The sequence below is a fragment of the Prauserella shujinwangii genome, assembly GCF_003001955.1.
Lineage (GTDB): Bacteria > Actinomycetota > Actinomycetes > Mycobacteriales > Pseudonocardiaceae > Qaidamihabitans > Qaidamihabitans shujinwangii.
This window is the reverse complement of sequence record NZ_PVNH01000016.1, coordinates 1-56,523: the sequence shown is the minus strand read 5'-3', so window position 1 is coordinate 56,523 and position 56,523 is coordinate 1. Positions and strand designations below refer to the sequence as shown.

The window sequence follows — 56,523 nt, the reverse complement described above, 5'->3', positions numbered from 1 at the left end:
CGTCGTGAGGGGAGGTGACACCGGTGCCGGGCGGAGTGGTGACCGAGCTCCAGGCCGCGCGGCGGCCGGGTGCGGCAGGGTCCCGGGGTGCGGGGGACCGGCACGCGGCCGTCGCGCGGTTGGCGGCGTTGCCTGGGGTGAGCACGGCGAGCGGTGTCGCCGTTCCGGCGGAGCACGGGCAGGCCACGGGGCAGGTCCTGCCCGTGCTCCCCGCGCTGGCCGGCCTGCTGCCCTCCCGGGGGCTGCGCCGGGGCAGCACGGTCGCCGTCCACGGTTCGACGTCGCTGCTCCTGGCGTTGCTCGCCCAGGCGACGGCGGACGGGGCCTGGGCGGCCGTGGTGGGGCTGCCGCACCTGGGTGTCGTCGCCGCCGGGGAGCTCGGTGTCGAGGTGAGCCGGCTCGCGCTGGTACCCCGGCCGGGGGCGGACTTCGCCGCGGCGACGGCCGCCTTGCTCGACGGGATGGACCTGGTGGCGGCTGCGGCACCGCGCGGGCGGGCGGAGTTCCGGACGGCGCGGCGGCTCTCCGCCCGCGCCCGGCACCGCGGCGCGGTACTGCTGTCCCTCGGCCCGTGGCCGGGTGCGGAGGTGGAGCTGCGGTGCGGCCCCACTCGCTGGTCCGGAGCGGAGGACGGCTACGGCTGCCTGCGGGAGCGGGAAGCCGTGGTGAGCACGACGGGGCGGGGTGCGGCCGCCCGGCCCCTCCGGGCGGCCGTGCTCCTGCCGGGCCCGGGTGGAGGGGTGGCGCCGGTGGAGCCCGGGCGGAGGGAGCGCGGCCTGCCCGCCGTTCCCCCGGAGCGGGCTGGGCGGGCCGAGCGAGCGGAGGGGGTGCGCGTGGGATGACCCGGCTCGTGCGCCCGGTGCGGATGCTCGTGATGTGGTGCCCGGACTGGCCGGTGGTCGCGGCCGGGCTGGCCGCCGGGGTGCCCGCGCACCTGCCCGCCGCGGTGTTCTCGGCCAACCGGGTCGTGGCGTGCTCGGCCGTGGCGAGGGCGGCGGGTGTCCGGCGTGGCATGCGCCGCCGGGAGGCCCAGTCGCGGTGCCCGGAGCTCGTGGTGTTCACCGACGATCCCGGACGCGACGCGCGGCTGTTCGAACCCGTCGCCGCGGCGGTGGAGCAGCTGGTGGTCGGTGTCGAGGTCGTGCGGCCAGGCCTGGTCGCCGTGCCCGCCGACGGCGCGGCGGGTTATTTCGGCGGGGAGTCCCGGCTCGCCGAACTGCTGGTCAACCAGGTCTCCCGTGACCCGGGCGTGGAGTGCCAGGTGGGCGTCGCGGACGGGTTGTTCGCCGCGACGCTGGCGGCGCACCGCTCCGCGCTGGTGCCGAGGGGAGCGAGCGCCGAGTTCCTGGCCCCGTTGCCGATCACCGAGCTCGACCAGCCCGGCTCCGAGCGGGCGGAGCTGATCGACCTGCTGCGCAGGCTCGGGCTGCGCACGCTCGGTGCCTTCGCCGCGCTGCCCGAGCGGGACGTGCTGTCCCGCCTCGGCGCGGCGGGACTCCGCGCGCACCGGCTCGCGTGCGGTCGTGACGAGCGCCCGCCGTACCGGAGACGGCCACCGCCGGAACTGACCGCGACGGAGAGCTTCGACCCGCCGCTCGACCGGGTGGACGCCGCGGCCTTCATGGCGAAGGCACTGGCCGCGCGGTTCCACGCCGGGCTCGCCGCGCACGGGCTGGCCTGCACCCGGCTGGGCATCCACGCGACCACCGAGCACGGGGAGGAGCTCGGCAGGGCCTGGCGGTGCGCGGAACCCCTCACCCCGCAGGGCATCGCCGACCGTGTGCGCTGGCAGTTCGAGAGCTGGCTCCGGGCGGGGGAGGGAACCCGGCCGACCGCGGGCGTCGCCGTGCTGCGGCTGGAACCGGAGGAGGTCGTCGAGGGCCACTCGCTGCAGCTCGGTCTCTGGCCGGGTGGCTCCGGCGGGGAGCACACCCCCGAGGCCGACCGGGCGGGGCGGGCCATGATCCACGTGCAGGGCCTGCTCGGGCCGGACAGCGTCTTCACCGCCGTGCTGGAGGGCGGGCGGGGGCCCGCCGAGCGGGTGCGCCTGGTGCCCTGGGGCGACCGGCGCACGCCGTCCGGGGACGGTGCGGCGCCCTGGCCGGGCCGGCTGCCCGCACCGTCCCCCGCCACCGTGTACGAGCGCCCGCTGCCCGCCTCCGTCACCGACGCCGCGGGAGCCGACGTGGACATCACCGACCGGCAGCGGATGACCGGCGCCCCCTGCCAGGTCGCGGTGAACGGTGGCGGGCCGCGCAGGGTGCTCGCCTGGGCCGGTCCGTGGCCGGTGCAGGCGCGCTGGTGGGCCCCGGGCGGGGACGTGGACCTCGCCCGGCTGCAGGTGGTGCTGGCGGGCGCGGAGCCGGACGAACCGGATTCCGCGCTGCTGCTGGTCTGGCGAGCCAATCGAAGTCCGTTGTGGACAGTGGAAGGGGTGTACGACTAGTGGACGGTGACAACGTCGGGCCGGGCGGGTCGTGGCCGGAGATCCGGATGCCCGCCTCCGCCGACGGTGCGGCGCGCGCGGCCACGGGCCGGGGCGAGTGGGAAGACCACCCCGTGGTGATCCCGCTGCCCCGCAGGTCGCCGGAGAACCTCGGGTAGCCACGATGGGCTGGAACAACCCACCGGTTCCCTGGCGGCAGCTCGAACGCGCGCTGTCCGGGCGGCCGGATCCGCCCGGCGACGGCAACGACAGCCCCGCGTGGACCCGGCACCGGACGGGTTACGCCCGTCCGCCGGATCTGGCCCGCCCGCGCGCCGCCGACCACGGCGGTGCCGTCGTCGCCGGTGCCCGGGTGCCCTACGCCGAGCTGCACTGCCACTCGAACTTCAGCTTCCTGGACGGCGCGAGCCACCCCGAGGAGCTGGTCGAGGAGGCCGCCCGGCTGGAGCTCGACGCGATCGCGCTCACCGACCACGACGGCATGTACGGGGTCGTGCGGTTCGCGGAGGCCGCTCGCGAGCTGGGCGTGCGCACGGTGCTGGGGACGGAGCTCAGCCTGGGCCTGTCCGCGCCGCAGAACGGGGCCGCCGATCCGGAGGGCGAGCACCTGCTGCTGCTCGCCAAGGGCAGGCAGGGCTACGCCGGCCTGTGCCGCGCCATCACGGCGGGCCAACTCGCCGGGCACGAGGGCGAGCACCTCACCGCCCCCGCCGGGGAGCGGGCGGAGAAGGGCAGGCCGGTGTACGACCTGGACGCCGTCGCCGGTGAGGTGGCGGGCACGTGCGTGGTCCTCACGGGCTGCCGCAAGGGCGCGGTGCGCAGGGCGCTGGCGGAGGCGGGACCCGGCGCGGCCGCCGGGGCACTGCGCGCGCTCGCCGACCGCTTCGGCGCGCGCAACGTGTACGTCGAGCTGACCGATCACGGCCTGCCCACCGACACGGCGGACAACGACGCGCTCGCCGCCCTCGCCGCCGAGCTGGACCTGCCCACCGTGGCGACCAACGTGGTGCACTACGCCACCCCGGATCGGGGGCGGCTCGCCGCCGGGCTGGCCGCCGTCCGGGCGCGGCGTGGCCTCGACGAGATGGCGGGCTGGCTGCCCGCGGCGGGCACGGCCCACCTGCGCTCGGGGCGGGAGATGGCGGAGCGGTTCGCCCGCTACCCCGGTGCCGTCGAGCGGGCTGCGCTGCTCGGCACCGAATGTGCCTTCGAGCTGCACCTGGTCGCCCCCGACCTGCCGCCGTTCGACGTGCCGGAGGGGCACACCGAGGCCAGCTACCTGCGTGAGCGGACCTACCGGGGCGCGGCCGAGCGGTACGGGTCCCGCGCCCGCCATCCCCGGGCCTACCGGCAGCTCGACCACGAACTCGGCATCATCGAGCGCCTCGGTTTCCCCGGCTACTTCCTGATCGTGTGGGACATCGTGGAGTTCTGCCGCCGCAACGACATCCTCTGCCAGGGCAGGGGCTCGGCCGCCAACTCCGCCGTCTGCTACGCGCTCGGCATCACGAAGGTCGACGCCGTGAAGTGGAACCTGCTGTTCGAGCGTTTCCTCGCCCCGGACCGCGACGGTTACCCGGACATCGATCTCGACATCGAGGCCGATCGCAGGGAGGAGGCCATCCAGTACGTCTACCGCAAGCACGGCAGGCTCCGCGCCGCGCAGGTGGCCAACGTGATCACCTACCGCGCGCGGTCCGCCGTGCGCGACGCGGCCCGCGCGCTCGGCCACTCGCCGGGGCAGCAGGACGCGTGGAGCAAGCAGATCGACCGGTGGGGCCCGCTGGCGGAGACCCAGCACGACCACGACCACGACATCCCCGAGCCGGTGCTGGCCCTGTCGGCCGCACTGGAGGACTTCCCCCGGCACCTCGGCATCCACTCCGGCGGAATGGTGATCTGCGACCGGCCGGTCAGCGAGGTGTGCCCGATCGAATGGGCGCGGATGCCCGGCCGCAGCGTCGTGCAGTGGGAGAAGGACGACTGCGCCTCGGTCGGCCTGGTCAAGTTCGACCTGCTGGGGCTGGGCATGCTGTCGGCGCTGCACTACATGCTCGACCTCGTCCGGGAGCACAAGGGCGTCGAGATCGACCTCGCGGACCTCGACCTCACCGACGACGAGGTGTACGCCATGCTGCGCAGGGCCGACGCCATCGGCGTGTTCCAGGTGGAGAGCCGGGCACAGCTCGCCACCCTGCCGAGGCTCGCGCCGAGGAAGTTCTACGACCTGGCGATCGAGGTGGCGCTCATCCGGCCCGGCCCGATCCAGGGCGGATCGGTGCATCCGTACATCCGCCGCTACACCGGCCGCGAGGAGTGGGACTTCGACCACCCGCTGCTGCGGCGCGCGCTCGGCAAGACGCTCGGGGTGCCGCTGTTCCAGGAGCAGATGATGCAGATCGCCCGCGACGTCGCCGGCTTCACCGCGGCGGAGGCCGACGAGCTACGGCACGCCATGGGTGCCAAACGGTCCGGCCGCCGGATGGAGCGGCTCCGGCGGCGGTTCTCCGAGGGCGCCGCCCGCAACGGGGTCGGCGAGGAGATGGCCGCACACATCTTCGCGAAGATGCGGGCGTTCGCCGACTTCGGTTTCCCGGAGAGCCACGCCCTGAGCTTCGCCTACCTCGTGTTCGCCAGTGCCTTCTTCAAGCGCTACCACCCGGACGCGTTCTGCGCGGGACTGCTGCGGGCGCAACCGATGGGCTTCTACTCGCCGCAGTCGCTGGTGGCGGACGCCCGCAGGCACGGCGTCACCGTGCGCGGGCCCGACGTCAACGCCAGCCTGTCCCACCCCACGCTCGAGCCGCTGGGGCAGGGCGGAGGTGGCCACGCCGTGCGGCTGGGCCTCGGCGGCGTCCGGCTCGTCGGCCGGAAACTCGCGGAGCGGCTGGTCGCCGAACGCGACCGGGGAGGCCCGTTCCGCGACATGGCCGACGTCGCCCGCCGGGTCCGGCTCACCACCGCCCAGGTCGAGGCGCTGGCGACCGGGGGTGCGTTCGGCTGTTTCGAACCGGACCGCCGCAAGGCGCTGTGGGCGGCGGGCGCGGTCGCGCAGGAGCGCCCGGAGAAGCTGCCGGGCAGCGGGGCGGGCGCGGCGGCGCCGGTCCTGCCCGGCATGGACGACCTCGATCTCGCCGCCGCCGACGTGTGGGCGACCGGGGTGTCGCCGGACAGCTTTCCCACGCAGTTCGTGCGGGACCGGCTCGACCGCCTCGGTGTGGTCACCGCGGGGCGGCTGCTCGACGCGCAGAACGGCAGCAGGGTGCTCGTCGGCGGGGCGGTGACCCACCGGCAGCGCCCGGCCACCGCGGGCGGGGTCACCTTCCTCAACCTCGAGGACGAGACCGGCATGGTGAACGTGATCTGCACGGCCGGGCTCTGGCGGCGCTACCACCGCATCGCCCGTTCCAGCGCGGCTCTGCTCGTGCGCGGGGTGGTCGAGAAGGCCGACGGGGTGGTGAGCCTGCGGGCCGACCGGCTGCAGCACCTGCCGATGCGGATCACCCAGCCCTCCCGGGACTTCCGGTGACGGCCACCCGGCCTGGTGCGTGGTTCTCGCCCCGCCACGCGCCCACGAGGTGGGCGACGCTAGTCGATCGGCGGCTCCCCGGGCTCCAGCTCGATGAGCGTGCCGTCGGCGAGCAGGTCCTCGATCGAGGCGGGCAGCAGGTACGCCGCGCCCCCGCCCGGCTGGTTGAACCAGGGGATCGCGACCCCGGCCAGTGCCTCCAGCGGACGCTGCACCCGGTACACGTGGTACGGCCGGTTCACCCACTCCGGCACCAGCGAGCGCTCCTCGAAGGGCGTGCCCGCGGCGTACGTGAGGTTGCCGTTGGGGCCGCCGAACCGGTCCAGCTCGCTGCCCGCGGGCAGCTCCCGCATCTCCTTGCCGCGGAAGAGGGTGAGTGGCGGCTCGCCGGGCATCGGCTGGATCGGCCACTGCTGCCCGCCCTGCTGGCGCTGGTCCGGCTTCTCCGCGGCGGGCCGCGCGTCGGCACGGCGGGGCACGGCGGCCGGGGGAGCGGGCTCGGGCGGGCGTGCCCCGACCGGCACCGGCGCGCCGACGCGCGGCGCCCCGGGGTGGTCCTCCCTGTCCCTCGGCGGTACCGGTGGGGCGGCCCTGGGCGGCTCCGGCGGCCGGGCGCCGGTGGCCACCTCGGGGGACAGCGTCGCGGTCACCGGCTGCGGCGGCGGGGCGGGACGCTCCTCCGGTTCCGGCTCCCGCGCGGGCAACGGCTCGCGGCGCGGGCCGCCGTCCGGCACCAGCAGCACCTTGCCCAGCATGAACGCGGCCGCGTCCTCGGCGTCGCCGAACACCGCCGGGCTGGTCAGCTCGCCGTCGTACCAGCCGACGCGCCAGCCGTCGGCCACCTTCTCGATGCTCCAGCCCCGGTCGGTCGGCTCGCCGATCCGGTAGGCGTCCGCGGGCACCCCGAGCTCGTCGAGCATGTCCTCCAGCTGTTCCAGCGCGGGCTCCCCGAGCGCGGCACGCGACGGCGCCGGGGCGTACTGGGTCGCCGGGCCGGCGTCGTCGGGCTCGGCGTGGTGGTGCGGCCGCTGGTCGAGGGTGTCGTCCTCCGGCTCGGCCCGTGGCGGCTCGGTGCGCTCCTCGTCGCCGGACGGGGGTTCCGCCACGGCGTGCTGCGTCACGGGCGGAGGGGAGGGCGACGTGATGGTGGTCGGCGGGCCACCGTCGAGGTCGGGCAGTGGCCGGTAGGTCGTCGCCTGCTCGACCGGGCCGGTGTCCTCGAGTTCGGAGCGGTCGCCGTTGTCGTGCGGTTCCGCGTGCGCCGCCGGTTCCGCGGGTTCGGCGGGTTCGGCGGGTTCGGGCGGATCCGACAGGGCCGGCATCGCCAGCTGCGTGTGCTCGGCGTCGGCCCGGTCGAAGTCCTCGAACGGCGGCTCCTCGGCGTGGCCCTGCGGCTCCTCGGGCGCGGGCTCCGGCTCGGCGGGCGGCGGCGGGGCCGGCCGCTGCGGCGGCGGCCCGCCGCGGGTGACGTGCGCGGCGGCCGCCTGCCGGACGGGTTCGGGCACCTCCGGCAGGGCGAACCCGTTCGACCGGATGTGCTGGACGAGGTCCGGCTCCGGCGCGACGCCGTACTCGCGCAGGTAGTAGTTGACGGCGGCGGGCCAGATCCAGACGCCGTCACTGTGGAAGGCGATCGGGACGGTGCTCTCCGGGGTGCCGGCGAGCCGGTCGAGGTCGTAGCCACGGCCGGGCAGCACCACGGGTGCGCCGTCGAGGTAGTCGAGCAGCCCGTCCCGCTCGTCCGGGTCGGGCTCCGGCCGGTTGACGACGGGCCTGCCGTTCGCGTCGGCCCCGTCGAAGATCCGGGCCATGCGGAACCGGGGGCCGGGCCGCTCGGGGCTGAGGCCGGACATCCGGCGCATGAGCCAGTCGGGCACGTTGTCCTCGGTGCGCGGGAACATGCGCAGCTCGTCCGCGTAGGCCTGCGGCGGCGGCATCAGGTTCCAGCGCGGCTCCTCGCGGTCGTACTCGAGGTTGTAGCTGGAGGGGTGGTCCAGCTGGTAGCGGGCGTTGAACCAGGTGCCCCGCCCCTCGCGGTACATCCCCGCGCGCAGCCTGCCGAAGAGGGTCGCGATGTCGTGGGTGGCCACCCACTCCTGGGTGGAGCCGTCGGCGGTGACGATCTCCCCGGTGAGCTCGTGGTACCTCCCCACGGCGCGGTACTCCGCGATCACCCGCCGCCAGTCGCGCGGAGCGGCCCGCAGCAAGGCAAGGCCGATCTGCTTGACCAGGGTGTCCTGCTCGGTCGCGTTCAGCTGGGTCGGTTGAGCCACGAGAACATCTTGGCTAATGAGTGGCGTCAATGCACGGGACATGTGTGCATCCACGCCAAGGAGGCTGGTATAAGCTGCGCGCCCGCCAACCGCGGGCAGTGGGCGTCACCACACATCACCCTACCGGAGCAGAGGGGTCCGCCCGGCGGCGCCGAGAATGGCCGGTGATGACTACCGCGAGTGCGGGCCCGGGCCCGGATGGCGCCGGGCCCGGCACGACCCGGCGAACCCGCTCCGTGCGCCGCGCCGCGGGTGTCGTGCTGGCGATCCTGTGCGGTGTCGGCATGGCGACGCAGAGCCGGGTGAACGGTGCGCTCGGCCAGCGGCTGGACGACTCGCTGGCCGCGGCGGTCGTGTCGTTCGGTGGCGGCCTGCTGTTGCTGGTGACAGCGTTCGCGCTGTCCCGGCGGCTGCGGGCCGGTGTCGCCGGGGCGGCCGCCGCGCTGCGCTCCGGGCGGCTGCGGCCGTGGCACTGCCTCGGCGGCGTCGCGGGCGCCGCGTTCGTCGCGAGCCAGTCGGTGACGGTCGCGGTGCTGGGCGTGGCGATGTTCACCGTCGGTGTGGTCGCGGGCCAGACGGTGAGCGGCCTGTTCGTGGACCGGGCCGGGCTCGGGCCCGGCGGCGCCCGGATGCTGACCTGGCCGAGGGTGGTGGCGGCGCTGCTGACGCTGGGCGCCGTGGCGAGCGCGCTGGCCGGCGACCTGGCGCACCAGGCGGACCCGGGCCGGGCGTGGCTGCTGGCGTTCCCGCTGGCCGCCGGTGCGGGCATGGCCGTGCAGCAGGCGTTCAACGGTCACGTCAGTGCCGCGTCGGGCAGCGCGCTGACGGCGGCGCTCGTCAACTTCACGGCGGGCACCACCGTGCTGGTGGCCGGCTGGCTGATCTCGCTGGCGGTGCGGGGCGGCCCCGCGGCGTGGCCGGACAACCCGGTGCTCTACCTCGGTGGGCCGATCGGCGTCGTGTTCATCGCGTGCGCCGCGGTGATCGTCTCCTGGGTCGGCGTGCTCGTGTTCGGGCTGGCCGCGATCGCGGGCCAGCTGGTCGGTTCGGTGGTGCTGGACCTGCTGCTGCCCGCCGCGCCCGTGCCGCTGCGCGCGTCGACGCTGCTCGGCTGCGGTATCGCCCTGGTCGCCGTGGCGCTGGCCGGTGTGGGCGGGCGGCGGGCGACGCGGGCGGCTTTGGAACAATCGGGCGCGTGACGGCGACAGTTCTCGACGGCAAGGCCACCAAGGACGCCATCTTCGCGGAGCTCGCTCCCCGGGTGGCCGAGCTCGCCGAGCGGGGCATCACCCCCGGCCTCGGGACCGTGCTGGTCGGGGACGACCCCGGTTCGCACTCCTATGTGCGCATGAAGCACGCGGACTGCGCGCGCGTCGGGATCAACTCGATCCGGCGCGACCTTCCCGCCGACATCACCCAGGCGAAGCTCCAGTCGGTGATCGACGAGCTCAACGCCGACCCGGCCTGCACGGGCTACATCGTGCAGCTACCGCTGCCCAGGCATCTCGACGCGAACCCGGTCCTGGAGCGGATCCACCCCGACAAGGACGCCGACGGCCTGGCGCCGGTGAGCCTCGGCAGGCTGGTGCTCGGCCAGCCGGGACCGCTGCCGTGCACCCCGCTGGGCATCATCGAGCTGCTGCGGCGGTACGACGTGCCGCTCGACGGCGCCCGGGTCACCGTCGTCGGCCGCGGGATCACGGTGGGCCGCACCATCGGGCTGCTGCTGACCCGGCGCAGCGAGAACGCCACCGTGACCCTGTGCCACACCGGGACGCGTGACCTCGCCGAGGAGGTGCGCCGGGCCGATGTCGTGGTCGCGGCCGCGGGCTCGCCAGGTCTGGTCAGCCCGGACATGATCCGGCCGGGGGCGGCGGTGCTGGACGTCGGCGTCTCCCGGGTCGACGGCACGCTCGTCGGCGATGTCGCGCCGGGCGCCGAGGAGGTCGCGGGGTATCTCTCCCCGAACCCGGGTGGCGTCGGCCCGATGACCAGGGCCATGTTGCTGTCCAACGTGGTCGAGGCCGCCGAGCGGGCCGCGGCGCGGTGACGGCCGCCGTGCGCGCCGAGAAACGCCGGCGGTGGGACCGGGCCCGCGTGCTCCGGCACGTGCCGTTCGCCGTGGTGCTCGCCCTGGTGGCCATCGCGGGGCTGCGGATCTGGCAGTACCACTGGCGGCAGGGCGCGGCACTGATCGGCGGCGCGCTGCTGGTGGCGGCCGTCCTGCGGGCCGCGCTGTCGGACGAGCAGGGCGGGCTGCTGACGATCCGCAGCCGGGTGATCGACGTGCTCAGCTATGCGGGCCTCGGCCTGCTCATCCTCTTCGTCGCCCTGACCATCACCGGCGGCCCGCTCGGCTGACCCGCGGACCGCGTTCTGCGGGCAGAACGCGGTCCGCGGGGGCCGGGCGAGCGCGTTCCGCGGGCTAAACGTGCCCGGCGAGTGCGGGCGCGGGCTGGGCGGCGGGCTCCGCGCCGGTCGCGGGGACCGGGCTGTCCGGGTGGCTGGTGGTGGCCGTGGCGGCCTCGCGGCGGTCCAGCCCGCCCGACACGGCGGCGAGCATCAGGCCCAGCACGGCCAGCGTCGCGCCGACCCAGTTGGGCGCCACGAGCCCGAGGCCACCGGCGATCACGAGACCGCCCAGGTAGGCGCCGATCGAGTTGGCGATGTTGAACGCCGACTGCACGGCGGCGGACACCATCGACGGCGCGCCACCGGCCTTGTCCATGATCCGCGCCTGCATCATGGGCGCGACCATGAACCCGGCGACACCGACCAGGAAGATCGTCACCGCCGCGCCGAGCTTGCTCTCCGCGGTCACGGTGAACACGGCGAGCACGGCCGCCATGCCCACGAGCGCGCCGTACAAGCTGGGCATCAGGGCCCGGTCGGCGAGCCTGCCGCCGAGGACGTTGCCCAGCGTCATGCCGAGCCCGGCGAGCGCCAGCAGCAGCGTGACGTCGGCGGGCGCGTAGCCGGTGACCCCGGTCAGCATCGGCGTGACGTAGCTCAGGCACGCGAACACGCCGCCGAGCCCGAAGGTGACGATCGCGAGCGCCAGCCACACCTGCGGGCGGCGGAACGCGTCGAGCTCGCCGCGCAGCGAGGTCGCCTCCGGGCGGCCCTGGTGGGGCACCAGCCTGGCGATGCTGCCGATTGCGAGCAGGCCGATGAGCGACACCACGAGGAACGTCATCCGCCAGCCGACCTGCTGGCCGAGCAGTGTGCCGAGCGGTACTCCGACCACGTTGGCCAGCGTCAGCCCCAGGAACATCATCGAGACGGCCTTCGCCCGGTCGCCCTTGGCGACGAGGCTGGACGCGACCACGGCGCCCGCGCCGAAGAAGGCGCCGTGCGGGAGCCCGGCGAGGAACCGGAACAGCACGCCGAGCTCGTGGTTCGGCGAGAGCGCGAACAGGAGGTTGCCGCCGGTGAACAGCCCCATCATCGACAGCAACATGGTCTTGCGGGGCAGCCGCATCGCGACGGCGGTGAGCAGGGGTGCGCCGACCACCACGCCCAGGGCGTAACCGGAGATCAGGTAGCCGGCGGCGGGGATCGAGACGCCGAAGTCGGCGGCCGCCTCGGGCAGCACGCCCATCATGACGAATTCGGTGGTGCCGATGCCGAAGGCACCGATGGCGAGCGCGAGCAGCGCGATGGGCACAGCTCTCCCTTCGGGAAGTTCTGGATCGATCAAGTAGACACGCAGAAAGAAAGACAGGCCGACGTTGACCCCGCTGTCGCCGGACTGCCTACATCCAGTTCAACCGATCGCCGTGCCCGCTGTCATCCCGGTTTCGCGTGACGATCACCACGCGGGTCGGGGCGCCTGGCCCGGCAGGGAGACATCCCGCCGCGTGGGACGGGTGAGAATGCGCCGGATCCCTTGTGCCGCAACGAGTCCCGCCTCCTGGCCGGGCATCCCGCACGTCGGTGCCCGCGGGGACGGGCCACTGTGGACTTGCTCACCTCCCCGCCGCCGGGGAGCCCGGCGGCCCCCGGCCACGGTGGCGTTCGCGCCGCCACCACCGTGCCCGGGGCCGACCCGGTGGCGCTCACTCGGTCCCGGTGCGGCTCTCCACCTCGCAGTCGGGTCCGGGGAACATCAGCCCCTCGTGGCCGTCGGAGAAGCGGACGAGGTAAGGCGGCCTGCCGTCCTCGCCGCGCACCTCCACGATCTCGCCGTGCCGCTCGCCCAGCCCGACCACGCGGCCGTGCACGCGGATCTGATCTCCCACGGATGCTCTCATCGTCGACCACCTCCGTGTTTCGCGTGCTTTCAGGGTAAGAGCGCGACAAGATGCCGTCGAGCCGCGGCGGCCTAGACTCGGTGGTGACCGAGGAGGTGCCGCGCACCGTGTGTGGGATCGTCGCCGCGGTCGGCGACCTCGATGCCGACCTGTGCCGGGACATGCTGGGCCGGATCAGGCACCGCGGCCCCGACGACACCGGGGAGGTGCGGCGGGGACCCGTCTGGCTGGGCCACCAGCGACTGTCGATCATGGACGTCGGCGGCGGCCACCAGCCGCTGGCCGACGCGGACACCGGCACCCACCTGGTCGCCAACGGCGAGATCTACAACCACCGGCACATCCGGGAGGACCTCGGGCACGAGCTGTTCGAGACCGGTTCGGACAGCGAGGCGGCCCTGCGCGCGCTGGTCGCGGACGGCCCGGCCGGGCTCGGCAGGCTGCGCGGCATGTTCGCGCTCGCGTTCGCCACCGACGACGGCGACTTCCTGGCGGCCCGCGACGCGGTCGGCGTCAAGCCGCTGTACTGGGTCCGGCGGCCCGGCACCACACTGTTCGCCAGCGAGCTGCGCGCGTTCGCCGAGGCCGACCGGCCGCTGGTGGAGAGTTTCCCGCCGGGACACTGCTGGAGCCCGGCGGGCGGGCTGGTGCGGTTCGCCGACGCGGTCCCGGCCTCCGTGCGGCCCGCCCGGCGAGCCGGGACACCCGGCCGGTGGGACACCGACCTGCTCAAGCGGGTCCGCGAGCCGATCGTGGCCGCCGTGGAGAACCGGATGATGAGCGACGTCGGGATCGGGGTGTTCCTCTCCGGCGGGCTCGACTCGGCGATCGTGGCGGCGGTGGCCGCCGAGTACGCGGCCCGGCACCGGCTGCCGCTGCCCACGTTCGCCGTCGGCGCGCCGGGCAGCTCCGACCTGGCCGCCGCGCGCACCGTGGCGGAGTTCCTCGGCGCCCGCCACCGCAACATCGAGCACCACGAGGTGGTGATGACCCACGAGGACGCGGTGGCGGCGCTGCCGAGGGCGGTCGAGGTCATCGAGCACTTCGACCCCTCGCTGGTGCGCAGCGCCGTGCCGAACCTCCTGCTCGCCGAGTACACGGCCCGGCACGTGCACGCGGTGCTCACCGGGGAGGGCGCCGACGAGCTGTTCGCCGGCTACTCCTACTACCACCGTGAGCCGTTCACCTCGCCCGACGCGCTGCAGGCCGAGCTGGTGCGCACGGTCGGCGAGCTGCACCACCTCAACCTGCAGCGCTGCGACCGCACCACGATGGCCTTCGGCCTCGAGGCGCGGGTGCCCTTCCTCGACCGCGACGTCATCGCCACCGCGCTGGCGATCCCGCCGGAGCTGAAGATGGTGCGGCCCGGCGCCCGGGACACCGTCGAGAAGCAGCTGCTGCGCGACGCCTTCACCGGCTGGCTGCCCGAGCCGATCCTGCGCCGGGGCAAGGAGCAGTTCGGCGACGGCTCCGGCGCCAGCGACGTGCTGGAGGCCGCCGTGCGGGACTCGCCCGAGGTGGCCGCGGCGAGCGGGGCCGAGCCGCGCTCCCGGGAGGAGGCCGCCTTCCACGCCCTGTGGCGGCAGCGGTTCGCGGGCATCCGCCCGGAGCGCACCCTCGGGCTGTTCGCCACGACGTGACGCGGTCAGGCCAGCGGGGCGACGGCGTCGGCGAGCTTACCGACCAGCTCCGGTTCGGCGCGGTGCGGCAGGTTCAGCACGACGAGGTCGATGCCCAGCCCGGCGTGGGCCGCCACCTGCTCGACCACCTCGCTGATGTCCGGCTCCGGCGGGACCACGACGTTGGTGGACCGGATGATCTCCGTGTGGTCCCGGCCGAGGTCCGCGCAGTGCGCGCGCAGCGCGCCGTCGAGCTCGCGCCAGCCCTCGGGTGACTCGACGAAGCCGTGCCACTGCTGCGCCCAGCGGGCGGCCGCGCGCAGCGTGCGCTTCGGTCCCCGGCCGCCGATCGTGATCGGCGGATGTGGCCGCTGCACCGGCTTGGGCTCGCAGCGGGCCTCGGTGAGCCGGACGTACCGGCCGTCGAGGGTGGTGACCGGTTCGGACAGCAGCCGCACGATCGCCTCGACACCCTCGTCGAACAGGTCGAACCGTTGCTTCAGCGGCGGCAGCTCGATGCCGTAGGCGTCGCATTCCTGCTGGTTCCAGCCCGCGCCGAGGCCCAGCTCCAGGCGGCCGCCGGAGATGATGTCGACGGTGGCGGCCATGTTCGCGAGCACGGCCGGATGCCGGTAGATCATGCCCGTGACCTGGCAGCCGATGCGGATGCGGTGGGTGGCCTGCGCGAGCGCGGCCAGCATCGTCCAGCCCTCGAGATTCGGGCCCGCGAGGTCGCCGCTGAGCGGGTAGAAGTGGTCCCAGTTCCACGCCGACTCGAAGATCTCCAGCTCGTCGGCGGCCAGCCAGACGTCGAGCATCTGCTGCCAGCTCGTGTGTTCGGGGCGGGTCTTGATTCCGAAGCGCATGCCGTCACCTTCGCCGACGGACGAGGCTCGCCGCCAGTCCCGCGCCGACCAGGGCGCCACCGATCGCGAGAACGGCGCCGACCGCGAGCAGGCTGGACAGTCCGGCGGTCACGGCGTTGCCGCCGAGCACGTCGAAGACGAACGCGAACACGGCATCCGGGGCGAACAGCGTGTACAGGCCGGGGAACACACCCCACACCAGGCCACCGAGCACGGGGCCGAGCCCGGACAGCGCGCCGAGCAGGGCCACCGCGAGCAGCACGAGCGCGCCGCCCAGCACCATCCCGAGTCCCGGCCAGTCGGTGGAGTTCCCGGCGATGCGGAGCGAGGGAGTCGTCACCCGCACGCCGCCGTCGGCCAGCAACCCGAGGCCCACCGGGGTCAGCAGGAGGCCGAGGACGGCACCGAGTCCTCGCCGCCCGGTGAGCCCGCGGCGGTGCCGGACGAAGGGCTCCGGGTCGTGGCGGGCGGGCGCGGCGAACGGGACCTGCTCGCGGTCCTGGTAGTACGGATCGGTCGGCATGAGCGTCCCCTCCCGTGGCTGCTGGCGTGGGTGTGGCTCCGGCGTTGCGCGCGTAGCCTTCCCGGGAAACCACGTGGTACCAGGGCCGGCGCCATTACTGCTGGGTAACCAGGGTGCGGCAGACACGACCGGGTGTTTACCAGTACGCTTGTACCGCTACGACGTGACGCGACAGATCCGCGGAGAGGAGCCCCGCTGCTCATGGCCAAGATCAAGGTCGAGGGCACCGTCGTCGAACTCGACGGCGATGAGATGACCCGCATCATCTGGCAGTTCATCAAGGACAAGCTGATCCACCCGTATCTCGACATCAACCTCGAGTACTACGACCTGGGCATCGAGGAGCGGGACCGCACCGACGACCAAGTCACGGTCGACGCGGCGAACGCGATCAAGAAGCACGGCGTCGGCGTCAAGTGCGCGACGATCACGCCGGACGAGGCCCGCGTCGAGGAGTTCGGCCTCAAGAAGATGTGGCGGAGCCCGAACGGCACGATCCGCAACATCCTCGGCGGGGTGATCTTCCGCGAGCCGATCGTCATCTCCAACATCCCGCGCCTGGTCCCCGGCTGGACCAAGCCGATCATCGTCGGCAGGCACGCGCACGGCGACCAGTACAAGGCGACCGACTTCAAGGTGCCCGGCCCCGGCACGGTGACCATCACCTACACGCCCGAGGACGGCTCCGAGCCGATGGAGTTCGAGATCGCGAAGTTCCCCGAGGGCGGGGGCGTCGCGATGGGGATGTACAACTACCGCCGCTCGATCGAGGACTTCGCCCGCGCGTCGCTGCAGTACGGCCTCGACCGCGGCCTGCCCGTCTACATGTCGACGAAGAACACGATCCTCAAGGCTTACGACGGCATGTTCAAGGACGTGTTCGCCGAGATCTTCGAGAACGAGTTCAAGGCCGACTTCGACGCCAAGGGCCTGACCTACGAGCACCGGCTGATCGACGACATGGTGGCGGCCTCGCTGAAGTGGGAGGGCGGCTACGTCTGGGCGTGCAAGAACTACGACGGCGACGTGCAGTCCGACACGGTGGCGCAGGGCTTCGGCTCGCTGGGCCTGATGACCTCGGTGCTGCGCACGCCGGACGGCAAGACGGTGGAGGCCGAGGCCGCGCACGGCACCGTGACCCGGCACTACCGCCAGCACCAGCAGGGCAAGCCCACCTCCACCAACCCGATCGCGTCGATCTTCGCGTGGACCCGGGGTCTGGAGCACCGGGGCAGGCTCGACGGCAACTCGGAGCTGATCGGTTTCGCCAACAAGCTGGAGCAGGTCGTCATCGAGACCGTCGAGAGCGGCAAGATGACCAAGGACCTGGCGCTGCTGATCGGCAAGGACCAGCCGTACCAGACGACCCAGGAGTTCCTGGCCACGCTGGACGCCAACCTCGCCAAGAAGATCAACGAGAGCTGACCCGCCGCGCGCCCTCGTGAGTGTTCACCGTGGTAAGAACCACGGTTGGCACTCACGAGGGCCCGGCGTTCGTATCGCCGTCGCGGCCCGTCGAAGGTCTGCTCACGGAGCGTGTTCACCGGTGGGGCGCGTTGGCGCCTGCGGGTGGTTGCGCCGCGCGGCCCTGTCAAGGGGCCCCGCCCAGCCTCTACTCTCCTCGCAATGCCGGTCGCGCCAACCGAGGAGCACCAGTGTTGCTGGGCATACCGAAGAAGACGCTGATCATCGTCGCCGTGCTGGCTGGCGTGGTGCTGATCTACGCCCTGGGTTCCGGCGAACGGCCCTCGGAGGCCGAGTCCGGGTCCGCGGGCTGCCGGGTGGCGGTGACCGCGGACGTGCTCAACGTGCGCTCCGGCCCCGGCCTGGGGCACGGCATCGTGGGCAAGTTCCAGCAGAACGCCGAGACCGACGCCGAGCCGCTGGTGCGCAACGGGTTCCGCAAGCTGGCCGAGGGCCGCTGGGCCGCCGACGAGTTCCTCGACCCGGTGGACGGCGCCCGCTGCGGCTGACCAGCCGTGTCCGCGATCCGCGCACGCGTGCCCGCGTCGCGCGACGCGGACACGCGTGCACAGACGGCGGACACGGTGTCGGTCGCGGCGGGTAGCCTGCCCGGCGTGCTGACCGTGTCCACAGTCAACGTCAACGGCCTGCGCGCCGCCGCCAAGAAGGGGTTCGTCGAGTGGCTGGCCGCCACGGGCGCCGATGTCGTGGCCTGCCAGGAGGTGCGGGCCGAGGCGAGCAGGCTGCCCGAGCACCTGCGCGAGCCCGACGGCTGGCACACGGTGCACGCCGACTGCGCGGTGAAGGGCCGCAACGGCGTGTGCCTGTACAGCCGGATCGAGCCGAGGGCCACCCGGATCGGCTTCGGCGAGCGGGAGTTCGCCGAGTCCGGCCGTTACGTCGAGATGCGTCTGCCCGGGCTCGTCGTCGCGAGCCTGTACCTGCCCAGCGGCGATGTCGGCACCGAGCGGCAGGAGGAGAAGGAGCGGTTCATGGCCGCGTTCCTGCCCTATCTCGGTGAGCTGCGCGACAAGGCGGCCGCGTCGGGCGACGAGGTGGTCGTGCTGGGCGACTGGAACATCGCGCACGCCGAGATCGACCTGAAGAACTGGAAGGGCAACCGGAAGAACTCCGGCTTCCTGCCCGAGGAGCGCGCGTGGCTGGGCCGGGTCTTCGACGAGCTCGGCTACGTCGACGTGCAGCGCAGGCTCGACCCCGAGGGACCGGGTCCTTACACGTGGTGGTCCTACCGGGGCAAGGCCTTCGACAACGACTCCGGCTGGCGCATCGACTACGCGGTCGCGACGCCCGGGCTGGCGGAGCGCGCGGTGTCGGCGGTCGTCGAGCGGGCGCCGAGCTACGACGCCCGCTGGTCCGACCACGCGCCGCTGACGGTCACCTTCGACTGGAGCCCGCCCGCGTGACCGGGTACCCGGAGGGGATGCTCACCGACCGCAACCCGCTGCCGGAAGGCCTGCCCGCCCGGCTGCGCGACCAGCTCGCCTTCGTGCTGGAGGTCGACCGGCTCAAGACGGTCCTGCGGCAGTCGCCGCTGGCCGCCGCGGACCGCCGCGAGAACGACGCCGAACACTCGTGGCACCTCGCGCTCATGGTGCTCGTGCTCGCCGAGCACGCCGACGAGCCGATCGACGTGGGCCACACGGTGCGGCTCGTGGTGGTGCACGACCTCGTGGAGATCTACGCGGGCGACACGCCGCTGTTCGGCGCCGGGGGCGGGCACGGCAAGCACGAGCGGGAGCGGGCCGCCGCGGAGCGGCTGTTCGGCCTCCTGCCCGGCGACCAGGCGCGGCAGCTGCGCGGCCTGTGGGACGAGTTCGAGGCCAGGGAGACCCCGGAGGCGCGGTTCGCGAAGGCCGTCGACGGGCTGCAGCCGATGCTGCTCAACTGGCTGGCCGAGGGGGGCACCTGGCGCACGCCCGGCGTCACGGGGGACGTCGTGCGCGCCAGGAAGGCCGTGGTCGGCGAGGGCTCCGCCGCACTGTGGGCCGCCGCGCGGGCGCTCATCGACGAGGGCGAGCGCCGGGGCTGGATGCCGCCCGGCTGACACGCCTCCGACCCCCCGGCGCGGCCGCCTCACCCGGCTCGCTAGTCTCTGCCCCCAAGGTTGGCCGGAAGCTGCGGACCTTGACACGGTCGGTAGCTTTCACCTCGGGACCCACTCACTCGATCGGGTGAGAGTGGTCCGGATGGCGGTTTCGGTTTCGGGAGGCACTCCGGTGCGCAACCATGTCAGTGCGGTGACTCGCTCGTTCGCGCGAGCGCTGCGCGCGGCCGCGGCCCTCGGGCTCGTCCCGGTGGCCCTGCTGCTGGGAGCGGGTGCGGCCCACGCGGAACAGTCCGTGCAGGCCGAGCCGAACGCGATGACCTTCGGGCTCCTCGGCCCGGTCGGGCTCGCCGCCGTGGTGCTCGGCGTCGTCGGGATGGCGGCCGGGGTGGTCCGCCAGCGCCGCAAGACCCGCGAGGAGGCCGCGGCCGCCGAGCGGGTGCACGCGGACGTTCCCGCGCTGGCCGGTGCCGTCGCGGCCGACGAGCCCGCGCCGCGCGCGTCCGCGTGACGGCAGGCGCCCTTTATTCCACGGTCCGGCGAGTAATGGGTCACAGCGAAAACCCTTAACCGCGTCCCCGGCTCGCCCGTAGTCTCGGGCCCATGCCTGAGCCCGTCTCGATCGTCCCACCCGGTCCGCAATCCGCGCAGCCCACGGCATCCGCTCTGCGCCGCGCCCTCAAGCGCGCCGCGGACGGGGTAGCGCTGGACGTCACCGAGTCCGCGGTGCTGCTGCACGCGCGAGGCGACGACCTGGAGCGGTTGCTGGCCGCGGCGGGGCGCGTCCGGGACGCGCACCTCGCCGACCAGGGCAGGCCCGGCATCGTCACGTACAGCCGCAAGGTGTTCATCCCGCTCACCCGGCTGTGCCGCGACCGGTGCCACTACTGCACGTTCGTCACCGTGCCGGGCAAGCTGCCCGCGCCGTACCTGGAGCGCGACGAGGTGCTGGAGATCGCCCGCGCCGGTGCGGCGGCCGGGTGCAAGGAAGCGCTGTTCACGCTGGGCGACCGGCCGGAGGACCGCTGGCCGCAGGCACGCCAGTGGCTCGACGAGCGCGGATACGAGTCCACGGTGGACTATGTGCGCGCGTGCGCGATCGCGGTGCTGGAGGAGACCGGGTTGCTGCCGCACCTCAACCCCGGCGTACTGAGCTGGGAGGAGCTCCAGCGGCTCAAGCCGGTCGCGCCCAGCATGGGCATGATGCTGGAGACCACAGCCGAGCGGCTGTGGTCGGAGAAGGGCGGCCCGCACTACGGCAGTCCCGACAAGGAACCGGCCGTCCGCCTGCGGGTGCTCGACGACGCCGGCCGGGTCGGCGTGCCGTTCACCACCGGCATCCTCGTCGGCATCGGTGAGACCCTGACCGAGCGCGCCGAGTCGCTGCACGCCATCCGCGCGCGGGCCCGGCAGTACCGCCACATCCAAGAGATCATCGTGCAGAACTTCCGGTCCAAACCGGACACCGCGATGCGCGGGGTGCCGGACGCGGACCTGGCCGACCTGGCCGCGACGGTCGCGGTGGCGCGGCTGCTCATGCCGCCCGGCGTGAGCGTGCAGGCCCCGCCGAACCTCGTCGGCGACGAGCACGCGTTGCTGTTGCGGGCAGGCATCGACGACTGGGGCGGGGTCTCCCCGGTCACCCCGGACCACGTGAACCCGGAACGGCCGTGGCCGCAGATCGACGCGCTCGGCGAGTGGACCGCCGCGGCGGGCTTCACGCTGCGCGAGCGGCTCACCGCCTACCCGAAGTACGTGCGGGACGCCGAGAAGTGGATCGACGTCCGGCTGCACGAGCACGTGCACGCTCTGTCCACTGAGGATGGTCTCGGCGCCGGGGACGCTCCGGTCGAGGGCAGGCCGTGGCAGGAGCCCGACGGCGGGCTCGACACCACCGGCAGAGCCGACCTGCACGCCGCGATCGACACCGAGGGCCGCACGGGCGACCGGCGCGGCGACTTCGACAGCGTGTACGGCGACTGGGACGCGTTGCGCGAGCAGGTGCCGAACGCCCCGGAGCGGTGGGACACCGACGTCCGCGAGGGCCTGCGGCTCGCCGCGGACGACCCGGCCGCGCTGCTGGACGAGCGCAACGCCGCCGCCGCGATGGCCCTGCTGACGGCCGACGGCGCCGCGCTCGACACCCTCACCAGGCTGGCCGACGAGCTGCGGGCGGAGGTGGTGGGCGACGACATCACCTACGTCGTCAACCGGAACATCAACTTCTCCAACGTCTGCTACGTCGGGTGCCGCTTCTGCGCCTTCGCGCAGCGGGAACGGGACGCCGACGCGTTCCGGCTGTCCGTCGAGGAGGTCGCGGCGCGCGCGGTCGAGGCGGCCGAGGCGGGCGCCACCGAGGTGTGCATGCAGGGTGGCATCGACCCGAAGCTGCCGGTGAGCTACTACGCGGACATCGTCCGGGCGATCAAGGCCGCGGTGCCGGACCTGCACGTGCACGCGTTCTCACCGATGGAGATCGTGTCCGCGGCGGCGAAGGCGGGCGTCAGCGTGGCGGACTGGCTGACCGAGCTGCGCGACGCCGGGCTCGGCTCCATCCCCGGCACGGCGGCGGAGATCCTGGACGACGACGTGCGCTGGGTGCTCACCAAGGGCAAGCTGCCCGCGCGGACGTGGATCGACGTGGTGTCCACCGCGCACCGGCTCGGCATCCCCTCGTCGAGCACGATGATGTACGGCCACGTCGACCACCCCGGACACTGGCTCGGCCACCTGCGCGTGCTCGGCCGGATGGCCGAGGAGACCGGCGGCTTCACCGAGTTCGTCGCACTGCCGTTCGTGCACCACAACGCGCCGATCTACCTGGCGGGCGTCGCCCGGCCGGGCCCGACCGTGCGGGACAACCGTGCGGTGCACGCCTTCGCGCGGCTGGCCCTGCACGGCCGCATCGACAACGTGCAGTGCTCGTGGGTCAAGCTCGGCGACGAGGGCACGGCGCAGGTGCTGCGCGGTGGCGCCAACGACATCGGCGGCACCCTGATGGAGGAGACGATCTCGCGCATGGCCGGGTCCGAGCACGGTTCGTCCCGGACCGCCGAGCAGTTGACGGCGCTCGCGGCCCTCGCGGGACGCCGTAGCGTGCAGCGGACAACAACGTACGGGAGGATCGCTCTGACCGGCTGAGCGCGCGGCGTGGACGGAAAGGACCGATGGGCAGGAGAACCGGAACGTTCGCGATGTCGCTGGCGGTGGCCCTGCTGGCCGCCGGACTCACCGCATCCCAGCTGGTCGGCGGTGAACAGCCGGCCGACGCCGGGCAGCACGTTCCGCGGGCGGCCCCCGGCGAGCGCGAGCAGGTCCGGCCCGGTGCGCGGACGCCCGCGGAACCGTTCGAGGTCGGTGCTGTGCAACACACCCTGCGCGGCCTCGGCTACCAGGTGCGGGAGGTCTCCGGCGTCGTGGACGACGAGACCCGGCACGCCGTCGTCGCCTTCCAGAAGGTGCAGGGGCTGCCCCGCACCGGTGTCCTCGACCCGGACACGCTCGCCGCGCTGGAGGACCCGGCGGTGCCGCGGCCGCGGTCGGCCGGGCGTGGTTTCCACGTCGAGGTGGACCTCACCACGCAGGTGGCGTACACGGTGGTGGACGGCGAGGTCCGGCGGATCTACGACGCGTCGACGGGGCGGGAGCCCGCCAAGCGGACTCCCGTCGGGGAGTTCACCGTGCGGTACCAGATCGACGGGATGCGCTACGCCCCGCTCGGGCCGCTGTACCGCCCGAGCTACATCACCGACACCGGCATCGCCCTGCACGGCGGTGAGCCGGTGGAGCCGTGGCCCGCCAGCAACGGCTGCGTCCGGCTGACCGATCCCAGCGTGGACGAGCTGTTCGGCAAGCTGCGCCCCGGCACGACGGTGGTCGTGTACCGGTCGTGACCGTTCGTGTTGCGGCGAGCGGAACGCGTGGTTAGCGTCCCGCCGTGGCGGACGAGAAGACCGAGGACGAGAAGCTGCTGCCCCGGCTGCGCCGGAAGTACCCGTGGCTCGACCACGTGCTCCGGGCCAACGAGGCGTTCACTGAGCGTTACGGCAACCACTACGCGGCCGCGATCACGTACTTCTCCGTGCTGTCGCTGTTCCCGCTGCTCATGGTGGCGTTCTCGGTGGCGGGGTTCGTGCTGGCGGGCAACCAGCAGCTGCTGAACGAGCTCAAGCAGGGCATCCTCGAGTCCGCCCCGCAGGGCCTCGGCGACCTGCTCACCCAGTTGGTCGACTCCGCCCTGGAGTCCAGGGCCGGCGTCGGCGTGCTGGGTCTGCTGCTCGCGCTCTACTCCGGAATCGGCTGGATGACCAACCTCCGCGACGCGCTCACCGCGCAGTGGGGCCAGGAGAAGAAGAAGCAGCCGTTCCTCGCGGCCAAGCTCAAGGACCTCGCCGCGCTGGTGGGGCTCGGCCTCGCGCTCGGCGTGTCGTTCGGGCTGACGGCGGTGGGCAGCACCCTGGGCCGCTCGCTGCTGGACCTGGTCGGCCTGTCCGACCAGGCGTGGGCGGAGTTCCTGCTCACTCTCGCCTCGATCGTGCTGTCCCTGGCCGCGAACGTCCTGGTGTTCCTCTGGGTGATCTCCCAGCTGCCGAGGGAGCGCGTCACCGCGCGCAGTGCCGTGAAGGGCGCCGTGCTGGCCGCGGTCGGCTTCGAGATCCTCAAGCAGGTCGCGAAGTACTACCTGGAGGGGGTCACCAGCTCGCCGAGCGGCGCGATCTTCGGGCCGATCATCGGTCTGCTGGTGTTCGCCAACCTCGTCTCCCGCTTCCTGCTGTTCGTCACGGCGTGGACGGCCACGGCGCGGGAGAACGTCGTGCGGCACGTCGCCCCGCCGCCGCCCGCGGTGATCCGGCCCACTGTCACCGTGCGGCGGGGGCTCGGCGCCGGTGCCGCCGCGGGCGCCTTCGGCGTGGGCGCCCTGCTGGGCTGGCTCGGCCGTCGCCGCGGCTGACCGCGAGTCCCCCGCTCCCGCGCGCGGAGTGCCGCGTTCCCGCGCGCGAGTGCCGCGTTCGCGTTCCCGGGAGGCGACTCCCGGCGGCGCCGGGATGCCCTCACCTATGCTCGGGACGACACGGAGGGGTGAGGGTTGAGCGAGACGGTGACGACGGCGGAGCAGCAGACCCGGTTGCCCCGCGAGATCTGGGTGCTGGTCGGAGCGAGCTTTCTCATCGCCATCGGCTACGGCCTGATCGGCCCCGCGCTGCCGAACTTCGCGACGAGCTTCGACGTCGGTGTCACGGCCGCGTCGGTGGTCGTCAGCGCCTTCGCGTTCGTGCGGCTGGCGTTCGCTCCCGCGAGCGGGCGGTTGGTGACGCGGTTCGGTGAGCGGCCCGTCTACCTGTGGGGTCTGTCGATCGTCGCCGCGGGCACGCTGGCCTGCGCGGCGGCCGCCGACTACTGGCAGTTGCTGCTGTTCCGCTCCGCGAGCGGCATCGGCTCCACGATGTTCACCGTGTCGGCCATCGGCCTGCTGATCCGGATCTCGCCGCCGCACCTGCGCGGGCGGGCTTCGGGGCTGTGGGGCACCAGCTTCCTGCTCGGCGGTATCGCGGGCCCGGTGGCAGGCAGCGGGCTGGTCGCGGTGTCGCTGCGGGCGCCGTTCCTCGCCTACGGCCTGGCGTTGGTGCTCACCACCGTGCTCGTGTGGTGGCAGCTGCGGAACTCGGAGCTCGCCTCCCGGCCATCGGGCGAGACCGAACCGGCCATGACGTTCCGGCAGGCGATGCGCCACCCCACCTACCGGGCCGCGCTCGCGTCCAACCTCACCAACGGCTGGATCGTCTTCGGTGTGCGGATGTCGCTCATGCCGCTGTTCGTCACCGCCGTGCTGCTGAAGGACGAGACGTTCACCGGCTTCGCGCTCGCCGTGTTCGCGGCGGCCAACGCGGCGGTGCTGCTGCTCGCGGGCCGCTTCGCCGACCACCGTGGCAGGCGGCTGCCCGCGCTGTTCGGGCTGGCGCTGCTGGCCGCGGGCACGACCCTGCTCGGGCTGACGAGCGATCCGTGGGTGTTCCTCGTGGCCTCGTTCGTCGCCGGGGTCGGCTCGGGCGCGCTGAACCCGGCCCAGAGCGCGGCGGTGGCCGACGTGCTCGGCGCGAAGGCCCGGGGTGGCTCGGTGCTGGCCGGGTTCCAGATGGCCGCCGATGTCGGGGCCGTGGTCGGCCCGCTCGTCGCGGGCGCGATCGCCGACCAGTGGTCCTACGGCGCGGCCTTCGCCGTCACGGGCGCCATCGGGGCGCTCTCGCTCGTGCTGTGGGTTTTCGCCACGGAAACGCTGCCGGGCAGGCGCGCGGACGAGCACACCGCCCAGGACGTCGCCACCGACTCGTGCTGCCCGGAGTCGGGCGGCCGGTCCTGACCTTTACTCCCGCTGGACCAGGGCGCCCCTGCGGTGCGCGATCACGAAGCCCACCAGCACGATCAGTGACACCAGCAGCGTGACGATCCAGCCGGTGGTGCCGAACGGGTCCTCCTCGGCCTGGGCCGTGGCGGTCGAGGTGGCGGTTCCGCCCTCCCCGGGCACCACACCGCTGGTGTCCGGTGGGGGCGGTGCGGTCGTCACGGTGCCGACCGCACCGGTTCCCGCCGAGGCGAGTGAGAAGCCGTACTCGAGCAGCGCCTGCGCCTGCTCGGACACGCGGATCGGCCGCTGCTCGGCCCGCAGCAGCACCACGGCGACCCGCTTGCCGTCGCGTTCCGCCGCGCCCGCGTAGGTGTGCCGCGCGTCGTCGGTGAAACCGGTCTTGCCGCCGAGGAAGCCGGGCAGGGTGCCGAACAGCTTGTTGTCGTTGTAGACGGGGTAGTCGGGACCGTCCCCGCCGGGGAACGTCATGTGCCGCGTGCCGACGGCGGCGGCGTACTCGGGCTGGCGCATCGCGTAGGCGAAGATCACGCTCATGTCGTAGGCCGACGTCATCATGCCCGGGCCGTCCAATCCGGACGGGGTGGCCGCGCGGGTGTCGCCGGCGCCGAGGCTCGCGGCGAGCTCGTTCATCTTCCGCACCGCCGTCGGCACACCGCCGACGGCGGTGGCGAGCGCGTGCGCGACGTCGTTGCCGGACCGCATGAGCAGCGCGTGCAGCAGGTCGTCCACTGTGTACTTGGCGCCGGCGACGATGCCGACACAGGTGCACTCCTGGTTGGCGTCCTCCTCGGTGGGGACCACGATGTCGGTGGGCTCCAGCTCCTCGATCACCACGAGCGCCAGCAGCGTCTTGATCAGCGAGGCGGGCCGGTAGCGGCCGTGCGGGTTCTTCGCGGCGAGCACCTGGCCGGTGCCGAGGTCCTGCAGCAGCCAGGCGTGCGCGGTCTGCGGCCGTGGCGGGGCGGGCGCGCCCTCCGGCAGGACGAGTCCGCACTCGGCCATCCGCTCGCCGCCCGCGGGGGTCGCCGGCACCGGCGGCGGGGCGGGCGAGGCCTCGCCGGGCGGCGGTTCCTCGGACGTGTCGACCGGCGGCGGCGGAAGCTCCCGGTTGGGGCACCCGGCCGTGGGCGGTTCGGTGACGGTCTGCGCCGGCGCGGGGAGCGCCGGCAGTCCGAGCAGGCCGGTCAGCAGCGTGACGAGCAGAAGCCGGAGGGTGAGGGTACTGCGCACCCGTGCAGGCTAGCCCGGCCTCCGGCGGGAATACTGCCGGGTATGCGGATGTCTCGCGGAGTCTCGGTGTTCCTGCTCGCCTTCGGTGTGTGGTCGTGGATCATCTGGATCACGTTCGCGCGCAACCTGTGGGCCAGTGCGAACGCGTGGCACCCCGACGGGTCGCCCACGTCGTTCTTCGTGGTGCACGCCGTGCTCGCCGTCGTGTCGTTCGTGCTGGGGACCGCCATCGGGGTCATCGGCTGGCGTGGGTGGCGGGCCTCCCGCAAGCCCCGTTCCTGACCCTCCGAAAATCTCGACACTTTTTCGGCGGCACGAATTTTTGCTGCCGTTCCTGGGTGCGGGACAGCGACTTCTGACCAGTTCAAAGCGCATTCGGGGGCCAGTTGCGTCCGAAACTATTTCGATAATCGTGCATTGACGTGATCTGAACCACGTGCGCATACTGCTCCCCGGCCGTTGCCAGGCGCTGTCGACCGGTCGCACAGCGTGGCGGCGACGCCGTGTTCCGGTCCTCGACGAAAGGACGGCAAGCAGATGTTCAACAGGGTTCCCCGCCGTGCGGACAGACGCGGCAGGCCGGCGACGCGGGCGGCGCTCGTGGCCGCGACGGTCGGCACGTTCGTGGCCTCGGCACTCGTCGCCGGAGCGGGCCAGGCCGCCGCGGCGAGCACGCTCGGCGAGGCCGCCGCCGAGCAGGGCAGGTACTTCGGCACCGCGGTCGCCGCCAACCGGCTCGGCGAGTCCGACTACGTGGCCACGCTCAACCGGGAGTTCAACAGCATCACCGCCGAGAACGAGATGAAGTGGGACGCCCTGCAGCCGTCGCGGGGCTCGTTCAACTTCAGCTCGGCGGACCGCATCGCCGACCACGCCCGCAGCCAGGGGATGCAGCTGCGCGGGCACACCCTCGTCTGGCACTCCCAGCTCCCGAGCTGGGTCGGCAACCTGGGGGCGAGCGAGCTGCGCTCGGCGATGAACAACCACATCACCACGGTGATGCAGCGCTACCGTGGCCGGGTCGGTTCCTGGGACGTGGTCAACGAGGCGTTCGAGGAGAACGGCAGCAGGCGCAACTCGGTCTTCCAGCAGCGGCTCGGCAACGGCTACATCGAGGAGGCGTTCCGCACCGCGCGGGCGGCCGACCCGAACGCCAAGCTCTGCTACAACGACTACAACACCGACACCTGGAGCTACGCCAAGACGCAGGGCGTCTACGAGATGGTGCGCGACTTCGTCAGCCGCGGCGTGCCGATCGACTGCGTCGGGTTCCAGGCCCACTTCAACAGCGGCAACCCGATGCCCAGCAACTACCACACGACCCTGCAGAACTTCGCCGACCTCGGGGTGGACGTCCAGATCACCGAGCTGGACATCGCGGGCTCCGGCCAGTCGCAGGCCGAGCAGTACGGCGGTGTGGTCCAGGCCTGCCTGGCGGTGTCGCGCTGCGACGGCATCACCGTGTGGGGCGTCACCGACAAGTACTCGTGGCGTTCCGGGGACACCCCGTTGCTGTTCGACGGCAACTACAACCCCAAGCCCGCGTACCACGCCGTGCTGGAGGCGCTCGGCGGCTCGGGCGGCGGCGGTGGCGGCGGCGGTGGTGGCGGGAGTGCCACCTGCACCGTCTCCTACCAGGAGACCCAGCGCTGGGGCGACCGCTTCAACGGCCAGGTGACCGTGCGCGCCGGGAACTCGGCCATCAGCGGCTGGTCCACCACCGTCACCGTGCGCTCGCCGCAGAAGATCTCCGCGACGTGGAACGGCAGCCCCACCTGGGACAGCAGCGGCAACGTCATGACGATGCGGCCGAACGGCAACGGCAACCTCGCGGCCGGCGCCAGCACGACCTTCGGCTTCACGGTCATGGCGAACGGGAACTGGTCCACTCCGGCCCTCGGCTCCTGCACCGCCTCCTGACCCGCCCGAAAGCAGTGAAGGCCACCTTCAGTGCGCTGGACGCACGGAAGGTGGCCTTCACTGCACGGGGGCGGGGTGGCTCAGACGCGCTTGAACAGCAGCGCGCGCTTGACCTCCTGGATCGCCTTGGTCACCTGGATGCCGCGCGGGCAGGCGTCGGTGCAGTTGAACGTCGTGCGGCAGCGCCACACGCCCTCGGCGTCGTTGAGGATGTCCAGCCGCTCCTCGGAACCCTCGTCCCGCGAGTCGAAGATGAACCGGTGGGCGTTGACGATCGCCGCGGGCCCGAAGTACGAACCGTCCGCCCAGTACACCGGGCACGACGACGTGCAGGCCGCGCACAGGATGCACTTCGTGGTGTCGTCGAACCGCTCACGGTCGGCCTGCGACTGGATCCGCTCCCGCGTCGGCTCGTTGCCGTACGCGATGAGGTACGGCTTCACCGCGCGGTACGCCTCGAAGAAGGGCTCCATGTCGACATAGAGATCCTTCATCGTCGGCAGGCCCTTGATCGGCGCCACGGTGACCGTGGTCCGCTTGCCGTCCTTCGCGAGCAGGTCCTTCACCAGCACCTTGCACGCCAGCCGGTTGATCCCGTTGATCTGCATGGCGTCGGAGCCGCAGATCCCGTGCGCGCACGAGCGGCGGAACGCGAGCGTGCCGTCCACATAGTTCTTGATGTTGAACAGCAGGTTCAGCACCCGGTCGGTGGGCAGCGCCGGGACGTCGTAGGACTCCCAGTGCGGTTCGGTGTCCAGTTCCGGGTTGAACCGGAGGATCTTCACCGTGATGGTGACCGAGCCCTCCGGGGCCGGGATCTGGGAGGTGTCGTGGGCGTTCTCGGCAACTGCGGTCATTTCTGTTCCTCCGCGGGAGGGGGTGCGTCCGGGCGCATCAGTACTTCCGCTCCATCGGCTCGTACCGGGTGAAGACCACCGGCTTGTAGTCCAGCCGGATGTCCGCGGTGAAGCCGGTCAGGCCGAGCGGAGCGTCCGGGTCCTCCTGCTCCGGCAGCATCTTGTACGCCATCGAGTGGCGCATGAAGTTGGTGTCGTCCCGGTTCGGGTAGTCCTCGCGCGCGTGCCCGCCCCGGGACTCCTTGCGCGCCAGCGCGGTGACGACCAGGGCCTCGGCGAGGTCCAGCAGGAAGCCCAGCTCGATGGCCTCCAGCAGGTCCGTGTTGTAGCGCTTGCCCTTGTCGTGCACCGCGATCCGGCCGTAGCGCTCCTTGAGCGCCTGCACGTCGGTCAGCGCCTGCTTCAGCGTGTCCTCGGTGCGGTACACGGCCGCGTTGGCGTCCATCGTCTGCTGCAGCGCGGTGCGGATGTCGGCCACGCGCTCGCCACCGGTCGCGGTGCGCAGGTGGTTCACCATGCCCTCGACCAGCTTCGCCGGGTTCTCCGGGAGGTCGACGAAGTTCCTGCCCTGCGCGTACTCGGCCGCGGCGATGCCCGCCCGCCTGCCGAACACGTTGATGTCCAGCAGCGAGTTGGTGCCCAGCCGGTTGGCGCCGTGCACCGAAACGCAGGCCACCTCACCGGCCGCGTACAGGCCGGGGATGACGGTGTCGTTGTCCCGCAACGCCTCGCCGTGCACGTTGGTCGGGATGCCGCCCATCGCGTAGTGCGCGGTCGGGTACACCGGCACCGGCTCGTGCACCGGGTCCACGCCGAGGTAGGTGCGCGCGAACTCGGTGATGTCCGGCAGCTTGGTCTCCAGCACCTCGGCCCCGAGGTGGGTGCAGTCGAGGTACACGTAGTCCTTGTCCGGCCCGGCGCCGCGGCCCTCCAGCACCTCGAGCACCATCGAGCGGGCGACGATGTCGCGAGGTGCCAGGTCCTTGATCGTGGGGGCGTAGCGCTCCATGAAGCGCTCGCCGGACTCGTTCCGCAGGATCGCGCCCTCGCCACGGGCGCCCTCGGTGAGCAGGATGCCGAGCCCGGCGAGCCCGGTCGGGTGGAACTGGTAGAACTCCATGTCCTCCAGCGGCAGGCCCTTGCGGAAGTAGATGCCCATCCCGTCGCCGGTCAGCGTGTGCGCGTTCGACGTCGTCTTGAACACCTTGCCGAAGCCGCCGGTGGCGAACACGACCGACTTGGCCTGGAACACGTGGATCTCGCCGGTCGCCAGCTCGTAGGCGATCGCGCCCGAGGCCACCGGGCCGTCCGGTGTGTCGGTCAGCGCGATGTCGAGCACGTAGAACTCGTTGAAGAACTCGATGCCGTGCTTGACGCAGTTCTGGTACAGCGTCTGCAGGATCATGTGGCCGGTGCGGTCGGCCGCGTAGCAGGACCGGCGCACGGCCGCCTTGCCGTGGTCCCGCGTGTGGCCGCCGAAGCGCCGCTGGTCGATCCTGCCCTCGGGCGTCCGGTTGAACGGAAGCCCCATCTTCTCCAGGTCCAGCACCGCGTCGATGGCCTCCTTGGCCATGATCTCCGCGGCGTCCTGGTCGGTGAGGTAGTCACCACCCTTGACGGTGTCGAAGGTGTGCCACTCCCAGTTGTCCTCCTCGACGTTGGCCAGCGCGGCACACATGCCGCCCTGCGCCGCGCCGGTGTGGGACCGCGTCGGGTAGAGCTTGGTGAGCACGGCCGTGCGGGTGCGCTGGCCCGCCTCGATCGCCGCACGCATGCCGGCGCCACCCGCTCCGACGATCACCACGTCGTACTTGTGGAACTGCATGGAAGGTCCGCTCCCTGTGGTGGTGGGTCAGCTGGCCGGGATGTCCGGGTCGAAGGTGAAGATCACCAGCGTGCCGAGCACGAGGATGACGGCCATCGAGACGTACAGCAGCATCTTCAGCCAGAAGCGCGTGCTGTCCCGCCGGGCGTAGTCGTCGATGATCGTGCGCAGGCCGTTGCCGCCGTGCAGCTGGGCCAGCCAGAGCATCAGCAGGTCCCAGGTCTGCCAGAACGGCGACGACCAGCGGCCGGCGACGAACGCGAAGTTGATCCGGTGCACGCCGCCGTCGAGGATGTTCATGATGAACAGGTGCCCCAGCACGAGCACCACGAGCAGCAGGCCGGACACCCGCATGAACGTCCAGCTGTAGAGCTCGAAGTTGCTGCGGCGGGCGGCGGGCCTGCGCGGCGACCGCGGCTTGTCGAGCGCGAGCGTCTCGGTCTGCGCCATCAGTTCCCGCCTCCGAACAGTTCACTCACGGTGCGCTCGAGCATGAAGTAGGTGCCGGGCACCATCACGATCACCCAGACACCGATGAGGCTCCAGAGCATCACCTTCTGGTACTGCGTGCCCTTCGCCCAGAAGTCGACCAGGATGACCCGGATGCCGTTGAGGGCGTGGTAGAGCACGGCGCCGACGAGCGCGACCTCGAGGAGGTTCACGAACGGCGTCTTGTAGGTCTCGATGACCTCGTCGTAGGCGTTCGGCGACACGCGCACGAGCGCGGTGTCGAGGACGTGGACGAACAGGAAGAAGAAGGTGAGCACGCCGGTGATGCGGTGCAGCACCCAGGACCACATTCCCGGGTCGCCGCGGTAGAACGTGCCGCTCCGGCGGGCGGCACCTGCCCGGTCGCTCGCGCCCGCCGTCTCGGCGGTGCTCGTGCTCATGGCCGCACTCCTCCCGTCTGCGCTCCTCCCTCGCTGGGGCTCGGTCGATGCTCGACGGTCGTCGCGCGCCAGGCAGTGGTGGACATCGGTGTACGGCCTCCAACGTCACTGATGGACTTAGCCCGGATGGCCTCGCCTGCACTGCGTCGTCTGCGAGATCAACAAGGTCATCGAGCGTGGATACGAGGGATGCTAGACCCGGCTTATCCGGCCTGCTCAACCTCGGGTTCCCCGCTGTGACCGACCAGACAATCGCGCCGTCGCGAGCGTGGCGCAGGTCTCGTGAGCGTGGTCACCCCCGCCGTCAGCCGTCCGGGTGGTGGTGACAGCACGTGCCCAGTCGAGCGCGTACCGGAACCGGGAGTAAACATTTGGGTTACGCACGGTGGCATCCGTCTGTCTCGCCATCTCACATAGCGGTACGGTTCGCCAGTCGGCCCGGCGAGGAGTCCGGGCCTTCTGTAGTTCGTCCGCTGTGAAGGCGGGGAGGGAGAGACACCGTGCGTCGAATGCGTGGTGGAACGCTGGTCGCGATCGCGGCGGCCGGCGTGCTGGCGCTGGCCGCCTGTGGCGGCTCGGGTGACAGCGGTGCGGGCAACCAGGATTCGGGGGGCGGCTCCGACGCACTGAAGGTCGGCCTGGCGTACGACATCGGCGGGCGCGGCGACCAGTCGTTCAACGACTCGGCGGCGCGCGGCCTGGACAAGGCCAAGCAGGAGTTCGGCGTCGACGCGACCGAGCTGGAGGCCACCCAGGGTGAGACCGACGCGCAGAAGGAGGACCGGCTCCGGCAGCTCGCCGAGAACGGCTTCAACCCGATCATCGCGGTCGGCTTCGCCTACGCCGGCCCGGTGGGTGCGGTGGCCAAGGACTTCCCCGACGTGAAGTTCGCCATCGTCGACGACTTCACCGAGGGCGTCGACACCGGCCCGAACATCGCCAACCTGACCTTCGCCGAGCACGAGGGTTCGTTCCTCGTCGGCGCCGCGGCGGCGCTCAAGAGCGAGACCGGCAACGTGGGCTTCGTCGGTGGCGTGAACACCCCGCTCATCCAGAAGTTCGAGGCCGGCTACACCGCGGGTGTCAAGGCGGTCGACCCGGACGCGAAGGTGCAGGTCAAGTACCTGACCCAGCCGCCGGACTTCGGTGGCTTCAACGACCCGGCCAAGGGTGAGACGGCCGCGAACGGGATGCTCGACGCGGGCGCCGACGTCATCTACGCGGCGGCGGGCGGCTCCGGCAGCGGCGTGTTCCGGGCGGCGAAGGAGAAGGGCGCCTACGGCATCGGCGTCGACTCCGACCAGTACAACCAGCCCGCGCTGGCCGACGTCAAGGACGTGATCATGACGTCGATGGTGAAGAACGTGGACACCGCCGTGTACGACTTCATCAAGTCGGTCAACGACGGCCAGTTCCAGGCCGGCCAGCAGGTGTACGACCTCGAGTCCGGCGGCGTGGACTACTCGACGAGCGGCGGCATGGTCGACGACATCAAGGCCAAGCTCGACGAGTACAAGGAGAAGATCATTTCCGGCGAGATCGAGGTTCCCTCGACCACCTGACCGGCAAGGCGGTCGGCGGGCCCGGGGCGATCCCTCGGGCCCGCCGTCGTCGCACGCAAGGAGCGTGGGTCATCAGTACAACAGCTGAACCGGCGTTCGCGGTGGAGCTTCGGGGGATCACCAAGCGGTTTCCCGGTGTGGTCGCGAACTCCGACGTCAACGTCGCCGTCCGGGGCGGGACCGTGCACGCGCTGGTGGGGGAGAACGGCGCGGGCAAGTCGACCCTCATGAAGATCCTCTACGGGATGCAGGGCCCGGACGAGGGCACCATCGCGATCGAGGGTGCTCCCGCCGACTTCCACTCGCCCGCCGACGCCATCGCGGCCGGGATCGGCATGGTGCACCAGCACTTCATGCTCGCCGACAACCTCAGCGTTCTGGAGAACGTCGTGCTCGGCACCGAGCCGCGGACGGGCGGGCGCATCGACTTCCGTGCCGCCCGGGCCCGGATCTCCGAGATCTCCGCGCGGTACGGCCTCGGTGTGCAGCCCGACCGGCTCGTCGACGAGCTGGGCGTCGGCGAGCGCCAGCGCGTCGAGATCCTCAAGGTGCTCTACCGCGGCGCGCGCATCCTCATCCTCGACGAGCCCACCGCCGTGCTGGTGCCGCAGGAGGTGGACGAGCTCTTCGGCAACCTGCGCGAGCTCAAGGCCGAGGGGCTGACGATCCTGTTCATCTCGCACAAGCTGGACGAGGTGCTGTCGGTGGCCGACGACATCACGGTCATGCGGCGCGGCACCACGGTCGCCCGCGTGACCCCCGGTGAGGTCACCGCCCGCCAGCTCGCCGAGCTGATGGTCGGCAGCGCGCTGCCCGTCCCCGAGCTGCGCGAGTCCACGGTCACCGACACCCCGGTGCTCGAGGTGTCCGGCCTGACCGTCGCCTCGCCCGAGGGCCGCACCGTGCTGGACGACATGTCGTTCACCATCCACGCCGGTGAGGTGCTCGGTATCGCCGGTGTCGAGGGCAACGGGCAGGCCGAGCTCGTCGAGGCGCTGATGGGCATCCGTTCCCTCGACGCGGGCCGGATCGCGCTGCGCGGCGAGGACATCACCAAGCAGTCCACCCGCAAGCGGCGGGACGCGGGGATCGGCTACATCCCGGAGGACCGGCACCGGCAGGGCGTGCTGCTCGAGTCGAGCCTGTGGGAGAACCGCATCCTCGGCCACCAGACGAAGCCGCCGTGCGCGCGGGGACCGCTGCTCGACCGCGCGGGCGCGCGGGCGGACACCGAGCGGATCGTCGCCGAGTACGACGTGCGGACGCCGGGCATCGACGTGGCCGCGACCGCGCTGTCCGGAGGCAACCAGCAGAAGCTCATCGTCGGCAGGGAGATGAGCGGTGAGCCGGTGCTGCTCATCGCCTCCCACCCCACCCGCGGTGTCGATGTCGGCGCGCAGGCCGCGATCTGGGAGCACATCCGCAAGGCCCGGGCCGAGCACCTCGCGGTGCTGCTCATCTCCGCCGACCTCGACGAGCTGATCGGCATGTCGGACAGTCTCGCGGTGATCCTGCGCGGCAGGCTCGTCGCCGAGTACGACCCCCGGTCGGTGACCCCGGAGCAGCTGGGCTCGGCGATGACCGGCGCGGCGGAGGAGGTGTCCTGATGGGACGGCTGTCCTTGCGGTCGGTCTATCTCGGACTCGCGGCACCGGTGGGCGCGCTGCTGTTCGCGCTGCTGGTGTGCGCCGCCATCCTCGGTGCCACCGGTCATCCGCCGCTCGAGGTGGCCGAGGCGATGGTGGGCTCGCTCGAACGTCCGCGCACCGCGGCCAACTCGCTGAACAGTGCCACGACGTACTACCTGTCCGCCGTGGCGGTGGCGATCGGCTTCAAGATGCGCCTGTTCAACATCGGCGTCGACGGCCAGTACCGCCTCGCCGCCATGCTCGCGGCCGCGCTCGCCGGCGCGTCCTTCATGGACGCACTGCCCTCGGTGCTGCGGATCGCCATGACCGTCGGGGCCGCCATGCTCGTCGGCGCCGTCTGGGCGGGCATCGCGGGCTTCCTCAAGGTGACGCGCGGGGTCAGCGAGGTCATCTCGACGATCATGCTCAACGCGGTGGCGACCGCGCTCGTGGCGTTCCTGCTCAACCCGGACCGGCTCGCGGTGACCGTCGCGGGCAGCAACAACATCGGCACGCCCACGATCACCGAGGGCGGCCGGGTACCCGGGTTCGGCTACCCGGGCTCGTCGTCGGACGTGTTCGGGCTGATCCTGCTGGCCGCCGCCGTCGGGGTCGCGTACTGGTTCATGCTGAACCGCACCCGGTTCGGCTTCGACCTCAAGGCGACCGGCCAGTCGCAGTCGGCGGCCGTGGCCAGCGGCGTCAACGTCAAGCGCATGGTGCTGGCGAGCATGCTGCTGTCCGGCGCCGCCGCCGGGCTGGTCGGCATGCCCCAGCTGCTCGGGGCCTCGTACTCCTACGCGCTCGACTTCCCGGCCGGGCTCGGCTTCACCGGGATCGCGATCGCGCTGCTCGGCCGCAACCACCCGGTCGGCATGGCCTTCGCCGCGCTGCTGTGGGGCGGGCTCGACCAGACCTCGAACGTGCTGGACCTCTCCGGGGTCCCGAAGGAGATCGTCGTGATCATGCAGGGCGTGATCGTGCTGTCGGTCGTCATCGCCTACGAGCTCGTGCGGCGCTACCGGCTGCGGCTGGAGCAGCGGGACGTGGGCCGGGCGCTCGGCACCGCACCGGCGGCCGAGGAGGTGCGGGCATGAGCGCCAGCGGGCTCGACGTCGGCTCCGAGCAGATCACCGCGCCACCCCGGCAGCGGCGCCGGATGTCGCCGGTCGTCTACCTCTACATCGCGGTGGGCGCGCTGCTCGTGGTGTCGCTCGTCCGCGTGCTGACCGGCGCGGGCAACCTCACCTCCAGCGGCACGGTGTCGGCCGCGCTCATCGCGGCGGTGCCGATCGCGCTCGCCGGTCTCGGCGGGCTCTGGTCCGAACGCGCCGGCGTGATCAACATCGGCCTCGAGGGCATGATGGTGCTCGGCACGTGGGGCGCGGGCTTCGCGGGCTACCAGTGGGGGCCGTGGGCCGGGGTCCTGCTCGGCGTGGCGCTGGGCGCGCTCGGTGGCCTCATCCACGCGGTCGCGACGGTCACCTTCGGCGTGGACCACATCATCTCGGGTGTGGCGATCACGCTGATGGCGCCGGGCGTGACGCTGTTCCTGGCGAAGCTGTACTTCACCGACGCGCCGGGCGGCGGCCAGAAGCAGTCGCCCCCGATCGACGACGTCGCGCACGTCTCGGTGCCGGGACTGCCGTCGCTGCTGGATTCGATCGAGCGGAAGGGCTGGTTCTTCGTCAGCGACCTGGCCGGCCTGCTGCGCGGGCTGACGACGGACGTGTCGCTGCTGACCCTGCTCGCGGTGGTGCTGTTCGTCGTGACGGCATACGTGCTGTGGCGGACGCCGTTCGGGCTGCGGCTGCGCTCGTGCGGCGAGTCCCCGCCCGCGGCGGAGTCGCTGGGCGTGAACGTCTACAAGTACAAGTACGCCGCGATCGTCACCTCCGGCGCGCTGGCCGGGCTCGGCGGCGCGATCCTCGCGGTGGCGTCGAGCCAGTTCCGCGACGGCCAGACGGGCGGCCGGGGCTACATCGGCCTGGCGTCGATGATCTTCGGCAACTGGCGGCCCGGCGGGGTCGCGGCGGGCGCGAGCCTGTTCGGCTACACCGACGCCATGCAGCTGCGCGGTGAGGAGGCCGTGCACGCGCTGCTGTTGCTGCTCGGGGTGGCGCTGATCGTGCTCGCGGTGGTGCAGGTGCGGGCGCGGCGGTACGTCGTGGCCGGGGTGGCCACGGTGCTCGGTATCGCGTTCGTGCTGTGGTTCCTGTTCACCGACCAGGTGCCCGCCGAGCTGGTGAGCGCCACGCCGTACGTCGTGACGCTGCTGGTGCTGTCGCTGGCCGCGCAGCGGCTGCGGGTACCGAAGTGGATCGGGCAGCCGTACCGCCGGGGCCAGGGCACGTGACCGCGGCGGGCGTCGACTGGGACCGGCTGCGGGCGGAGGCGGTGCGGGCCGCGGGCCAGGCGTACGCGCCGTACTCCGGTCTGCACGTCGGCGCGGCCGGGCTGGCCGCCGACGGCAGGCTGGTCACCGGCTGCAACGTGGAGAACGCCTCCTACGGCCTCGGTCTGTGCGCCGAGTGCACGCTGGCCGGCCAGCTGCGGCTGACCGGGGGCGGGCGGCTCGTCGCCGTGGCCTGCCGGTCGGGCCGGGGTGAGCTGCTGATGCCGTGCGGGCGGTGCAGGCAGGTGCTGTTCGAGCTGGGCGGCGGGGAGTGCCTTGTGGACACTCCTCGCGGCCCGCTGCCGCTGACCGAGGTGCTGCCCGACGCCTTCGGACCAGCCGACCTGCCCTCGTGAGTGGCTTCCCCATGTGGCATCGGTTGCGTTCAGCGCACCCACTGTGGCATTCGGTGCGTCCAGCGCACCCCATGCCACAGTGGGGAACGAGGGAAGGTGGGCCGGCATGAGTACGGAGCCGTTCGCGGCGGTCGACGTCATCCGCGCGAAGCGGGACGGGGCCAGGCTGACCGGCGCGCAGATCGACTGGGTTGTCGACGCCTACACCCGGGGCGTGGTGGCCGAGGAGCAGATGGCGGCGCTCGCGATGGCGATCTTCCTGCGCGGCCTGGACGCGGCCGAGACGGCCCGCTGGACCGGCGCCATGATCGACTCGGGGGAGCGGCTGAGCCTGCGCGTGGACCGCCCGACCGTCGACAAGCACTCCACCGGCGGGGTCGGCGACAAGATCACGCTCCCGCTCGCGCCGCTGGTCGCGACGTGCGGTGCCGCCGTGCCGCAGCTGTCCGGGCGCGGGCTGGGGCACACCGGAGGCACGCTCGACAAGCTGGAGTCGATCCCCGGCTGGCGGGCCGCGCTGTCCGCCGACGAGATCGCCGCGCAGCTGGCCGGGGTCGGCGCCGTCGTGTGCGCCGCCACGCCGACGCTCGCGCCCGCCGACCGCAAGCTCTACGCGCTGCGGGATGTCACGGCGACCGTGGAGTCGATCCCGCTGATCGCCGGTTCGATCATGAGCAAGAAGATCGCGGAGGGCGCCGGGGCGCTCGTGCTCGACGTCAAGGTCGGGTCCGGGGCGTTCATGAAGACGCTCGGGCAGGCGCGGGAGCTGGCGCGGTCATTGGTGGACATCGGCGCCGCCCACGGCGTCGCCACGACCGCGCTGCTGACCGGCATGGACACCCCGCTCGGTGCCGCCGTCGGCAACGCGGTGGAGGTGGCCGAGGCCGTGGACGTGCTGCGCGGTGGCGGCCCGGCGGACGTGGTGGGGCTGACGGTGGCGCTGGCGCGGGAGATGCTGGCGCTCGCCGGAGTGTCCGGCGCCGACCCGGCGGAGGTGCTCGCCTCCGGCGCGGCGTACGAGACGTGGTGCCGGATGATCCGGGCGCAGGGCGGCGACCCGGACGCGCCGCTGCCCCGGCCACGGCACGTGCACGTGGTGGAGGCGCCGGAGACGGGCACGCTCGCCCGGCTGGACGCCTACGCCGTCGGCGTCGCCGCCTGGCGGCTGGGCGCGGGCCGGGCCCGCAAGGAGGACGCGGTGCAGGCGGCCGCGGGGGTGCGCTGCCTGGCCAAGCCGGGCGAGCGCGTGACCCGCGGCGAGCCGCTGCTGGAACTGCACACGGACACCCCGGAGGCCGTGCCGGCGGCGCTGGCGGCGCTGCGCGACGCGTACGCGGTGGGCGAGGATCCCGGACACGACGATGCCCTCGCCACCCGGGGCGAGGGCATCGTGCTGGACGTCGTGCGCGCGTAGCCCAGGGCTACGCGTCGCTGTCGTCGGAGTCGCCCGACGAGTTCGTCTTCGCCTTGGACTCGGCGTTCTTCGGCGAGCGGCCGTTGCGGCGGCGCGGCTGCCGCGGCGCGGGCGGGGCCACGGCCACCTGCTGGGGCGCGGGACCGCCGCCGAGCATCAGCTCCGCGAAGGTCGCCATGGCCTCGTCGAGCTGGCCGCCGATACGGCGCTCGGACTCCTCGTTGCTCTTGCGCACCACCGAGGTGAAGTAGTCGTTGTCGGGCTGCTTCGCCAGCGTGCCCTCGACCTTGTTCAGGCCGGACTTGAGCGAGCCGTCCAGGTCGCCGAGCTGGGAGGCGAAGCCCTCCTCGACCTTGTCGATGCGGCCGGACAGCTCGTCGAGCCGGGCCGTGATCGTCTCCAGGCGGTTGCCGAGCCCGTCGAGCCGGTCGCTGGCGTCCACCATCTCGGCCGTCTCGGTGAGCGCGGTGCGCAGCGTCTCGGTGCTGCCCGCGATGCGCTCCCTGGTGTCGGTCTCCAGCCGGTCCACCCGCTCCTTCAGGTCGGACTCGACCGAGTCGACGCGCTCGCGCAGCATGTTCTCGGTGAGGTCGATGCGCTCGCGGACGGGGCCGTGCACCGCGGCGGGCAGGGCCTCGATGCGGTCGTCCTGCTTGTCGAGGTGGCCGCCCAGCTCGTCGAGCCTGCGGTGGATGTTCTGCAGCTTGTCCTCGAGGCCGTCCATCCGGCCCGCGACGCCCTCGAACCGCGCGGCGACCCCGTCGAGGCGGCCGTCCAGCTGGGCGAACGGCTTCGCCAGCTTGTCGACGATGGCCTCGACCGCCCTGCCGAGCTCGGCGATGGCGTTGTCCTGCGCCTCCAGCCGGGACATCGCCTCGTCGAGTCGCTCGGCGAGGACGCTGACCTCGGTCCGGTCGGGCAGCTCGGACAGCCGCTTGCGCACCGCGCCGAGCGAGTCCACCGGCGCCAGCCGGGCGTAGATGTCGTCGAGCGCGTCGAAGATCTGCTGCTGTTCGCTCTCTCGGACCTCGGCCGCGCGCACCAGCATGTTGCGCATCCGGTCGAAGGACGGGGCTGCAAGGTGGTTGTCAGTGGTCACTGCGGTGTCCTTCATCGGCGGGGAAAGATGGGACGTGGAGCGCAGCCTATCGACCCGTGAATTGCTGTGCGTATCGCCCCCGGGAAATTGCTAATGACGTGCAACTCCGATGGCCGAATAACGAAAAGGTCAACAAGCTGACCGTGAGGTTCAGGCTGAGGCTCGCGTCCCTGTAGGTGACGGCAGGCCGCCGGGTGGCCTAACGGGCGCTGCGGCGTCCGGGCCAGCGACGGCGCGGTCGGCCGGGCGGCGGGGCCCGGAACGACTACCGTTTACCCATGTCGACGAGAACCGTTCCGACCCTGGCAGAACTGCGGCCCGCACCCAAGGTGCTGCTCCACGACCACCTCGACGGCGGGCTGCGTCCCGCGACCGTCGCCGAGCTCGCCGAGACCACCGGCTACCAGGGGCTTCCCACGTCCGACCCGGTCGAGCTCGGCCGCTGGTTCCGCGACGCGGCCGACTCCGGCTCGCTGGAGTCCTACCTCGAGACGTTCGCGCACACCTGTGGCGTCATGCAGACCGAGGAGGCGCTGGTCCGGGTGGCCGCCGAGTGCGCGGAGGACCTCGCCGCCGACGGAGTCGTGTACGCGGAGGTGCGTTACGCACCGGAGTTGTTCGTCGAGCGCGGGTTGTCACTCGATGCGGTGATTGAGGCTGTTCAGGCCGGGTTCACCGAGGGTGAACGGCGGGCCGCCGAGCGCGGGCACCGCATCCGCACCGGCACGCTGCTGTGCGCCATGCGGCAGCACGCGCGGGCGCTGCAGATCGCCGAGCTGGCCGTGCGGTACCGCGACGCGGGCGTCGTCGGATTCGACATCGCGGGACCGGAGGCCGGTTTCCCGCCGACCCGCAACCTCGACGCGTTCGAATACCTGCGTACCAACAATGCGCATTTCACCATTCACGCGGGTGAGGCTTTCGGGCTCGCCTCCATTTGGGAGGCGATTCAGCACTGCGGGGCTGAACGGCTCGGGCACGGGGTCCGCATCGTCGACGACGTGAAGGTCGCGGCCGACGGCCAGGTGCAGCTGGGCAGGCTGGCCGCGTACGTGCGGGACCGGCGGATTCCGCTGGAGGTCTGCCCGTCGTCGAACGTGCAGACCGGGGCCGCGCCGTCCATCGCGGAACATCCCATCGGCCTGCTGGCCCGGCTTCGGTTCCGGGTCACCATCAACACCGACAACCGGCTGATGAGCGACTGCACGCTCTCCTCGGAGTTCGCCACGCTCGCCGAGACTTTCGGATACGGCTGGGCCGACGTCCAGTGGTTCACGATCAACGCGTTGAAGTCGGCGTTCATCGATTTCGACGAACGGCTCGATCTGATCAACAACGTGATCAAGCCCTGGTACGCGCCGCGGCTGTAGAACCGGCGCCCCGCGGCCCTTGCGATGGTTAGCCCTGCGAAGTAAAGTTCAGAATGTAGGAGCTGATTCTCAGAATATGGGAGCCGTGCGGGCATGGTGGGGGTCGGTACGGCCGTGGGAACCGGCAGCCGCCGCTGGTTCGTGCTCGCCCTCGGTCACGCGGCGCAAACGGCCAGCTGCGCCTTCCTCTACGGCATCCCGTTCCTCGTTCCCTCGATGCGGGACACCGAGAACCTCACATTGGGTGAAGCCGGTGCGGTGGTGGCCGCGCCGAGTATCGGGCTGCTGCTGACCCTGATCGCCTGGGGCGCCCTCGCCGACCGGTTCGGGGAGCGGCTGATCATGGCGCTCGGCCTCGGCGGCTCCGGCGTCCTGCTGCTGGTCGCCGGCACCGGCGGCCACGGCCTGCCCGCGCTGTTCGGGCTGTTCCTCGCGGCGGGCGCGAGCACCGCCTCGGTGAACGCGGCGAGCGGGCGGGTCGTGATGGGCTGGTTCGGCGCGGACGAGCGGGGCCTCGCCATGGGCATCCGGCAGACGGCGCAGCCGCTCGGCGTCGGCATCGCCGCGCTCGCGCTGCCGCCGCTGGCCGCGCAGTGGGGCTTCCGCCCGGCGCTGCTGTTCCCCGCGGGGCTGGCGGTGCTGGTGGCCGTGCTGGTGCACCGGTTCGTCGTCGACCCGCCGCGCCCGCGACGCGGGACCACCTCCGCCCCGGACGGCGCGCCCGCCTCGCCGTACCGCCACCCGGCCCTGTGGCGGCTGCACGGCGCCAGCGCGCTGCTCGTCGTGCCGCAGTTCACCGTCTCGGCGTTCGCGCCCGTGTACCTGGTCTCGGTGCAGCAGTGGAGCCCGCTCGCGGCGGGCTGGTTCCTCGCGGTGGTGCAGGGGCTGGGGGCGCTGGGCAGGCTGGCGGCAGGCTACTGGTCCGACCGCGTGCGCAGCCGCCTGCGCCCGATGCGCGTGCTCGCGGTGGCCAGCGCCGGGGCGATGCTGCTCGTGGCCGTCGGCGAGGTGTCGTGGCCGTGGCTCGCCGTGCTCGCGCTCGTGCTGGCCGCCGTGGTCACCGTGAGCGACAACGGCCTCGGCTTCACGGCGTCGGCCGAGCTGGCCGGGGCCGCCTGGGCGGGGCGCGCGATGGGTGCGCAGAACACGGCGCAGAACATCGCCGCCTCACTGACCCCGCCGTTGCTGGGCCTGGTCATCGGGGACACCCGCTACGCGCTGGCGTTCGGCCTCGCCGCCGCCTTCCCGCTGCTGGCCGTCGGGCTCACCCCCGTCCGCGCCGAGAGCGGGCGCGGAATGTCAGGAGTGGCTCGTTACTGACGTTCTTCGCCAGTAACGAGCCACTCCTGACGGAAAGCGCGTCCTCAGTTGACGTGCAGCCGGTCCTCGAAGGACTCCACCAGCTCCCGCCACGCCTTCTGCTCGGCGTCGAACGGCGGGCTGGGTGCCAGGCGGGTGGGGTCGGGCCGCACCACGAACGACACGAGCCAGCCGAGGCGCTCCGAACTGGACAGTGCCGTGGCCACGCTGTCGTCGTCGGCCCAGTCGGCCGCGTCGGAGAGCAGCTCGACCGCGAGGTCCAGCTGGGTCGGGTCGATCGCGTCGATGCCCTCGGCGATGTCCTCGTCGAGCCCGGCGAGCACGTAGGTGTTGTCCGGGTCGACGTCGACCTCCAGCTCCCCGGCCGTCGCCTTCACCAGCACCTCGTCCCAAGTGGACACCTCGGCGAGGTCGGTGTCGGCCAGGTCCTTGGGTTCCGCCAGCGCACGGGCCAGCGCCCGCTCCGAGTTGAAAACCTCGATCCGGCCGTCGGAACCGAGGAAGATCGGGTCGTCGTCGAGGTAGCAGCGGAGCGTGTAGTACTCGCCCTCCGACGTCACGATCTTGATCGGATCGATGCCGACCTCGCCCCAGAACCCGACGGGCTCGTCGGCGCCGGCCTCCTCGTCCTCGTCGTCGGAGTCCAGCTCGTCCTCGGAGTCGGAGTCCACGTCGTCGAGATCGCGCTCGCTGTCGACGCCCGCCTCGGACTCGGCGGACTCCTCGTGGAACGCGGCAAGCTCCTCGGCGGTCTCCTCCAGCGTGGCCGCGTCCACGTCGGGCACCGTCACGAGCTGGTCGATCGTGTCCAGCACGGTGTCCCACTTCTCGGAGACCACCCGCGAGAGGTCGTTCCACAGCCGGGCGCCCTCGCGGCCGGTGAACGGCAGCTGGCCCTGGTCGAGCAGCGAGAAGCCCTCGCAGCCGTCGAGGATCTCGTGCACCTCGTCCAGCTCGCACACGTCGGCGAGCGAGCGCACGATGTTGACGATCTCGGCGAGCTCACTGATCGTCCAGGAGTCCGGCTCCTCGGCGACCATCTCCGGTACACCCACCAGGTCGTACGAGTGGTCGTCGTCCGGGATGAGCTCCGGCACGTTCAGCGCGGGCACGGCCTCCCACGCCGGGTGGTCGACCAGGTCGTGCTGCTCCGCCGTGCGCACGAAGGCGGCCAGGTGTGCCGCGTCGGGAAAGGCGTACAGGTCGTCCTCGTCGCCGAGGAAGGCCTCCCATTCCTCGCCGTCCTCCCGCCACCGTGGCGCCCACAGGGTCACCAGATCACCCTGCGGCAGCCCGAGTTCGATCGGGATGATATCCTGTGCCATTCCGTCCTCCGGATTACCGCCCTGTGCGCGTGCCGATCTGGATGTTCCGTTTGACCCCGGACGCGATACGCGAAGCCTACGGGTTCCGGCTCCGGGCCGCGATCACCCCTCGCCTCCCGGCGCGGGGATGACACGATCTACACCACGATGACTGACTTCCTCGCAGACCGCCTACCCGCCGACGCCGATCCGGACACGCTGTTCGACACGTTCTCCACCTGGACCTCCGAGCGCGGCTTCGAGCTGTACCCGGCTCAGGAGGAGGCGCTGATCGAGGTCGTGTCCGGGTCCAATCTCATTCTCTCCACTCCCACCGGATCCGGGAAGAGCCTGGTCGCCGTCGGCGCCCACTTCGCGGCTCTCGCCCAGGGACGCAGAAGCTACTACACCGCGCCGATCAAGGCACTGGTCTCGGAGAAGTTCTTCTCGCTGGTCGACATCTTCGGCGCGGAGAACGTGGGCATGATGACCGGCGACTCCGCGGTCAACGCCGACGCGCCCATCATCTGCTGCACGGCGGAGATCCTGGCCAACATCGCGCTGCGGGACGGAGCGGAGGCCGACGTCGGGCAGGTCGTCGCCGACGAGTTCCACTTCTACTCCGAGCCGGACCGCGGCTGGGCGTGGCAGGTGCCGCTGCTGGAACTGCCACGGGCGCAGTTCGTGCTGATGTCGGCCACGCTGGGCGACGTGTCCTTCTTCGAGAAGGACCTCACGCGGCGCACCGGAAGGCCCACCGCGGTCGTCACCTCCGCGCAACGCCCGGTCCCGCTGACGTTCCGGTACGCGACGACCCCGATGCACGAGACCATCTCCGAGCTGTTGTTCGGGGGCCAGGCACCGGTCTACGTCGTGCACTTCTCGCAGGCCGCCGCGGTGGAGCGGGCGCAGGCGCTGATGAGCATCAACGTCGCCAGCCGCGCGGAGAAGGACGCCATCGCCGAGGCGATCGGCGACTTCCGGTTCTCCGCGGGCTTCGGCCGCACGCTCTCGCGGTTGGTCCGGCACGGCATCGGCGTCCACCATGCGGGCATGCTGCCGAAGTACCGGCGGCTCGTCGAACAGCTCGCGCAGGCCGGCCTGCTCAAGCTGATCTGCGGGACCGACACGCTCGGTGTCGGCATCAACGTGCCCATCCGCACGGTGGTGCTCTCCGCGCTGACCAAGTTCGACGGCGTGCGGCAACGGCACCTCAAGGCGCGCGAGTTCCACCAGATCGCCGGCCGCGCGGGGCGAGCCGGGTACGACACCGAGGGCTACGTCGTCGTGCAGGCCCCCGACCACGTCATCGAGAACGCGAAGGCGCTGGAGAAGGCGGGCGACGACCCGAAGAAGAAGCGCAAGATCGTGCGCAAGAAGGCCCCCGAGGGGTTCGTCAACTGGACCGAGAGCACGTTCGAGCGGCTCGTCGCCGCCGAACCCGAGCCGCTCACGTCGAGCTTCGGCGTCAGCCACTCGATGCTGCTCAACGTGATCTCCCGGCCGGGCAACGCCTACCAGCACATGAAGCACCTGCTGGAGGACAACCACGAGGACCGGCCCGCCCAGCGCAGGCACATCCTGCGGGCCATCGCCATCTACCGGGCGCTGCTCGCGGCCGGGGTGGTCGAGCAGCTGGACGAGCCGGACGAGCAGGGCAGGTACGTGCGGCTGACCGTGGACCTCCAGTTCGACTTCGCGCTCAACCAGCCGCTCTCGCCGTTCGCGCTGGCGGCGATCGAGCTGCTCGACCCGGAGTCGCCGACCTACCACCTCGACGTGGTGTCCATCGTGGAATCCACTGTGGACAACCCGAAGCCGGTGCTGTCGCAGCAGCGGTTCAAGGCCCGTGGCGAGGCCGTGGCCGCGATGAAGGCCGAGGGCATGGAGTACGACGAGCGCATGGAGCAGCTCGAGGAGGTGGACTACCCCAAGCCGCTCCAGGAGCTGCTCGAGGCCGCGTACTCGCGCTACCGCCAGGGACACCCGTGGGTGGCCGACTACGAGCTCGCGCCGAAGTCGGTCGTGCGGGACATGTACGAGCGGGCGCTGAACTTCGTCGAGTACATCGGCTTCTACTCGCTGGCGCGCTCCGAGGGCGTGCTGTTGCGCTACCTCGCCGACACCTACGACGCGCTGCGCCGGACCGTGCCCGACGAGGCCAAGACGGAACCGCTGCAGGACCTCATCGAATGGCTCGGCGAACTGGTGCGGCAGGTCGACTCGAGCCTGCTCGACGAGTGGGAGGCGCTGCGCCACCCGGACGAGGCGGTCGTGCCCGAGCGCCCCGCGCTCACCGAGGGGCCACCGCCGGTCACCCGCAACGAGCGGGCGTTCCGGGTGCTCGTGCGCAACGAGATGTTCCGCAGGGTGCAGCTGGCCGCGCGGGAGGCGTACTCCGAGCTCGGGCAGCTCGACGGCGAGGCGGGCTGGGACGCCGACGCGTGGGCGGATGCCCTGGACCCGTACTTCGCCGAGCACGACGAGCTCGGCACCGGCGCGGACGCCCGCGGCCCGGCGCTGCTGCTCATCGAGCGGGAGCCGGACCGCTGGCGGGTGCGGCAGATCTTCGACGACCCGGCGGGCGACCACGACTGGGGCATCAGCGCCGAGGTGGACCTCGCGGCATCCGACGAGGCGGGCACCGCCGTCATCCGCGTGACCGACGTGAACCAGCTCGGCCCGTAGCCGCGAGTCCCCCGCTCAGAACGGCGAGTGCCGCGCTCGTGGACCGGGGACGCCCGGCGGGGCGCGGCACTCGCGTGCGGGACCGGGGGACTCGCGGGTTACGCGCCCATCGGGTGCCAGACCGTCTTCGCCTCCAGGTAGTGGCGCAGCCTTCCGATGTCCGGCGGCCGCGTCCAGTCCGGCTCGTCCTCCGGCACCCGCAGCACCCGCTTCACGGTGTCCGCGGCCTGCCGCGCCAGCTCCGGCCTCTCCCGCGCGTCCGCGCCGGCCGGGTCGAGGGCGTCGACGTCCCCGTGGGAGGCCAGCCACGGCCCCAGCTCCGCGGCCCGGCCGGTGAGCACGTTCACCACCCCGGCCGGCACGTCCGACGTGGCGAGCACCTCGGACAGCGTGATCGCGGGCAGCGGCCGGTCCGTGCTGCTCACCACCACCGCCGTGCACCCGGCGGCGAGCACCGGCGCGAGCACGCTCACCAGCCCGAGCAGGGACGAACGCTGCGGCGCCAGCACCGCGGCGACCCCGGACGGCTCCGGCACCGTGAACGAGAAGTACGGGCCCGCCACGGGGTTCGCCGCGCCCAGCACCGTCGCGATCTTGTCGGTCCAGCCCGCGTACCACACCCACCGGTCGACGGCGGCGTCCACGAGCGACTGCGCCTTCCGTGCGGACACGCCCTCCGCGGCGGCGACCTCGGCGGCGAACTGCTCGTGCCTGCCTTCCAGCACCTCGGCGACCCGGTAGAGGACCTGGCCCCGGTTGTAGGCGGTGGTCCCGGACCAGCCGGGGAACGCCTTGCGGGCGGCCACCACCGCGTCGCGCACGTCCTTGCGCGACGCGTGCGCCGCGTTGGCGAGGAAGTTCCCCTTGGCGTCGCTGACCGGGTAGGACCGGCCGGACTCCGAACGCGGGAACGCGCCCCCGACGTAGAGCTTGTACGTCTTGGCGACGGGCATCCTGTCAGGCATCGAGGTACGCCTCCAGACCGGTCCGGCCGCCCTCGCGGCCGAACCCCGACTCCCGGTACCCGCCGAACGGCGCGGCCGGGTCGAAACGGTTGAACGTGTTGGCCCAGACCACACCGGCGCGCAGCCGGTTCGCCATCCACAGGATGCGCGAACCCTTCTCGGTCCACACCCCTGCCGACAGGCCGTACGGCGTGTTGTTGGCCTTGGCGACGGCCTCCTCCGGCGTGCGGAACGTGAGCACGGACAGCACGGGGCCGAAGATCTCCTCGCGGGCGATCCGCATCGACTGCTGCACCCCGGAGAACACCGTGGGCGCGAAGAAGAACCCGCGTTCGGGCACGGGGCACGGGCTGGTCCAGCGATGCGCGCCCTCGTTGTCCCCCGACTCGACGAGCTCCCTGATCTTCCCGAGCTGCTCGGCCGAGTTGATCGCGCCGATGTCGGTGTTCTTGTCCAGCGGGTCACCCAGGCGCAGCGTGGACACCCGGTACCGCAGCTTCGCCAGCAGCTCGTCCACAACGGACTCCTGCGCGAGCAGCCGGGAACCGGCGCAGCACACGTGCCCCTGGTTGAAGAAGATGCCGTTGACGATGCCGTCGACGGCCTGGTCCAGCGGCGCGTCGTCGAACACGACGTTCGCCGCCTTCCCGCCGAGCTCCAGCGTGAGCCGTTTGGGCGTGCCCGCGACCGCGCGCTGGATCTGCTTGCCCACCTCGGTGGAACCGGTGAACGCGACCTTGTCGACGCCGGGGTGGCGCACCAGCTCGGCGCCGACATCCCCGGCGCCGGGCAGGATGTTGACCACACCGGGCGGCAGATCGGCCTGCTGGCAGATCTCGGCGAACACCAGCGCGGTCAGCGGCGTGGTCTCCGCGGGCTTGAGCACCACCGTGTTCCCGGTGGCCAGCGCGGGCGCGATCTTCCACGCGAGCATGAGCAGCGGGAAGTTCCACGGGATGACCTGCCCGGCCACGCCCAATGGCCGGGGGTCGGGGCCGAGGCCCGCGTAGGAGAGCTTGTCGGCCCAGCCCGCGTGGTAGAAGAAGTGCGCGGCCGCGGTGGGGATGTCGGCGTCGCGGGACTCCTTGACCGGCTTGCCGTTGTCCAGCGTCTCCAGCACGGCCAGCTCGCGGGCGCGTTCCTGGATCAGCCGGGCGATGCGGAACAGGTACTTGGCGCGCTCGCTGCCCGGCAGTGCGCTCCAGGTGCGCTCGTAGGCGCGCCGCGCGGCCTTCACCGCGGCATCCACATCGGACGCGTTCGCGGTGCCGACCTCGGCGAGCACCTCCTCGGTGGCGGGGTTGAGGGTCTTCAGCGGCTCGCCGCCGCCGTCGACGAACTCCCCGTTGACGAACGGCCGGTAGGCCGCCTTCAGGTTCGCGATGTCCCGGGATTCGGGTGCGGGCGCGTACTCCCACATGGTCATGATCAGTCCTGGGTGACGTAGTCGGGGCCGCTGTAGTGGCCGTCGAGCTGGGTGCGGCGCTGCAGCAGCAGGTCGTTGAGCAGGCTGGACGCGCCGAACCGGAACAGCGCGGGGGTGAGCCATTCGGGGCCGGCCACCTCGTGCACGGCCACCAGGTAACGGACGGCGTCCTTGGTGGTGCGGATCCCGCCCGCGGGCTTGACGCCGCGCAGCTCGCCCGTCGCGGTGTACCAGTCGCGCACCGCCTGCAGCAGCACGTGGGTCACCGGCAGCGTCGCGGCGGGGGAGACCTTGCCGGTGGAGGTCTTGACGAAGTCGCCGCCCGCGAGCAGGGCGAGCCACGCCGCGCGCCGCACGTTGTCGTAGGTGGCCAGCTCGCCGGTCTCCAGGATGACCTTCAGGTGGGCGTCGCCGCAGGCGGCCTTGATCTCCCTGATCTCCTCGAACACCTGGCCGTAGCGGCCCTCCAGGAACGCGCCCCGGTCGATCACCATGTCGACCTCGGTGGCGCCCGAGGTGACGGCCAGCTCGACGTCGGCCAGTTTGACGGCACGGCTGGAGCGGCCCGAGGGGAACGCGGTGGCGACGCTCGCGACGCCGATGCCGGAGCCGCCCAGCGCGTCGACGGCGGTGGCGGCCAGGTCCGGATAGACGCACACCGCGGCGACGGGCGGCGTGTCCGGCCGGTCGGGGTCGGGCCTGCGCGCCTTCGCGGCGAGCGCCCGGACCTTGCCGTGCGTGTCGGCGCCCTCCAGCGTCGTCAGGTCGACCATCGAGATCGCCGTGTCGATCGCCCAGAGCTTGGCGGCCTTCTTGATGCTGCGGGTGGCCAGGCCCGCCGCGCGTTGCTCGACGCCGACCTGGTCGACGCCGGGCAACCCGTGCAGGAACCGGCGCAGGCTCGACTCGTCGCGGGTGGCGTCGGCGAGCGCGGCCGGCAGGGTGGGTGTTGCCATGCGCCGAGCCTAGTGGTCGGTGCCCGCACGCAGCGGCACCGCTTCAGCTGCGGCTCGGGCCCGCCGCGGCGGGCGCCGACGGCGCCGGGGCGCAGAACGCCGAGGTCATCACCGTGATGTCGGCGTAGGCGGGCACGGTGAACTTCCGCCCGGCCACCGAGGTGATGCCGGTGCCGCCGTCCGCGGTGTGCATGCTCCACACCCCGAAGCCGGGCAGCGAGCCGTCGTGCCCCCACACCACGGGGCCGCCGGGGCACAGCGGGTCGAGCGGCATGCGTGCCAGGCCGAGCCCGTAGTCGAACCCGGCGTACTCGCCGTCCGGTGTGCGCGCCGGTACGGTCCGGCGCATCTGCGCGAGCATCTCCGCGCTGAGCAGGTCCCCGCCGAGCAGTGCGGCGAAGAAGCGGTTCACGTCCTTCGCGGTGGAGAGCATGCTGCCCGAGCCGAAGTAGCGGGAGTGGTTGTAAGTCGTCACGTCCGTGAGCGGCCGCGGTGGGTCGTACAGCCGCTCGTACCCGCGCAGGGCCGCACCCGGTACGAACGGGAAGTCCCTCGGCACCACGGTGCGGCGCAGGCCGAGCGGGCGCAGGACGCGGTCCCGCAGCGCGTGCTCCATCCGCTGCCCGGTGACGCGTTCCACCAGCAGCGCGAGCACGCTGTAGCCGACGTTGGAGTACGCCCAGGAGGTGCCGGGGGCGAACCGCAGCGGCCGTTCGGTGCTCACTCGGACCACGCGGGCCGGGGTGAAGTGCTCGAACCGTTCCCGGTCGATCTCGGGCAGGCTCGTCCACGTCAGCTCGTCCGGCAGGTCCCTTGGCAGCCCGCTGGTGTGCTGCAGCAGCTGCCGGACCGTGATCTTCTCCCGGTACGGCAGCAGCCCGGGCAGGTGGTCGCGGACGTCGTCGTCGAGACCGATCCGGCCCTCGTCCACCAGCCGCAGCACGAGTGCCGCGGTGAACGTCTTCGTGACACTGCCGATGCGGAACAGGCCCTCGGTACGGGGCGGCCTCCCGGTGCGCACGTCGTGTACCCCGCTCGCACCGCCCCGGCTCCCGGCCGCACCGTGGGTCACCGCGAGCACGCCGGGTACGCCCGCGGCCACGGCGGCGTCCAGTGCCGCCTCGATGCGTTCCCAGCGGGGTGGTGCCGCGGTGGCCGTTCCGGACAGCGGCCCGGCGAGCACGGCCAGACAGCACAGGATCGCCACGGTCCGGTGCGCGGCACGTTTCATCGAGATCCCCCCGGTTCGTTCGTCCCGCGGCTCAGCCGTTCAGTTGCCTCCGGTCCTTGCGCGGGACGCGCCTGACCTCGACCCCGCCCCAGAAGGCGAAGCCGTTGACGCGCACCACGGGAGCGTCCGGTGGCGCGGTGTCGGCCGCGCCGTTCTTGTCCTTCGTCTCGAAGGCGCCCATGATGCCGATCCCGGTGACCTCGACGACGACGTCGTCGGGCACCGTGATGTCGATGCCGCCCATGATCGCCACCGCGGTGATCGTGGAGTACCGCTCGGCGAAGCGGGCGTGCCGCAGGTCGATCTCGACCCCGCCCCAGAACGCGAAGCTGTTGTGCTGCGGCGGCACCACCCAGTTGCCCTTGCGCCCGGCGCCGGACATGATCGCGATCGACGTCGTGGAGCCCGGGGTCCCGCCGATCCGGTCGTCGGGCCTGCGGACCTGCGCGGGTGTCATCGGCTGCAGCGCGGCGCTCACCGATGTCTCGGGCAGGTCGGACAGCACCGGTTCCAGCTCGCCGACGGTCTTCGCGGAGTACACCTGGTCGAGGCGTTCCTCCAGTTCCGTCACCGTGATCCGGCCCTCGCCCATGGCCTTGTGCAGGATCTGCGCCACCCGCTCGCGGTCGTCGTCCGACGCGCGAAGCCGTCTCGGGTCGGGTCGGTCCGGCTGTTCGGTCACGGGACCAACCCTAGCGGGCGCGGCCCGCTCGTTCAGCGGTTCTCCGCAGCCGCGTGGTGGCAGGTGCGCGAGAACGTTCCCGGCCGTGCCGCCGGGTCCTCCACGCGGAAGGGGCGGACTCCCCCACGGCTCGTCGGTGAGCGGGTGGACGACGCGCCCCGCGGCGGCCTGTGCCGCGCCGACCGCGGCGGGACCTCCGCTCCGGTGTTTCCGTTCCGTGCGTCAGGCGCCGCGGCGGTCGCGGGTCGGATGGGGCTCTCCGCGATAGGGGCCGAAGCTCCAGAGGTTCCCCTCGGGGTCGGCCACGGTGAACTCGGGCTGCCCGTGCACCTGGTCGGCGAGCTCACGCACGATCGCGGCACCCGCGGCCTTGGCTCGTTCGTAGAGGTCGGCGACGTGGTCGGTGACGACGTAGGCACCGAACGCGCCGGTCTGCCGGGCGCAGTCACCGGAGGCCTCGTGGTCGGCGAGCATGAGCCCGCCGCCCTCGGGCCAGCGCAGCTGAGCGTGCACGACCGCGCCGCCGGCATCGGTGAACACGGCGGTCTCCTCGAAGCCCACGATGGTCGTGAGCCAGCCGATCAGCGCGCGGGCGTCGCGGGCCTGCAGGGTGGGCCATACGGTCGGCGCGGGCGTCTCGACGGTGGTGTCCGTACTGGTCATGGCACCAGTCTGGGTCCGGTCGGCGGACCCCGGCTTGGAACTTTCGGAACTCCCCGGCCGCGGACCGGTCCGTGGCCGCGCTGTCGCGCGCCCTCTCCTAGGGTGTCCGACCATGGATGTGCTCGTGGTCGACCACCCGCTCGCCAAGGACCGCCTCTCCACCATGCGGGACGCCCGTACCGGCAGCGCGATGTTCCGCGCGGCGCTGCACGAGCTCACCGTCATGCTCATCTACGAGGCCATGCGGGAGGCGCCGCTGCGTACCGAGCGCATCCACACGCCGGTCGCGCGCACCGACGCCTACCGGCTGGCCGACCCGCCGCTGCTGGTGCCCGTGCTGCGCGCGGGGCTCGGCATGGCCGACCAGGCGCACAAGCTCGTGCCGGACGCGCAGATGGGCTTCGTCGGGCTGGCCCGCGACGAGGAGACGCTGCAGCCGACGCCGTACATGGAGTCGCTGCCGGAGTCACTCGCGGGGCGGCCGGTGTTCGTGCTCGACCCGATGCTCGCCACGGGCGGCTCGATGGAGTACACGATCCGGCTGCTCACCGGGCGTGGTGCCACCGACGTGACCGCGATCTGCGCGCTGGCCGCGCCCGAGGGGCTCGAGCGGCTCGAGGCGGCGGGGCTGCCGGTGCGGGTCGTCACCGCCAGCGTGGACGAGCGGCTCAACGACTCCGGCTTCATCGTGCCCGGGCTGGGCGACGCGGGCGACCGGCAGTACGGCACCGTCTAGCCGGGGGCCTCCCGGACCAGCGGTGTGGCCCGCACGCGCTTGGCGGACAGCCGTCCTACGCGCCCGCGCGCAGCCAGCCGCTCGCGTTGGCGCGCAGCGCCCGTTCGTACATCCCCGCGGTGCCGAACTCCGGGGGCAGGTTGCCGTCGAGCTCCAGCGAGACCAGCCCGTGGGCGAACGCCCAGCAGCTCGCGGCGATGACCCCGGGCGGTACGTCGGCGAGGACACCGCGGTCCACGCCGTCGCGGACCGTCTCCAGCAGCGGGTCCACAGTGGATCTCGCCAGCCGGGCCGCCGCCTCGTTCGGCTCGAAACCGGGCACCGCGCGCGTGAACATGACCGGGTACAGGTTCCTGCTCGCCAGCGCGCTCGCCCGGTAGGCCAGCCCGAGTCGCACCAGGTCGGCCACCACGTCGCCCGTGCGCTCCACCGCGCGCAGCCGGGCGCCCAGCCGGCGGAACCCCTCCACGTACAGGGCGTTGACCAGCTCCGTCTTGCCCCCGAACAACGAGTACACGGCGGTGGTGGACGTGCCGGCGTCGGCCGCGAGGCGGCGCAGGCCCAGCGCCTTCGCGCCCTCCGTGGAGAGCAGCTCGCCCGCGCGGTCGAGCAGGCGCAGCCGCAGAGCTTCGTCGTGGGTGCGCGGGCGCGGCATGCCGCCACCGTAAACGCGACGCTGTTACGAAACCGGCCGCCGTGCCGAGTTTCCGTGTTGACCTGGAGCGCGCTCCAGGTCGTAGCGTCGCCGGCATGGCCTATTCGATAGCGGAAGCCGCTCGGCGCAGCGGGCTGTCGATCGACACCCTCCGCTACTACGAGCGCATCAAACTGCTGGACCCGCCCGCGCGGGACTCGGCGGGACGGCGCGCCTACTCCGAGACCGACCTCGCGTGGCTGCAGTTCCTGACGAAGCTGCGCACCACCGGCATGCCGATCCGCCGGATGCGGGAGTACGCCACGCTGCGCAGGCGGGGCGCCGCGACCGCGGGCAGGCGCAGGGCGATCCTCGTCGAGCAGCGCCGCTCGGTCGCCGAACGGATCGCCGAGCTGCAGTCCTGCCTCGACGTCCTCGACTACAAGATCACCAACTACGAGCGGCTGGAGCACGGTCACGCCGCCGGCATCCAGGAGGCCAGCGCATGATCGGCAGCAGAAGGCTCGGCGCACTCGCCGTCAGCGCACAGGGCCTCGGTTGCATGGGGATGAGCGACTTCTACGGCGACCGGGACGACGCCGAGTCGGTCGCCACCCTGCACCGGGCACTCGACCTCGGTGTCACGCTGCTCGACACCGCCGACATGTACGGCTTCGGGCGCAACGAGGAGCTCGTCGGGCGGGCCGTGGCGGGCCGAAGGGACGAGGTCGTGCTCGCCACCAAGTTCGGCATGATCCGCGACGCGCGGAACCCCTCCGCGCGCGGGGTCCGGGGCGACCGGGACTACGTGCGGCAGGCTGCCGAGGCGTCGTTGCGCAGGCTCGGCACCGACCACATCGACCTCTACTACCAGCACCGCGTCGATCCCCGGGTGCCGATCGAGGAGACCGTTCAGGCGATGGCGGACCTCGTGCGCGAGGGGAAGGTCCGGCACCTCGGGCTGTCCGAGGCCGGTGCGGAGACGATCCGCCGCGCCCACGCCGTGCACCCCGTCGCCGCCGTGCAGACCGAGTGGAGCCTCTGGTCCCGGGACATCGAGGACGAGGTCGTGCCCACCTGCCGGGAGCTGGGTGTCGGGATCGTGCCGTACTCGCCGCTCGGGCGGGGATTCCTCACCGGCAGGTACGCCTCCGCGGGGGACTTCGCGGAGGGCGACTTCCGCAGGCACTCGCAGCCGCGGCTCGCGGACGGCAACCTGCAGCGCAACCTCGCGCTGGTGGAGGCGCTGCGCGCGCTCGCGGCGGAGCGCGGTGTCACGGCGGGCCAGCTGGCGCTGGCCTGGGTCCAGCGCCGCGGGGACGACGTCGTCCCGATCCCCGGCACCAAGCGGCGCCGGTACCTGGAGGAGAACGTGGCCGCGCTCGAGATCGAGCTGACCGACGCGGAGCTGGACGCGATCGAGCGGGCGGTGCCCGCCGCGGCCGTGGCCGGTGACCGCTATCACGAGGACGGGATGCGGCTGCTCGGGCAGTAGCCAGGTGGGCGTGAACCGGGGGTGCCGGAGGCGGGGAGGCCCCCTGAACTGCGCTTTCGTGGTTGGGGGACCCCCCTGTTTCCGGGGTGTGCGGGGGTGTGTAATCTTTTCTTCGTCGCCGGGGAGACCGGGCCGGCCGGGACCTGGAAGGGTTTCGCAAGGTTCGGGTTACCAGGCGGGGGAATACGGTGTCACTCTGCTGAGTTGTAGGGTGGGTGTTCCCTGGGCCAGAGCGGCGGACCCCTTGATAAGTCGGAGTTTCGGCTGGGGTAGGGTCTGCTCTGGTTGGTGACAACTTGCAGGATGTTTGTGCGTGTTGTTTGAGAACTCAACAGTGTGCTAGTGAATTTATGCCAGTAGAGCTTGTTTTTTGGACCCTGTTTTTGGGGTTTCTTTGAGGCCGCGCATGTTTTTTGTGTGTGGTGTTTTTGGGATCATGCATTGTTGGAGAGTTTGATCCTGGCTCAGGACGAAC

The 56,523-nt window shown here is 72.2% G+C and carries 50 protein-coding genes; 31 read left to right on the top strand and 19 right to left on the bottom strand.

What is annotated here, in order from left to right:
* The first annotated feature begins 119 nt into the window (after positions 1 to 119).
* From B0I33_RS29515 to B0I33_RS29505, 4 genes are read left to right on the top strand one after another with little or no spacing between them, the layout of a single operon-like run.
* Positions 120 to 842 carry a hypothetical protein gene (locus B0I33_RS29515; RefSeq protein ID WP_245901203.1) on the top strand — a complete coding sequence of 241 codons (723 nt, stop codon included), beginning with the start codon at positions 120 to 122 and terminating at the stop codon, positions 840 to 842.
* Positions 839 to 2,446, top strand: coding sequence for a DNA polymerase Y family protein (locus B0I33_RS29510; RefSeq protein WP_245901200.1), 1,608 nt, complete (start codon positions 839 to 841; stop codon positions 2,444 to 2,446). The genes B0I33_RS29515 and B0I33_RS29510 overlap by 4 nt, the downstream gene beginning before the upstream one ends.
* Positions 2,446 to 2,604 carry a hypothetical protein gene (locus B0I33_RS30140; protein WP_181193504.1) on the top strand — a complete coding sequence of 53 codons (159 nt, stop codon included), beginning with the start codon at positions 2,446 to 2,448 and terminating at the stop codon, positions 2,602 to 2,604. Before B0I33_RS29510 ends, B0I33_RS30140 begins: the two co-directional genes overlap by 1 nt.
* 5 nt (positions 2,605 to 2,609) lie before the next feature.
* On the top strand, positions 2,610 to 5,975 hold the full coding sequence (locus B0I33_RS29505; RefSeq protein ID WP_106182610.1) for an error-prone DNA polymerase: 3,366 nt from the start codon (positions 2,610 to 2,612) through the stop codon (positions 5,973 to 5,975).
* Between the two features lie 59 nt (positions 5,976 to 6,034).
* On the opposite strand, the gene B0I33_RS29500 is transcribed toward B0I33_RS29505, so the two are convergent.
* Positions 6,035 to 8,290 carry a TNT domain-containing protein gene (locus B0I33_RS29500; RefSeq protein WP_106182609.1) on the bottom strand — a complete coding sequence of 752 codons (2,256 nt, stop codon included), beginning with the start codon at positions 8,288 to 8,290 and terminating at the stop codon, positions 6,035 to 6,037.
* Positions 8,291 to 8,415: 125 nt separating this feature from the next.
* On the opposite strand from B0I33_RS29500, the gene B0I33_RS29495 reads away from it, so the two are divergent.
* The 3 genes from B0I33_RS29495 to B0I33_RS29485 are packed head-to-tail and all read left to right on the top strand — an operon-like array spanning position 8,416 to position 10,609.
* Entirely contained in the window at positions 8,416 to 9,447 is a 1,032-nt protein-coding gene (locus B0I33_RS29495) for a DMT family transporter (protein ID WP_181193503.1), read from the top strand.
* Positions 9,444 to 10,298 carry a bifunctional methylenetetrahydrofolate dehydrogenase/methenyltetrahydrofolate cyclohydrolase gene (locus B0I33_RS29490; protein ID WP_106182607.1) on the top strand — a complete coding sequence of 285 codons (855 nt, stop codon included), beginning with the start codon at positions 9,444 to 9,446 and terminating at the stop codon, positions 10,296 to 10,298. The genes B0I33_RS29495 and B0I33_RS29490 overlap by 4 nt, the downstream gene beginning before the upstream one ends.
* Positions 10,299 to 10,306: 8 nt before the next feature.
* Positions 10,307 to 10,609, top strand: a complete 303-nt coding sequence (locus B0I33_RS29485; protein ID WP_106182619.1) for a DUF3017 domain-containing protein — start codon at positions 10,307 to 10,309, stop codon at positions 10,607 to 10,609.
* Between the two features lie 64 nt (positions 10,610 to 10,673).
* On the opposite strand, the gene B0I33_RS29480 is transcribed toward B0I33_RS29485, so the two are convergent.
* Both B0I33_RS29480 and B0I33_RS29475 read right to left on the bottom strand, forming a co-directional pair.
* A complete protein-coding gene (locus B0I33_RS29480) occupies positions 10,674 to 11,915 on the bottom strand; it encodes an MFS transporter (protein ID WP_106182606.1) in 1,242 nt (413 codons plus the stop codon).
* A 391-nt stretch (positions 11,916 to 12,306) separates the two neighbouring features.
* Positions 12,307 to 12,501 carry a DUF1918 domain-containing protein gene (locus B0I33_RS29475; protein ID WP_106182604.1) on the bottom strand — a complete coding sequence of 65 codons (195 nt, stop codon included), beginning with the start codon at positions 12,499 to 12,501 and terminating at the stop codon, positions 12,307 to 12,309.
* Positions 12,502 to 12,584: 83 nt separating this feature from the next.
* Between B0I33_RS29475 and asnB the strand changes: the two genes are divergently transcribed.
* On the top strand, positions 12,585 to 14,141 hold the full coding sequence (asnB, locus tag B0I33_RS29470) for an asparagine synthase (glutamine-hydrolyzing) (protein ID WP_245901198.1): 1,557 nt from the start codon (positions 12,585 to 12,587) through the stop codon (positions 14,139 to 14,141).
* 5 nt (positions 14,142 to 14,146) lie between these two features.
* On the opposite strand, the gene B0I33_RS29465 is transcribed toward asnB, so the two are convergent.
* Entirely contained in the window at positions 14,147 to 14,986 is an 840-nt protein-coding gene (locus B0I33_RS29465; RefSeq protein ID WP_106182601.1) for a TIGR03560 family F420-dependent LLM class oxidoreductase, read from the bottom strand.
* Positions 14,987 to 14,990: 4 nt separating this feature from the next.
* Positions 14,991 to 15,509 carry a hypothetical protein gene (locus B0I33_RS29460; protein ID WP_106182599.1) on the bottom strand — a complete coding sequence of 173 codons (519 nt, stop codon included), beginning with the start codon at positions 15,507 to 15,509 and terminating at the stop codon, positions 14,991 to 14,993.
* Positions 15,510 to 15,710: 201 nt separating this feature from the next.
* On the opposite strand from B0I33_RS29460, the gene B0I33_RS29455 reads away from it, so the two are divergent.
* The 9 genes from B0I33_RS29455 (at position 15,711) to B0I33_RS29415 (ending at position 25,396) form a co-directional block, all read left to right on the top strand.
* On the top strand, positions 15,711 to 16,934 hold the full coding sequence (locus tag B0I33_RS29455) for an NADP-dependent isocitrate dehydrogenase (RefSeq protein ID WP_106182598.1): 1,224 nt from the start codon (positions 15,711 to 15,713) through the stop codon (positions 16,932 to 16,934).
* A gap of 230 nt (positions 16,935 to 17,164) precedes the next feature.
* Positions 17,165 to 17,482 carry an SH3 domain-containing protein gene (locus tag B0I33_RS29450; RefSeq protein WP_106182596.1) on the top strand — a complete coding sequence of 106 codons (318 nt, stop codon included), beginning with the start codon at positions 17,165 to 17,167 and terminating at the stop codon, positions 17,480 to 17,482.
* A 105-nt stretch (positions 17,483 to 17,587) separates the two neighbouring features.
* Positions 17,588 to 18,397, top strand: coding sequence for an exodeoxyribonuclease III (locus B0I33_RS29445; RefSeq protein ID WP_106182617.1), 810 nt, complete (start codon positions 17,588 to 17,590; stop codon positions 18,395 to 18,397).
* Positions 18,394 to 19,038, top strand: a complete 645-nt coding sequence (locus tag B0I33_RS29440; protein WP_245901196.1) for an HD domain-containing protein — start codon at positions 18,394 to 18,396, stop codon at positions 19,036 to 19,038. The genes B0I33_RS29445 and B0I33_RS29440 overlap by 4 nt, the downstream gene beginning before the upstream one ends.
* A 193-nt stretch (positions 19,039 to 19,231) precedes the next feature.
* Entirely contained in the window at positions 19,232 to 19,549 is a 318-nt protein-coding gene (locus tag B0I33_RS29435) for a hypothetical protein (RefSeq protein WP_245901194.1), read from the top strand.
* A 92-nt stretch (positions 19,550 to 19,641) separates the two neighbouring features.
* Positions 19,642 to 22,179: a bifunctional FO biosynthesis protein CofGH gene (locus tag B0I33_RS29430; protein ID WP_106182593.1), complete on the top strand. Its 2,538-nt coding sequence runs from the start codon at positions 19,642 to 19,644 to the stop codon at positions 22,177 to 22,179.
* Between the two features lie 26 nt (positions 22,180 to 22,205).
* Positions 22,206 to 22,931, top strand: a complete 726-nt coding sequence (locus tag B0I33_RS29425; RefSeq protein WP_106182591.1) for a L,D-transpeptidase family protein — start codon at positions 22,206 to 22,208, stop codon at positions 22,929 to 22,931.
* A gap of 44 nt (positions 22,932 to 22,975) precedes the next feature.
* Positions 22,976 to 23,989, top strand: coding sequence for an inner membrane protein YhjD (gene yhjD, locus B0I33_RS29420; protein WP_106182589.1), 1,014 nt, complete (start codon positions 22,976 to 22,978; stop codon positions 23,987 to 23,989).
* A gap of 135 nt (positions 23,990 to 24,124) precedes the next feature.
* Positions 24,125 to 25,396, top strand: a complete 1,272-nt coding sequence (locus tag B0I33_RS29415; RefSeq protein ID WP_106182587.1) for an MFS transporter — start codon at positions 24,125 to 24,127, stop codon at positions 25,394 to 25,396.
* 3 nt (positions 25,397 to 25,399) lie between these two features.
* Here the strand turns inward: B0I33_RS29415 and B0I33_RS29410 are convergent, their stop codons facing one another.
* Positions 25,400 to 26,632 carry a D-alanyl-D-alanine carboxypeptidase family protein gene (locus B0I33_RS29410; RefSeq protein WP_106182586.1) on the bottom strand — a complete coding sequence of 411 codons (1,233 nt, stop codon included), beginning with the start codon at positions 26,630 to 26,632 and terminating at the stop codon, positions 25,400 to 25,402.
* Positions 26,633 to 26,674: 42 nt separating this feature from the next.
* Here B0I33_RS29410 and B0I33_RS29405 point away from each other — a divergent pair, with 42 nt between their 5' ends.
* Entirely contained in the window at positions 26,675 to 26,914 is a 240-nt protein-coding gene (locus tag B0I33_RS29405; RefSeq protein ID WP_106182584.1) for an SCO4848 family membrane protein, read from the top strand.
* Positions 26,915 to 27,169: 255 nt separating this feature from the next.
* Positions 27,170 to 28,552 carry a glycoside hydrolase family 10 protein gene (locus tag B0I33_RS29400; RefSeq protein ID WP_106182583.1) on the top strand — a complete coding sequence of 461 codons (1,383 nt, stop codon included), beginning with the start codon at positions 27,170 to 27,172 and terminating at the stop codon, positions 28,550 to 28,552.
* 80 nt (positions 28,553 to 28,632) lie between these two features.
* Here B0I33_RS29400 and B0I33_RS29395 read toward each other — a convergent pair whose 3' ends face one another.
* From B0I33_RS29395 to sdhC, 4 genes are read right to left on the bottom strand one after another with little or no spacing between them, the layout of a single operon-like run.
* On the bottom strand, positions 28,633 to 29,409 hold the full coding sequence (locus B0I33_RS29395; RefSeq protein ID WP_106182581.1) for a succinate dehydrogenase iron-sulfur subunit: 777 nt from the start codon (positions 29,407 to 29,409) through the stop codon (positions 28,633 to 28,635).
* Positions 29,410 to 29,446: 37 nt separating this feature from the next.
* Positions 29,447 to 31,234 (bottom strand): succinate dehydrogenase flavoprotein subunit, encoded by a 1,788-nt coding sequence (gene sdhA / locus B0I33_RS29390; protein WP_106182579.1) that lies wholly within the window; start codon positions 31,232 to 31,234, stop codon positions 29,447 to 29,449.
* A gap of 27 nt (positions 31,235 to 31,261) precedes the next feature.
* Positions 31,262 to 31,684: a succinate dehydrogenase hydrophobic membrane anchor subunit gene (locus B0I33_RS29385; RefSeq protein ID WP_106182578.1), complete on the bottom strand. Its 423-nt coding sequence runs from the start codon at positions 31,682 to 31,684 to the stop codon at positions 31,262 to 31,264.
* Complete coding sequence (gene sdhC / locus B0I33_RS29380) at positions 31,684 to 32,124, bottom strand: succinate dehydrogenase, cytochrome b556 subunit (RefSeq protein ID WP_106182576.1); 441 nt, start codon at positions 32,122 to 32,124, stop codon at positions 31,684 to 31,686. Before sdhC ends, B0I33_RS29385 begins: the two co-directional genes overlap by 1 nt.
* 509 nt (positions 32,125 to 32,633) lie before the next feature.
* Between sdhC and B0I33_RS29375 the strand changes: the two genes are divergently transcribed.
* From B0I33_RS29375 to B0I33_RS29350, 6 genes are all read left to right on the top strand, one after another.
* Positions 32,634 to 33,686 (top strand): BMP family lipoprotein, encoded by a 1,053-nt coding sequence (locus B0I33_RS29375; protein WP_106182574.1) that lies wholly within the window; start codon positions 32,634 to 32,636, stop codon positions 33,684 to 33,686.
* 101 nt (positions 33,687 to 33,787) lie between these two features.
* On the top strand, positions 33,788 to 35,293 hold the full coding sequence (locus B0I33_RS29370) for an ABC transporter ATP-binding protein (RefSeq protein ID WP_181193502.1): 1,506 nt from the start codon (positions 33,788 to 33,790) through the stop codon (positions 35,291 to 35,293).
* A complete protein-coding gene (locus tag B0I33_RS29365; RefSeq protein WP_106182570.1) occupies positions 35,293 to 36,411 on the top strand; it encodes an ABC transporter permease in 1,119 nt (372 codons plus the stop codon). The genes B0I33_RS29370 and B0I33_RS29365 overlap by 1 nt, the downstream gene beginning before the upstream one ends.
* Positions 36,408 to 37,670, top strand: a complete 1,263-nt coding sequence (locus tag B0I33_RS29360; protein WP_106182569.1) for an ABC transporter permease — start codon at positions 36,408 to 36,410, stop codon at positions 37,668 to 37,670. Before B0I33_RS29365 ends, B0I33_RS29360 begins: the two co-directional genes overlap by 4 nt.
* The gene (locus tag B0I33_RS29355) at positions 37,667 to 38,065 is read left to right on the top strand and encodes a cytidine deaminase (RefSeq protein ID WP_106182567.1); all 399 of its coding nucleotides are present in this window, start codon (positions 37,667 to 37,669) and stop codon (positions 38,063 to 38,065) included. The genes B0I33_RS29360 and B0I33_RS29355 overlap by 4 nt, the downstream gene beginning before the upstream one ends.
* Before the next feature lie 106 nt (positions 38,066 to 38,171).
* A complete protein-coding gene (locus tag B0I33_RS29350) occupies positions 38,172 to 39,479 on the top strand; it encodes a thymidine phosphorylase (protein ID WP_106182565.1) in 1,308 nt (435 codons plus the stop codon).
* A gap of 7 nt (positions 39,480 to 39,486) precedes the next feature.
* Here the strand turns inward: B0I33_RS29350 and B0I33_RS29345 are convergent, their stop codons facing one another.
* The gene (locus B0I33_RS29345; RefSeq protein WP_106182563.1) at positions 39,487 to 40,578 is read right to left on the bottom strand and encodes a coiled-coil domain-containing protein; all 1,092 of its coding nucleotides are present in this window, start codon (positions 40,576 to 40,578) and stop codon (positions 39,487 to 39,489) included.
* A gap of 278 nt (positions 40,579 to 40,856) precedes the next feature.
* On the opposite strand from B0I33_RS29345, the gene B0I33_RS29340 reads away from it, so the two are divergent.
* Together B0I33_RS29340 and B0I33_RS29335 are read left to right on the top strand one after the other, a co-directional pair.
* Positions 40,857 to 41,948: an adenosine deaminase gene (locus B0I33_RS29340; protein WP_106182562.1), complete on the top strand. Its 1,092-nt coding sequence runs from the start codon at positions 40,857 to 40,859 to the stop codon at positions 41,946 to 41,948.
* Between the two features lie 93 nt (positions 41,949 to 42,041).
* The gene (locus B0I33_RS29335; RefSeq protein ID WP_106182560.1) at positions 42,042 to 43,268 is read left to right on the top strand and encodes an MFS transporter; all 1,227 of its coding nucleotides are present in this window, start codon (positions 42,042 to 42,044) and stop codon (positions 43,266 to 43,268) included.
* Positions 43,269 to 43,312: 44 nt separating this feature from the next.
* Here B0I33_RS29335 and B0I33_RS29330 read toward each other — a convergent pair whose 3' ends face one another.
* Complete coding sequence (locus B0I33_RS29330) at positions 43,313 to 44,593, bottom strand: primosomal protein (RefSeq protein ID WP_106182558.1); 1,281 nt, start codon at positions 44,591 to 44,593, stop codon at positions 43,313 to 43,315.
* Between the two features lie 147 nt (positions 44,594 to 44,740).
* Between B0I33_RS29330 and B0I33_RS29325 the strand changes: the two genes are divergently transcribed.
* Complete coding sequence (locus tag B0I33_RS29325) at positions 44,741 to 47,260, top strand: DEAD/DEAH box helicase (protein ID WP_106182556.1); 2,520 nt, start codon at positions 44,741 to 44,743, stop codon at positions 47,258 to 47,260.
* 98 nt (positions 47,261 to 47,358) lie between these two features.
* Here B0I33_RS29325 and B0I33_RS29320 read toward each other — a convergent pair whose 3' ends face one another.
* The 6 genes from B0I33_RS29320 to B0I33_RS29295 all read right to left on the bottom strand — a co-directional run bounded on the left by B0I33_RS29320 (position 47,359) and on the right by B0I33_RS29295 (position 53,183).
* Complete coding sequence (locus B0I33_RS29320) at positions 47,359 to 48,225, bottom strand: aldehyde dehydrogenase family protein (protein ID WP_106182554.1); 867 nt, start codon at positions 48,223 to 48,225, stop codon at positions 47,359 to 47,361.
* Entirely contained in the window at positions 48,218 to 49,651 is a 1,434-nt protein-coding gene (locus tag B0I33_RS29315) for an aldehyde dehydrogenase family protein (RefSeq protein ID WP_106182553.1), read from the bottom strand. The genes B0I33_RS29320 and B0I33_RS29315 overlap by 8 nt, the downstream gene beginning before the upstream one ends.
* A 2-nt stretch (positions 49,652 to 49,653) precedes the next feature.
* Entirely contained in the window at positions 49,654 to 50,607 is a 954-nt protein-coding gene (gene deoC, locus B0I33_RS29310) for a deoxyribose-phosphate aldolase (RefSeq protein WP_106182551.1), read from the bottom strand.
* Positions 50,608 to 50,650: 43 nt separating this feature from the next.
* Positions 50,651 to 51,838 carry a serine hydrolase domain-containing protein gene (locus tag B0I33_RS29305; RefSeq protein WP_106182550.1) on the bottom strand — a complete coding sequence of 396 codons (1,188 nt, stop codon included), beginning with the start codon at positions 51,836 to 51,838 and terminating at the stop codon, positions 50,651 to 50,653.
* Positions 51,839 to 51,869: 31 nt separating this feature from the next.
* Complete coding sequence (locus B0I33_RS29300) at positions 51,870 to 52,520, bottom strand: DUF1707 SHOCT-like domain-containing protein (RefSeq protein ID WP_106182548.1); 651 nt, start codon at positions 52,518 to 52,520, stop codon at positions 51,870 to 51,872.
* A 222-nt stretch (positions 52,521 to 52,742) separates the two neighbouring features.
* Positions 52,743 to 53,183: a VOC family protein gene (locus tag B0I33_RS29295; protein ID WP_106182547.1), complete on the bottom strand. Its 441-nt coding sequence runs from the start codon at positions 53,181 to 53,183 to the stop codon at positions 52,743 to 52,745.
* Between the two features lie 112 nt (positions 53,184 to 53,295).
* On the opposite strand from B0I33_RS29295, the gene upp reads away from it, so the two are divergent.
* Positions 53,296 to 53,919, top strand: a complete 624-nt coding sequence (gene upp, locus B0I33_RS29290) for a uracil phosphoribosyltransferase (RefSeq protein ID WP_106182545.1) — start codon at positions 53,296 to 53,298, stop codon at positions 53,917 to 53,919.
* Positions 53,920 to 53,974: 55 nt separating this feature from the next.
* On the opposite strand, the gene B0I33_RS29285 is transcribed toward upp, so the two are convergent.
* Positions 53,975 to 54,574 carry a TetR/AcrR family transcriptional regulator gene (locus B0I33_RS29285; protein ID WP_106182544.1) on the bottom strand — a complete coding sequence of 200 codons (600 nt, stop codon included), beginning with the start codon at positions 54,572 to 54,574 and terminating at the stop codon, positions 53,975 to 53,977.
* Positions 54,575 to 54,669: 95 nt separating this feature from the next.
* Between B0I33_RS29285 and B0I33_RS29280 the strand changes: the two genes are divergently transcribed.
* Positions 54,670 to 55,062 carry a MerR family transcriptional regulator gene (locus tag B0I33_RS29280; protein WP_106182542.1) on the top strand — a complete coding sequence of 131 codons (393 nt, stop codon included), beginning with the start codon at positions 54,670 to 54,672 and terminating at the stop codon, positions 55,060 to 55,062.
* Positions 55,059 to 56,048, top strand: coding sequence for an aldo/keto reductase (locus B0I33_RS29275; RefSeq protein ID WP_106182541.1), 990 nt, complete (start codon positions 55,059 to 55,061; stop codon positions 56,046 to 56,048). The genes B0I33_RS29280 and B0I33_RS29275 overlap by 4 nt, the downstream gene beginning before the upstream one ends.
* The last annotated feature ends 475 nt before the right edge of the window (positions 56,049 to 56,523 follow it).

Coding starts and splice junctions, on each gene's coding strand:
- B0I33_RS29510 (WP_245901200.1), top strand. CDS start 839: ATGACCCGGCTCGTGCGCCCGGTGCGGATGCTCGTGATGTGGTGCCCG.
- B0I33_RS29505 (WP_106182610.1), top strand. CDS start 2,610: ATGGGCTGGAACAACCCACCGGTTCCCTGGCGGCAGCTCGAACGCGCG.
- B0I33_RS29500 (WP_106182609.1), bottom strand. CDS start 8,290: ATGTCCCGTGCATTGACGCCACTCATTAGCCAAGATGTTCTCGTGGCT.
- B0I33_RS29495 (WP_181193503.1), top strand. CDS start 8,416: ATGACTACCGCGAGTGCGGGCCCGGGCCCGGATGGCGCCGGGCCCGGC.
- B0I33_RS29475 (WP_106182604.1), bottom strand. CDS start 12,501: ATGAGAGCATCCGTGGGAGATCAGATCCGCGTGCACGGCCGCGTGGTC.
- B0I33_RS29465 (WP_106182601.1), bottom strand. CDS start 14,986: ATGCGCTTCGGAATCAAGACCCGCCCCGAACACACGAGCTGGCAGCAG.
- B0I33_RS29460 (WP_106182599.1), bottom strand. CDS start 15,509: ATGCCGACCGATCCGTACTACCAGGACCGCGAGCAGGTCCCGTTCGCC.
- B0I33_RS29455 (WP_106182598.1), top strand. CDS start 15,711: ATGGCCAAGATCAAGGTCGAGGGCACCGTCGTCGAACTCGACGGCGAT.
- B0I33_RS29430 (WP_106182593.1), top strand. CDS start 19,642: ATGCCTGAGCCCGTCTCGATCGTCCCACCCGGTCCGCAATCCGCGCAG.
- B0I33_RS29425 (WP_106182591.1), top strand. CDS start 22,206: ATGGGCAGGAGAACCGGAACGTTCGCGATGTCGCTGGCGGTGGCCCTG.
- B0I33_RS29405 (WP_106182584.1), top strand. CDS start 26,675: ATGCGGATGTCTCGCGGAGTCTCGGTGTTCCTGCTCGCCTTCGGTGTG.
- B0I33_RS29400 (WP_106182583.1), top strand. CDS start 27,170: ATGTTCAACAGGGTTCCCCGCCGTGCGGACAGACGCGGCAGGCCGGCG.
- B0I33_RS29395 (WP_106182581.1), bottom strand. CDS start 29,409: ATGACCGCAGTTGCCGAGAACGCCCACGACACCTCCCAGATCCCGGCC.
- sdhA (WP_106182579.1), bottom strand. CDS start 31,234: ATGCAGTTCCACAAGTACGACGTGGTGATCGTCGGAGCGGGTGGCGCC.
- B0I33_RS29385 (WP_106182578.1), bottom strand. CDS start 31,684: ATGGCGCAGACCGAGACGCTCGCGCTCGACAAGCCGCGGTCGCCGCGC.
- sdhC (WP_106182576.1), bottom strand. CDS start 32,124: ATGAGCACGAGCACCGCCGAGACGGCGGGCGCGAGCGACCGGGCAGGT.
- B0I33_RS29375 (WP_106182574.1), top strand. CDS start 32,634: ATGCGTGGTGGAACGCTGGTCGCGATCGCGGCGGCCGGCGTGCTGGCG.
- B0I33_RS29365 (WP_106182570.1), top strand. CDS start 35,293: ATGGGACGGCTGTCCTTGCGGTCGGTCTATCTCGGACTCGCGGCACCG.
- B0I33_RS29360 (WP_106182569.1), top strand. CDS start 36,408: ATGAGCGCCAGCGGGCTCGACGTCGGCTCCGAGCAGATCACCGCGCCA.
- B0I33_RS29350 (WP_106182565.1), top strand. CDS start 38,172: ATGAGTACGGAGCCGTTCGCGGCGGTCGACGTCATCCGCGCGAAGCGG.
- B0I33_RS29340 (WP_106182562.1), top strand. CDS start 40,857: ATGTCGACGAGAACCGTTCCGACCCTGGCAGAACTGCGGCCCGCACCC.
- B0I33_RS29335 (WP_106182560.1), top strand. CDS start 42,042: ATGGTGGGGGTCGGTACGGCCGTGGGAACCGGCAGCCGCCGCTGGTTC.
- B0I33_RS29330 (WP_106182558.1), bottom strand. CDS start 44,593: ATGGCACAGGATATCATCCCGATCGAACTCGGGCTGCCGCAGGGTGAT.
- B0I33_RS29325 (WP_106182556.1), top strand. CDS start 44,741: ATGACTGACTTCCTCGCAGACCGCCTACCCGCCGACGCCGATCCGGAC.
- B0I33_RS29320 (WP_106182554.1), bottom strand. CDS start 48,225: ATGCCTGACAGGATGCCCGTCGCCAAGACGTACAAGCTCTACGTCGGG.
- B0I33_RS29315 (WP_106182553.1), bottom strand. CDS start 49,651: ATGACCATGTGGGAGTACGCGCCCGCACCCGAATCCCGGGACATCGCG.
- deoC (WP_106182551.1), bottom strand. CDS start 50,607: ATGGCAACACCCACCCTGCCGGCCGCGCTCGCCGACGCCACCCGCGAC.
- B0I33_RS29305 (WP_106182550.1), bottom strand. CDS start 51,838: ATGAAACGTGCCGCGCACCGGACCGTGGCGATCCTGTGCTGTCTGGCC.
- B0I33_RS29295 (WP_106182547.1), bottom strand. CDS start 53,183: ATGACCAGTACGGACACCACCGTCGAGACGCCCGCGCCGACCGTATGG.
- upp (WP_106182545.1), top strand. CDS start 53,296: ATGGATGTGCTCGTGGTCGACCACCCGCTCGCCAAGGACCGCCTCTCC.
- B0I33_RS29285 (WP_106182544.1), bottom strand. CDS start 54,574: ATGCCGCGCCCGCGCACCCACGACGAAGCTCTGCGGCTGCGCCTGCTC.
- B0I33_RS29280 (WP_106182542.1), top strand. CDS start 54,670: ATGGCCTATTCGATAGCGGAAGCCGCTCGGCGCAGCGGGCTGTCGATC.
- B0I33_RS29275 (WP_106182541.1), top strand. CDS start 55,059: ATGATCGGCAGCAGAAGGCTCGGCGCACTCGCCGTCAGCGCACAGGGC.